The 57,671-nt window shown below is 39.7% G+C and carries 46 protein-coding genes (1 of these 46 running past the window's edge); 42 read left to right on the top strand and 4 right to left on the bottom strand.

Annotation, left to right across the window (positions count from 1 at the left end):
- Positions 1-227 precede the first annotated feature (227 nt).
- Entirely contained in the window at positions 228-959 is a 732-nt protein-coding gene (locus ACUW85_RS08085; RefSeq protein ID WP_149314794.1) for an NAD-dependent protein deacylase, read from the top strand.
- Positions 960-1,129: 170 nt separating this feature from the next.
- Positions 1,130-2,245, top strand: a complete 1,116-nt coding sequence (locus tag ACUW85_RS08090) for a hypothetical protein (protein WP_149358525.1) — start codon at positions 1,130-1,132, stop codon at positions 2,243-2,245.
- A gap of 494 nt (positions 2,246-2,739) precedes the next feature.
- Here ACUW85_RS08090 and ACUW85_RS08095 read toward each other — a convergent pair whose 3' ends face one another.
- Together ACUW85_RS08095 and ACUW85_RS08100 are read right to left on the bottom strand one after the other, a co-directional pair.
- Positions 2,740-4,068 carry an FAD-binding oxidoreductase gene (locus ACUW85_RS08095; protein WP_149314796.1) on the bottom strand — a complete coding sequence of 443 codons (1,329 nt, stop codon included), beginning with the start codon at positions 4,066-4,068 and terminating at the stop codon, positions 2,740-2,742.
- Positions 4,069-4,174: 106 nt separating this feature from the next.
- A complete protein-coding gene (locus ACUW85_RS08100; protein ID WP_149255960.1) occupies positions 4,175-4,813 on the bottom strand; it encodes a YigZ family protein in 639 nt (212 codons plus the stop codon).
- 227 nt (positions 4,814-5,040) lie between these two features.
- Here ACUW85_RS08100 and ACUW85_RS08105 point away from each other — a divergent pair, with 227 nt between their 5' ends.
- The 28 genes from ACUW85_RS08105 to whiA all read left to right on the top strand — a co-directional run bounded on the left by ACUW85_RS08105 (position 5,041) and on the right by whiA (position 39,491).
- Complete coding sequence (locus ACUW85_RS08105) at positions 5,041-5,904, top strand: DegV family protein (RefSeq protein WP_149255961.1); 864 nt, start codon at positions 5,041-5,043, stop codon at positions 5,902-5,904.
- Positions 5,905-6,040: 136 nt separating this feature from the next.
- Positions 6,041-7,414 carry a DEAD/DEAH box helicase gene (locus ACUW85_RS08110; protein WP_149314797.1) on the top strand — a complete coding sequence of 458 codons (1,374 nt, stop codon included), beginning with the start codon at positions 6,041-6,043 and terminating at the stop codon, positions 7,412-7,414.
- Positions 7,407-8,174, top strand: a complete 768-nt coding sequence (locus tag ACUW85_RS08115) for a ComF family protein (RefSeq protein WP_182023559.1) — start codon at positions 7,407-7,409, stop codon at positions 8,172-8,174. Before ACUW85_RS08110 ends, ACUW85_RS08115 begins: the two co-directional genes overlap by 8 nt.
- A 122-nt stretch (positions 8,175-8,296) precedes the next feature.
- Positions 8,297-8,881, top strand: coding sequence for a ribosome hibernation-promoting factor, HPF/YfiA family (hpf, locus tag ACUW85_RS08120; protein WP_048729080.1), 585 nt, complete (start codon positions 8,297-8,299; stop codon positions 8,879-8,881).
- 254 nt (positions 8,882-9,135) lie between these two features.
- Entirely contained in the window at positions 9,136-11,517 is a 2,382-nt protein-coding gene (gene secA, locus ACUW85_RS08125) for a preprotein translocase subunit SecA (RefSeq protein WP_149314798.1), read from the top strand.
- A gap of 92 nt (positions 11,518-11,609) precedes the next feature.
- Positions 11,610-12,723 (top strand): peptide chain release factor 2 gene (gene prfB / locus ACUW85_RS08130; protein WP_107309492.1). Its coding sequence is split into 2 segments (ribosomal slippage): positions 11,610-11,681 and positions 11,683-12,723, totalling 1,113 coding nucleotides; the frame shifts between segments, so codons are not numbered across the junction.
- Between the two features lie 146 nt (positions 12,724-12,869).
- Positions 12,870-13,643, top strand: a complete 774-nt coding sequence (locus ACUW85_RS08135; protein WP_182023557.1) for a response regulator transcription factor — start codon at positions 12,870-12,872, stop codon at positions 13,641-13,643.
- On the top strand, positions 13,643-15,499 hold the full coding sequence (gene pnpS / locus ACUW85_RS08140; protein ID WP_182023556.1) for a two-component system histidine kinase PnpS: 1,857 nt from the start codon (positions 13,643-13,645) through the stop codon (positions 15,497-15,499). Before ACUW85_RS08135 ends, pnpS begins: the two co-directional genes overlap by 1 nt.
- 202 nt (positions 15,500-15,701) lie before the next feature.
- A complete protein-coding gene (locus tag ACUW85_RS08145) occupies positions 15,702-16,604 on the top strand; it encodes a substrate-binding domain-containing protein (protein ID WP_016897966.1) in 903 nt (300 codons plus the stop codon).
- 212 nt (positions 16,605-16,816) lie between these two features.
- Positions 16,817-17,692: a phosphate ABC transporter permease subunit PstC gene (gene pstC, locus ACUW85_RS08150; protein WP_016897965.1), complete on the top strand. Its 876-nt coding sequence runs from the start codon at positions 16,817-16,819 to the stop codon at positions 17,690-17,692.
- On the top strand, positions 17,692-18,507 hold the full coding sequence (pstA, locus tag ACUW85_RS08155) for a phosphate ABC transporter permease PstA (RefSeq protein ID WP_149314800.1): 816 nt from the start codon (positions 17,692-17,694) through the stop codon (positions 18,505-18,507). Before pstC ends, pstA begins: the two co-directional genes overlap by 1 nt.
- A gap of 32 nt (positions 18,508-18,539) precedes the next feature.
- Positions 18,540-19,307, top strand: coding sequence for a phosphate ABC transporter ATP-binding protein PstB (pstB, locus tag ACUW85_RS08160; protein WP_059134045.1), 768 nt, complete (start codon positions 18,540-18,542; stop codon positions 19,305-19,307).
- A gap of 331 nt (positions 19,308-19,638) precedes the next feature.
- Positions 19,639-22,458 (top strand): excinuclease ABC subunit UvrA, encoded by a 2,820-nt coding sequence (gene uvrA / locus ACUW85_RS08165; RefSeq protein WP_149255968.1) that lies wholly within the window; start codon positions 19,639-19,641, stop codon positions 22,456-22,458.
- Positions 22,459-22,562: 104 nt separating this feature from the next.
- Positions 22,563-23,717, top strand: coding sequence for an exonuclease SbcCD subunit D (locus ACUW85_RS08170; protein ID WP_149314801.1), 1,155 nt, complete (start codon positions 22,563-22,565; stop codon positions 23,715-23,717).
- Positions 23,717-26,890 (top strand): AAA family ATPase, encoded by a 3,174-nt coding sequence (locus ACUW85_RS08175; protein ID WP_149314802.1) that lies wholly within the window; start codon positions 23,717-23,719, stop codon positions 26,888-26,890. The genes ACUW85_RS08170 and ACUW85_RS08175 overlap by 1 nt, the downstream gene beginning before the upstream one ends.
- A 111-nt stretch (positions 26,891-27,001) precedes the next feature.
- Entirely contained in the window at positions 27,002-28,465 is a 1,464-nt protein-coding gene (locus ACUW85_RS08180) for a DUF4097 family beta strand repeat-containing protein (RefSeq protein ID WP_149314803.1), read from the top strand.
- A 1-nt stretch (position 28,466) separates the two neighbouring features.
- Positions 28,467-28,655 (top strand): PspC domain-containing protein, encoded by a 189-nt coding sequence (locus tag ACUW85_RS08185; RefSeq protein WP_149314804.1) that lies wholly within the window; start codon positions 28,467-28,469, stop codon positions 28,653-28,655.
- Positions 28,656-28,674: 19 nt separating this feature from the next.
- The gene (locus tag ACUW85_RS08190; protein ID WP_048729060.1) at positions 28,675-29,007 is read left to right on the top strand and encodes a PspC domain-containing protein; all 333 of its coding nucleotides are present in this window, start codon (positions 28,675-28,677) and stop codon (positions 29,005-29,007) included.
- Positions 29,008-29,009: 2 nt separating this feature from the next.
- On the top strand, positions 29,010-29,363 hold the full coding sequence (locus ACUW85_RS08195) for a phage holin family protein (RefSeq protein ID WP_016897955.1): 354 nt from the start codon (positions 29,010-29,012) through the stop codon (positions 29,361-29,363).
- A gap of 297 nt (positions 29,364-29,660) precedes the next feature.
- Positions 29,661-30,587 carry an HPr(Ser) kinase/phosphatase gene (hprK, locus tag ACUW85_RS08200; RefSeq protein ID WP_016897954.1) on the top strand — a complete coding sequence of 309 codons (927 nt, stop codon included), beginning with the start codon at positions 29,661-29,663 and terminating at the stop codon, positions 30,585-30,587.
- A 57-nt stretch (positions 30,588-30,644) separates the two neighbouring features.
- On the top strand, positions 30,645-31,487 hold the full coding sequence (gene lgt / locus ACUW85_RS08205) for a prolipoprotein diacylglyceryl transferase (RefSeq protein WP_048729056.1): 843 nt from the start codon (positions 30,645-30,647) through the stop codon (positions 31,485-31,487).
- A gap of 32 nt (positions 31,488-31,519) precedes the next feature.
- Positions 31,520-32,572, top strand: coding sequence for an NAD(P)H-dependent glycerol-3-phosphate dehydrogenase (locus ACUW85_RS08210; protein ID WP_082148266.1), 1,053 nt, complete (start codon positions 31,520-31,522; stop codon positions 32,570-32,572).
- Positions 32,573-32,630: 58 nt separating this feature from the next.
- On the top strand, positions 32,631-33,503 hold the full coding sequence (galU, locus tag ACUW85_RS08215) for a UTP--glucose-1-phosphate uridylyltransferase GalU (protein ID WP_048729055.1): 873 nt from the start codon (positions 32,631-32,633) through the stop codon (positions 33,501-33,503).
- Between the two features lie 141 nt (positions 33,504-33,644).
- Entirely contained in the window at positions 33,645-34,583 is a 939-nt protein-coding gene (gene trxB / locus ACUW85_RS08220) for a thioredoxin-disulfide reductase (RefSeq protein WP_149314805.1), read from the top strand.
- Between the two features lie 226 nt (positions 34,584-34,809).
- Positions 34,810-36,534, top strand: a complete 1,725-nt coding sequence (locus ACUW85_RS08225; RefSeq protein ID WP_048729053.1) for a phospho-sugar mutase — start codon at positions 34,810-34,812, stop codon at positions 36,532-36,534.
- A gap of 72 nt (positions 36,535-36,606) precedes the next feature.
- A complete protein-coding gene (gene rapZ, locus ACUW85_RS08230) occupies positions 36,607-37,494 on the top strand; it encodes an RNase adapter RapZ (RefSeq protein WP_048729051.1) in 888 nt (295 codons plus the stop codon).
- A complete protein-coding gene (locus ACUW85_RS08235) occupies positions 37,491-38,522 on the top strand; it encodes a gluconeogenesis factor YvcK family protein (RefSeq protein WP_048729049.1) in 1,032 nt (343 codons plus the stop codon). Before rapZ ends, ACUW85_RS08235 begins: the two co-directional genes overlap by 4 nt.
- 24 nt (positions 38,523-38,546) lie before the next feature.
- The gene (gene whiA / locus ACUW85_RS08240) at positions 38,547-39,491 is read left to right on the top strand and encodes a DNA-binding protein WhiA (protein WP_048729046.1); all 945 of its coding nucleotides are present in this window, start codon (positions 38,547-38,549) and stop codon (positions 39,489-39,491) included.
- A 371-nt stretch (positions 39,492-39,862) separates the two neighbouring features.
- Here whiA and ACUW85_RS08245 read toward each other — a convergent pair whose 3' ends face one another.
- Together ACUW85_RS08245 and ACUW85_RS08250 are read right to left on the bottom strand one after the other, a co-directional pair.
- Positions 39,863-40,288, bottom strand: coding sequence for an anthrone oxygenase family protein (locus tag ACUW85_RS08245; protein WP_048729044.1), 426 nt, complete (start codon positions 40,286-40,288; stop codon positions 39,863-39,865).
- 173 nt (positions 40,289-40,461) lie between these two features.
- Positions 40,462-40,842: a single-stranded DNA-binding protein gene (locus ACUW85_RS08250; RefSeq protein ID WP_048729042.1), complete on the bottom strand. Its 381-nt coding sequence runs from the start codon at positions 40,840-40,842 to the stop codon at positions 40,462-40,464.
- 261 nt (positions 40,843-41,103) lie between these two features.
- On the opposite strand from ACUW85_RS08250, the gene ACUW85_RS08255 reads away from it, so the two are divergent.
- The 12 genes from ACUW85_RS08255 to ACUW85_RS08310 all read left to right on the top strand — a co-directional run.
- Positions 41,104-41,829, top strand: coding sequence for a response regulator transcription factor (locus tag ACUW85_RS08255; RefSeq protein ID WP_026465264.1), 726 nt, complete (start codon positions 41,104-41,106; stop codon positions 41,827-41,829).
- A 2-nt stretch (positions 41,830-41,831) separates the two neighbouring features.
- The gene (locus tag ACUW85_RS08260) at positions 41,832-43,274 is read left to right on the top strand and encodes a sensor histidine kinase (RefSeq protein ID WP_069285792.1); all 1,443 of its coding nucleotides are present in this window, start codon (positions 41,832-41,834) and stop codon (positions 43,272-43,274) included.
- Between the two features lie 41 nt (positions 43,275-43,315).
- On the top strand, positions 43,316-43,966 hold the full coding sequence (locus tag ACUW85_RS08265) for a VanZ family protein (protein WP_048729039.1): 651 nt from the start codon (positions 43,316-43,318) through the stop codon (positions 43,964-43,966).
- A complete protein-coding gene (locus ACUW85_RS08270; protein WP_069285794.1) occupies positions 43,959-45,179 on the top strand; it encodes a class I SAM-dependent rRNA methyltransferase in 1,221 nt (406 codons plus the stop codon). Before ACUW85_RS08265 ends, ACUW85_RS08270 begins: the two co-directional genes overlap by 8 nt.
- A gap of 434 nt (positions 45,180-45,613) precedes the next feature.
- Positions 45,614-46,729, top strand: a complete 1,116-nt coding sequence (locus tag ACUW85_RS08275) for an S-(hydroxymethyl)glutathione dehydrogenase/class III alcohol dehydrogenase (protein WP_048728899.1) — start codon at positions 45,614-45,616, stop codon at positions 46,727-46,729.
- A 6-nt stretch (positions 46,730-46,735) separates the two neighbouring features.
- A complete protein-coding gene (fghA, locus tag ACUW85_RS08280) occupies positions 46,736-47,569 on the top strand; it encodes an S-formylglutathione hydrolase (RefSeq protein WP_149314809.1) in 834 nt (277 codons plus the stop codon).
- 290 nt (positions 47,570-47,859) lie between these two features.
- Positions 47,860-48,561 carry an ABC transporter ATP-binding protein gene (locus ACUW85_RS08285; protein WP_048728889.1) on the top strand — a complete coding sequence of 234 codons (702 nt, stop codon included), beginning with the start codon at positions 47,860-47,862 and terminating at the stop codon, positions 48,559-48,561.
- 10 nt (positions 48,562-48,571) lie between these two features.
- Positions 48,572-51,412 (top strand): ABC transporter permease, encoded by a 2,841-nt coding sequence (locus ACUW85_RS08290; RefSeq protein ID WP_149314810.1) that lies wholly within the window; start codon positions 48,572-48,574, stop codon positions 51,410-51,412.
- A 242-nt stretch (positions 51,413-51,654) separates the two neighbouring features.
- The gene (fadD, locus tag ACUW85_RS08295; RefSeq protein WP_149314811.1) at positions 51,655-53,190 is read left to right on the top strand and encodes a long-chain-fatty-acid--CoA ligase FadD; all 1,536 of its coding nucleotides are present in this window, start codon (positions 51,655-51,657) and stop codon (positions 53,188-53,190) included.
- A 366-nt stretch (positions 53,191-53,556) separates the two neighbouring features.
- The gene (gene fadE / locus ACUW85_RS08300) at positions 53,557-54,762 is read left to right on the top strand and encodes an acyl-CoA dehydrogenase FadE (RefSeq protein WP_003141131.1); all 1,206 of its coding nucleotides are present in this window, start codon (positions 53,557-53,559) and stop codon (positions 54,760-54,762) included.
- Between the two features lie 98 nt (positions 54,763-54,860).
- Positions 54,861-57,119 (top strand): 3-hydroxyacyl-CoA dehydrogenase/crotonase FadB, encoded by a 2,259-nt coding sequence (gene fadB, locus ACUW85_RS08305; protein ID WP_182023555.1) that lies wholly within the window; start codon positions 54,861-54,863, stop codon positions 57,117-57,119.
- 30 nt (positions 57,120-57,149) lie between these two features.
- Positions 57,150-57,671, top strand: the start of a protein-coding gene (locus tag ACUW85_RS08310; RefSeq protein ID WP_048728933.1) for a thiolase family protein. It continues 666 nt past the right edge of the window; the window shows 522 of its 1,188 coding nt (coding positions 1-522); the start codon lies at positions 57,150-57,152; its stop codon lies off the right edge, out of view.

Genomic DNA, 57,671 nt, shown 5'->3' on the forward strand with positions numbered 1-57,671 from the left:
TTAAATAGCTTAGACCGCTGTTTTGCTTTGAAATAAGTGGAACAAGTCATGAGTGTTCCTAGAAACACGCCATTTTAATGGCGTTGTAGTTCATAGTGTCAGTTTTTATATTAGATAAAACTAAATTTATAAGCAATTAGATTGCTCAAGGCTTCAATGTTCGATATTTCGCATGAAAAATTTGGTCATGTTAGAATAGGTAAAGAACTATATAAAGGAGAACTAGCATGGAAGATAAAATCCAACAATTTAAACAACAAATTCAGGATAGCCAATGTATTGTCTTTTTTACAGGAGCGGGCATGTCTACAGCCTCTGGTATTCCTGATTTTCGGTCAGCGAATGGCCTTTTTATGGAAAACTTAGGTGGGACTTATAGCCCAGAAGAAGTCGTTTCTCATCATTTCTTTACACAATACCCGAAGGAATACTTTGCCTATCACTTTGATAAATTGGTCCACCCAGAAGCCAAACCAAATGCGGGCCACGAATTTATTGCCGAGTTGGAAAAATCGGGCAAAGATGTTTCTGTTGTTACGCAAAACATTGATGGTTTGCATCAAAAAGCAGGATCAAAAGCCGTATATGAATTACACGGTACTGTATTAGAAAATTATTGCGTAGAATGCGGGCAACGTTACGCACCTGAAGACCTACGTATAGATGAAGACGGGATACCTCGTTGTGCCAATGATGGTGGTATTGTGCGTCCTGACATCGTGCTTTACGGCGAACAATTAGACCAAGATACTGTAAATGGGGCGATTGATAAGATTCGTCAAGCCGATTTACTCGTCATCTTAGGCACCAGTCTAGTTGTATATCCAGCAGCTGGATTTTTACGCTACTTCAATGGGCAACATTTGACAATTGTAAACAAGTCACCACTCACAATTCCCTTTAACGATGTACTAGTATTTGAAGACAGCATCGAAAATGTCTTTAGTCAGCTAGTCTAAAAACATTGATAAATTAAAAACGCCTTACGTAAAATTCGTAGGGCGTTTTTCTTGCATACCCTAGTCATACGATATTAATAATGACCTTGTCAGCTAGCTTATGTATTATATAATATAGTAGATAAAGGTTTTTAAATTGATATAAATCTTAGTATGGGAGGATCATAAGTATGAAGAAGTTAAAAATATTGAGTATCCTTATTTCGCTAACTTTGCTAGCATCTTGCAGTTTGGATGGCACTAATGAAAATAATCAATCAAGTAAGATATCTACCGCTGAATCCACTAATACCCAGTCATCAGAGTCAGATACCAGCGCCGAAAGTGAAGATAGTCTATCTCCTTATAGTGATGAAGAGATTGAATATGCAAGAGTGTGGTTAAATTTTGGCAGTAATAGAGACGTAGAAAATCTTGAAGTTATATTACTTCCCAAGGGTTCCCTTATTAATCCAAATAATGTAAATTACGGGGTATATCCAGAAGATGTCATTCAAATTCGTGGACCACAAGAAGCAGATGGTCATATCGTCTATAGTGTAAGTGAGGAAGGCTCAGGGTATATTCAGACCTATCCCATTCCTTACAATTTTGAAACAGATCAATCGCCAGATATTGCCCAATATGAAAATATAGCAGACCATACCGAAAGTGCCTATGTCGAACCAGGAAATAACGAATCTGTTAGTCAATTAATTGATAAATTAACAATTTCAGAAAAAGATTCTTATATCTCTAAAGATGCTGCGATTGACCTATATGAAGCAGGTATCAAAGTCACTTCTAATGGTGAAGCTAGTGGTTTGAATTCTGAATTTTATAGCCGCGACTATTTTGCAGTTGCTCAAGATGAGCCCGATTACTTGATGCTTTCCTTTGAAAATCAAGGGCGTGGTGGTCAAGATTTTTATGTGTTCAAGGGTGAAGGCAACACAATTACGATAGATACTTATTTTGAAAACTACGAAAAAGAAGAACCTGATATTCAATGGACCTACGATATCCAGACGGAGGCTTTTACTGAGAAACTTAGCCAAGAAAGAGAAAACCAACAAAAGGTGATTGATCCTTTCACGGAAGAAACTGCTTTTGAATATATTAAAGATCAAGAAGGCTTTTCTGATGATATCGAAGTAGAGGTTTCTGAGACTAGAGATGATGGCAGTATGGAACTGACACTAGCGTCAAAAGAATTAAAACGCAATGGGGGTAGTGGTACAGTTGATATATTTATCATCTATCCAAACGGTAATTACTATTCGAAATATGATCAAACCAATATTTAGTTTCAACTATAAATCGTCATGGTTGTATACATAGTTCAATAAAAAACGCCTTACGTAAAAACGTAGGGCGTTTTCTATTTCAGAACCCAAATACATTTAAACTCGAATAGTCTATTGATTAGATTTACATAGCGATTATACTTTAAAAATACAAGCCCGAGGCTGGAACTACCTAGCATGCCTTAGCAGTGAAACAAGGATTTCTTACTCATCTCAGTCTGTTGGGCTTCAGCCCTTACAGAATGAATCGTAAGAAAAGCCCTTAGAGAATTTTTTCTCTAAGGGCGGTGCCACTGCTTTTAAGGCAGTGATAGGTATGTGGAAGCCGAAAGGCTACCCCATAAATATTAAGTTTGCGCTGTCTCACATCCTGTGAAGTTGAGCTCGACAGGGCAGATAGGTGTCCACTTCAGAATAGTTTGCGTCACACTCTGTGTGCCACGGCACTATTTCTTCCATTGTCTCCTATCTAGACGCTCTATCTCACACCCTGTTTAGTCAAACATTTTTCCTGGGTTCAAGATGTTATTTGGATCCATGGCTTGTTTGATGGACTTCAATACTGCCATATATGCTTCGTCTTTGAAGTAAGGCAGATAAGCTTTTTTCTCTAAACCAATACCGTGTTCTGCGGATAATAAACCACCTTGTTCAGCAACATATGGGAATAAATCATTTTCATAGTCGTGTTTAATTTGTTCCCAAGTTTCATCATCTTGATCACCGCGTAAGATACAAATATGAATATTGCCATCTCCTGCGTGACCGAAGAATCCAGTTTGGACATTATATTTATCTCCTAAGCGTTTACCTTCTTTAACTAAGTCTGTAAACAAGTGGTTAGGAACAACCGGGTCATACATTTTCCAGTCACCTTTAGAAACGATACCGTTCAAGACATTATCGCGGATGGTCCACATTTCGCTGGATTCATCGTCAGAAAGTTCGCGCGCTTCAATTGCACCAGCTTTTTTTCCTAGGGCTTGGATAGCTTCAAGTTGGAAGGCTAAACCGTCTGCCGCATTGTCTGCTACAGTTGCCAATAAGAAAGCTTCACCATGAACTTCAGGCATTTTCTTGTTGATAAATTGTTCAGAATAGTGAATACCTGATTCTTCTAATAGTTCTAAAGCAATTGGTTGAACAGGTGACTTCACAACTTCAAAAATAGCATCTGACACACCGTCTAAAGAACTAAAACCGAGAATAACAGATTTCTCAAAAGCTGGACGTGGTGTTAATTTCAATTGTAACTCTGTGATCACCCCGAGTGTACCTTCAGCACCGATAAATAGGTCTTTCAAATCATAAGCTGTTGCATCTTTTTTATTTAAAGAGCCAACGTGAATCAATTCTCCATTAGCTAATACCACATCATAACCACGGATATTGTCACGGGTCACACCGTATTTAATCGCTCGCATCCCACCAGCATTTGTAGATGCATTTCCGCCGACTGAAGCATTTTTATTACCAGGGTCAGGGGCATAGAAATAAGGCGTATTCACTAGATAATCTCGGATTTGAAATAAGGTTACACCTGCTTGAACTGTTAAAGTCAGCGTTTGTTCATCTAATGAAATAATGTTATTCATTTTCTCCAAGCTTAGTAACCAAGCATTATTGATAGGATAAGTTGCGCTCGTTAATCCAGTTTGACGACCGATAGTAATCGTGGGTTGCTTTCTTGCGTTGGCATCCTTAATAAATGCGACCACTTCTTCAGTTGAAGTGGGGAAAGCAATTAAAGATGCAGATCCCGGATCTTTTTCAACCATATATGTCTTCAAATACTTATCTGCAATTTGTTTTTCAATTTCCATAATAGTGCCTCCATTTGTAAGGGTTTACAATTATATTGTGCTCCAGTCATCTTAAAAATGCAAGGCAAAATTATACTAGTGGGTTTGCTTATAGTTGATAATTAAATTAGTAACTAATTGGGATGTCTACATAGATTTGTTGCCCAATAGCAAATTCAGCTTGGTCACTTGTTAGATTAACTATGTCGGCTTGAACTTGATCTACTAAATCAGACGGGACACCTAAATGATAAGTTACGTCAGCTAGGTAAGTTGTATCTAATAAGCTATAGGGCGATTCAGCAATCCAATGTTCTAATTGACCAGTTAATGGGTAAGCAACTTTGATGTCTAATTGGGTTTGCAGCTGACGTTCTACTTGACCGATGGCATCTAATCCTTCAGACACTGCGGATGAGTAAGCACGAACGAGCCCACCAGCACCTAGTTTTGTACCACCGAAATAGCGGGTAACAATAACGATAATATTTTGTAAATTCCGCTGTTTTAAAACTTCTAGCATAGGGACGCCCGCTGTTCCAGAGGGTTCGCCATCATCTAGCGCTCGTTGAATCTCATTTTTTTCGCCAATTTGAAAGGCTACACAATTGTGAGTGGCTTTGTAGTGTTCTTTACGAATTTTTTGGATAAAAGCGTTGGCTTCATCTTCATTGAAGATTCGTTGTGCATGGCAAATAAATCTGGACCCTTTCACTTCAATTTCGTGGCTACCGCCACCTTCAACTACAGTCCGGTATTCAATCATTTGACTTGCCTCCTTGTTAATCATTTCTTTCCTTTGAGAGTAGCATATTTTATTATTTTTAGCTATTTGCCTGTCTTTTGTGTATATTTCACAAAGTTGAAGCGCTTTACTAGATAAACTTGTCGAATTTTATCCAGATGTTTGATAAAATGGCACTGAAGTTATTGTCAGTTGATTATTTTTCAAGTGGCAATCTGTAAAGTACAGGGATTAGAGGAGAAAATTATATGTCACTTGCCATTGTAACGGATAGTACTGCCTATCTTTCAGACGAATTTGTTAGTCGTCACGATATTACAGTTCTACCATTAACAATCACATTTTCAGACGGATCTTACCGTGACAATATCGACATCACGATTGATGAATTTTATGCCAAAATGGCGGCCTTAGATGAGATCCCAACAAGTTCGCAACCAGCGCCAGGCCTTGTCACAGAAGCCTTTGAAGGACTTGCTGACAGTCATGATGAAATTTTGGTTGTGACCCTATCAAAAGGTATTTCTGGTACCTTCCAAACCTTTAGTATGATTGCAAGCGAAGTTGCTGAAGAAAAAAATGTTCGGATTGAGGTTTATAATTCCGATATTTCTTTGATTGGTCAAGGGTTATTCGTTCAAGAAGCCGTTAAGTTGCGGGAACAAGGTCTAGGATTGATGGACATTCTGCCTAAACTAGACGCCTTGAAGCTAACTGCTGACGCATATTTCTCAGTGGAAGATTTAGGACACTTAGCTAAAGGCGGCCGTATCTCTGCTAGTGCAGCTGGAATTGGCAACCTATTACAAGTAAAACCAATCTTGCATTTCGAACAGGGAAAAATTGAGGTTTTTGAAAAAGTTCGTACCCATAAAAAGACAGTGAAACGGATGCTTGATTTATTTGAACAGGCTTATCAAGCAAATCCCCATTTAAGAGTGGCCATTGTCGGGGAAGATGATACCCCGCAAGTTCAAAGTTTGGTGACTTATATGACTGAAAACCACCCAGACTTAGATATGCAACGAACGCCAGTAGGCCCTGTTATCGGGACCCATCTTGGGCCAGCTGCCTATGCTTTAGTTTGGTGGCAAAATACTGATATTGACTAGAATAAGACTAAGTTTTACATGCATTAAAATTGCACTTATTTTTTTTATATTTAATTGAGATTAGGAAGTTTCCTGGTCTTTTTTTTTGGCATAATCCCTAAAATTTGACGTATAAACTGGATGAGGGGTGAGAATCATGGACGAAATAATCAATTTATTAAGCGGTCGACTCGTTACAGCCAAGGAAATAGGCCAGACCGATGCAGCCATCAACTTACTGGATATACCCGGATTGCAAATCTTCCCCGCCCTGGAAAAAGAGGGCTCGCGCTTAAACTGTCGTCGTTGCGGAAATCAAACCATCTTTCAAGAAAATATCTGTCAGTGTGGCCTGACAGACTGCGTCTATTGTCTACAATGTCTCAACTTCGGTAAACTACGGACCTGCGACAAGTTATATCACTTAGCTGAGGCGACTGAACCCTATAGCTGGCAAAGAGACCAATCTTATTTGGCTTGGACCGGCACTTTATCAGACCAACAAGCCCAAGCCTCCAAAGAAATTTGTCAGACCTACCAAGCAGGCGGTCAACGTCTAGTTTGGGCTGTTACAGGAGCAGGTAAGACAGAGATGGTCTTTGAAGCTGTTAACCAAGCCCTGATGGCTGGCGAGAAAGTAGCCCTCGCCACACCCCGAGTTGACGTGGCCAATGAACTAGCCCCACGCTTTAAAGAAGCCTTTCCTGAAGTGACTATCCAGTTACTCCACGGTCAATCAGAAGAAACTTATGCTGAACAACCTTTTACCATCGGGTCCACCCACCAACTCATTCGCTTTAAAGAAGCTTTTGACCTGTTGATTATTGATGAAATTGACGCCTTTCCTTATGACGGCGACCTTATGCTCTATTTCGCTTCAGAGCGTGCCATTAAAAAGACAGGGGCCCAGATTTTGCTGACGGCAACCCCAAATCCAAGTCATGAGAAATTAATCAAAGATGGCAAGCTACCCGTGTCCATTCTGCCAGCCCGCTACCACCGCCACCACCTACCAGTCCCCGTACACCAATGGGTAGGCGACTGGCATAGTATTATTCAAGCAGGTAAAGTACCAAGTGTTTTTAAACGACTATTAGGACGGCTACTGGTCAAAGGGCGACGAGTTTTGGTCTTTATGCCCAACATTGATTTAATGCTAACTTTCGTAAGATTATGCCGACAAGTATTTGCTGATTACCGGTTTGAATCCGTGTCTTCAAAAGACCCAGACCGTATTATCAAGGTACAAAATATGCGAGATGGTCATTATGATTTTTTATTTTCAACGACTATCTTAGAGCGTGGCGTTACCTTTGCTAATATTGATGTCATCGTATTGGGTAGTGAGGACCAGACCTTTACTACAGCAGCTCTAGTCCAGATTTCAGGCCGAGTGGGCCGAAAACCCAAATGGCCATCAGGGTCAGTTTATTTTCTCCATTACGGGAAAACGAAAGCATCAAATGCCGCAATTCGGCAAATTAAAACGATGAATGAGCAAGCAAGAAAACGAGGTTTAATTGATGACTAATCTATTTAAGATTTTGATGAATGATGAAAGCACAACTACTGATACAGCGTCAGCTTGTTTAATATGTCAAAATATCTTAGATATTCACTTAACCTTATCGGATATCTTGTCTTTAGGTCGGATTCAACCAGCTCTTTTTTGCCAAGAATGTTTAAGCGGATTAAAAACTATTCCTATTAAAAATACCTGTAAACAATGTGGGCGGCCCGTTGTGGAAGAAATGGTAGTTGAAGTGAACGCAGATGGATTTTGCAGTGATTGTCAAAGTTGGCATAGGTACCACAATTGGCATTTTAAGAATCAATCATTCTACCAATATAATAGAATATTTAAAGATTGGTTAGTCGTTTTAAAAGGGCAGGGAGATATACGGGGCCGTTTTCTTTTTGATCATGAAATAAGATCTGCTTATCGAAAAGATCAGAATGCGATTTGGGTCCCTATGCCTTCCTCTAGTGAGAAAGTAGCGAATAGAGGTTTCAATCAAACAGCCTTATTATTAGAAGCTGCACGTATTCCTTATAAGGATTTACTGATAAGTGAGGGGAATAAGGGGAAGCAAGCTTATAAAAATCGACAGAATCGGTTACGAGACCTTAATAAAATTAGGATTAATCCAGCAATAAGACCATTAGACCAACGTCGACCTATTGTTTTATTTGATGATGTCTATACTACGGGCACCACAATGTTCTCAGCCTATAAAGCACTTGAATTAGCTGGCTTCAGTCAAATAAGCGGATTAACCCTTGCAAGATAATATGCATTTTTGGGAGTAGATTATTTGTATCGGTAAGCGGTTTCCATTATAATAAAAGTACTAATAAAGAAGCTATAGGAGCTTCACCAGTAATTTATTACTGGTAGAAAGGATGAAAGATTATGTTTACATACAACGTCCGCGGTGAGAATATTGAAATCACTCCAGCAATCAGAGAGTATGCTGAAAAGAAAATCTCTAAGATTGAACGGTATTTCACTGATTCACCAGATGCTACTGCATATGTAAATGCGAAAGTTTATCCGAACAAGGATGCTAAGGCAGAGGTTACTATTCCTTTAACGGGTGGTTTGACTTTACGTGCTGAAGAAACATCTCAAGACTTGTACGGTTCTATTGACCTTGTGGTTGATAAGTTAGAACGTCAAGTACGTAAATACAAAACAAAAATGAATCGTAAACCTCGTGTAAGTGCTGGTTTACCAGGCGCTGTGGAGACACAAGTGCAAGCTGACCGCGTTGAGCAAGAGGCTGAAGAAGGGCATGACCCAATTAAGATTGTGCGTCGTAAAACCTTATCTGTGAAGCCGATGACTGCAGAAGAAGCAGTATTACAAATGGAAATGCTAGGTCACAACTTCTTCATCTTTGAAGATGCTGAAACTGGTAAAGGTGCCTTGGTATATGCTCGTCGTAAAGGATCTTATGGTTTAATTGCCATTGAAGATGACTTAGAAGAAGCATAATCAAACAGAAAAATCTTATAAAACAACAAGCTCCGGTGTATGCTGGAGCTTTTTAATGCATTTAACTATTTTTCTAGCATATTTTGTAGAAATCTTGTAATTTCTGCTAAGGCTGTCCGTTTCTTGTTTTAATGACAAATTTTTAATGCTATCATATAATGGACGATAAATATATTGGGGATAGTGGGTAGCGCGATACCGCTGGACACATTAGCCCAAGATTTATACAAGTTTCTGAACCAAAGGAGAAAATAATGGCAAATGTTTTAAAAAAGGTTTTTGATAACCAAAGAAAAGATTTGAAAAAATTTGATAAAACTGCAAAACAAGTTGAAGCATTAGAGGATCGTTTTGCAAATTACACAGATGACCAATTAAAAGATATGACTAAGTCATTCCAAGAACGGCTACAATTAGGTGAAGACTTGGAAGATATTTTAGTGGAAGCTTTTGCTACAGTAAGAGAAGGTGCACGCCGTGTCCTTGGATTATTCCCTTACCATGTACAAATTATGGGTGGTTTGGCTTTACACTACGGAAACATAGCAGAGATGAAAACTGGTGAAGGTAAAACTTTAACAGCAACAATGCCAGTGTACCTGAATGCCTTAGCTGGTAAAGGCGTTCACGTCGTGACAGTCAATGACTACTTGGCAAGCCGTGACTCAGCGCAAATGGGTGAGTTATATACTTTCTTAGGCTTAACAGTGGGCTTGAATAAAGCTGGTATGAACAACGACGAAAAGCGTGAAGCATATGCAGCGGATATTACTTATTCAACAAATAATGAGCTTGGATTTGACTACTTGCGTGACAACATGGTCGTGTACAAACGCCAAATGGTGCAACGTCCTTTATACTTTGCGGTTGTCGATGAAGTGGATTCAATCTTAATCGATGAGGCGCGTACGCCGTTGATTATTTCCAACCAAGCAGAGCAATCAACAGCACTTTATCAACGCGCAGATTATTTTGCTAAAAGTTTAAAAGAAGAGGAAGACTATGTTATTGATGTTTCTTCTAAAACAATAGCCCTTACTGAAGCAGGTATTGAAAAAGCCGAAGATGTCTTCCATGTAAAAAACTTATACGACATGGAAAATGGCCGTTTAATCCACCATATTGATACAGCTTTGCGTGCTAACTACATCATGATTTTAAATATTGACTACGTTGTAGTTGATGGTCAAGTTAAAATTGTTGATGGTTTCACAGGTCGTATCATGGAAGGGCGTCGTTTCTCTGACGGGTTACACCAAGGTATTGAAGCCAAAGAAAATGTTGAAATTCAAAATGAATCAAAAACAATGGCGACAATTACCTTCCAAAATTACTTTAGAATGTATGAAAAATTATCTGGTATGACAGGTACAGCTAAAACTGAAGAAGAAGAATTCCGTGAAATTTATAATATGAACGTTATTCAAATTCCAACCAATAAACCAGTTATTCGGGAAGATAAATCAGATATCTTATACCCTAACTTAAAATCGAAATTCAATGCAGTTGTAAAAGATATCGCTGCCCGCCATGAGGCTGGACAACCAGTTTTAGTAGGTACGGTAGCAGTTGAAACCTCTGAAATGTTATCAGATGCCTTAACGCAATTAGGTATTCGCCATAATGTGTTGAACGCTAAAAACCATGAACGTGAAGCACAAATTGTTGCTGATGCAGGTCAAAAGGGCGCCGTGACGATTGCGACGAACATGGCGGGGCGAGGTACAGATATTAAATTGAGCCCCGAAGTAAAAGAACTTGGTGGCTTAGCTGTAATTGGTACTGAACGTCACGAATCACGTCGTATTGATAACCAGTTACGTGGACGTGCTGGACGCCAAGGGGATCCTGGATATTCACGTTTCTACTTGTCTCTTGAAGATGATGTAATGCGTCGTTTTGGTTCAGAGCGTATCCAACAACTATGGGAAAGCTTAAATCTTGATCAAGATGATCCAGATATGGTGATTGAGTCTCGTATGATTACTAAACAGGTTGAAGGTGCACAAATTCGTGTTGAAGGGAATAACTACGATACCCGTAAAAACGTCCTGGAATACGATGAAGTGATGCGTCAACAACGTGATGTCATCTACGCACAACGTTTCGAAGTGATTTCAGCTGAAGAGTCATTGGATGACGTGATGTGGCCAATGATTGAGCGGACCATTAAACGCCAAGTGGAATTATACACTGCTGGTGACCGTGCTGATTGGAATTTAGAAGCGCTGGCTGATTTTGCCGAAACAACCTTATACCGCAATACGCAAGTAGACATTGATAACTTAGAGGGTAAAAACCAAAAAGAAATCATTGCCTACATTACTGATAAAGCGGCTGACCGTTTCAACCAAAAAATTGATTCAATCAATAACAAAGATATGGCCCTAGAATTTGAAAAAGTGGTTATCCTGCGTGCAGTTGACTCTCGTTGGACTGACCATATTGACGCTATGGACCAATTACGTCAAGGGGTTGGACTACGTGCTTACGCGCAAAATAACCCATTGGTAGAATACCAATCTGAAGGATTTGACCGTTTCAACGAAATGATTGCCGGTATTGAATATGATGCAACACGCATGTTCATGCAATCTGAAATCCGTCAAAACTTAGAACGTAAACAAGCTAAATAAGAGCATATTATGAACATCGGGACGAACAAGGCATTGACCGAGTAACATCATCATGCATGTTGGTCCCGTGTTTTTATTAGGAGCGATATAAGATGGAACAATATGAAATTAATAACTTACTAGAGCAAAATAAAACCCAAATTGACAGCTTCAGGGGGTCTCTTTGACTTAGAGAAAATGGAAGCAGATTTAGCTGAGTATGAAGCTGATATGGTTCAACCAGGTTTCTGGGATGATTCAGAAAAAGCACAATCAGTAATTGATGCGAATAACGCCTTGAAAAAGGTCTATGATGAATTCAATAATCTAGCGGATGAATATGAAGAATTGACACTTTTAAACGAAATGGTTAAAGAAGAACCAGATCCCGATTTATCTAAGGAATTAGTTAATCGAATACAAGCTTTTCAAGCTAAAATTAGCGCCTATGAGCGCAATATTTTACTAAGTGGTGAGTATGACCATAACGATGCCTTATTAGAGATTCATCCAGGTGCTGGTGGTACTGAGTCCCAAGACTGGGCTTCTATGCTACTTAGAATGTACCAACGGTGGGCAGACCAACACGACTATCAAGTAACCACACTAGACTTCCAAAATGGCGATGAAGCTGGGATTAAATCTGTGACACTAGAAATTAAAGGTTTGAATGCTTATGGATTCTTAAAATCAGAAGATGGTATCCACCGTTTGGTGCGTATTTCACCATTTGACTCTAATAAGCGTCGGCATACATCCTTTGCTTCAGTGGAGATTATGCCAGTGTTAGACCAAAATACGGAAATTGAAATTGATGAATCAGACATTGAAATGGACGTATTCCGCGCATCAGGTGCTGGAGGGCAGCATATCAATAAAACATCTTCAGCAGTCCGGTTAACTCACGTGCCAACAGGTATTGTTGTGGCTTCGCAAGGTCAAAGGTCTCAATTCCAAAATAGGGATACGGCTATGAAGATGTTACAAGCTAAATTAGCGCATTTACTAGCTGAAAAGAATGCTAAAGAATTAGATGAAATTCGTGGTGAAAAATCAGAAATTGCCTGGGGTTCACAAATTCGTTCTTATGTTTTCCATCCATATAATATGGTAAAAGACCACCGAACTGACCATGAAACTGCTAATGTACAAGCGGTGATGGATGGCGATTTAGATGGATTTATTGACGCATATTTAAAAGCGCAATTGAGTGATGAAGAGGCATAGTGGTAATCGATTGTGTCTCGGCGGATTTAAATGACAAATTAAACGGTATATAATAATAAATAAAATATAGCTTGTATCTGAGACCTAGGGTAGTTGGTTGATGTTGGGTGTAATCACGTTCCCAAAGTTGTGTGTGGAGGAAATATATGAAAAAAGTATTGATAGTGGATGATGAGCAATCGATATTAACATTATTAAAATATAGTTTAGAAAAAGAAGGCTATGAAGTTATCCAAGCAGAAGATGGCCAAGCGGGATTAGAATTGGCGATGAATCATCAATTAGACTTTATTATTCTTGACTTAATGCTACCCAAAATGGATGGGATGGACGTTTGTAAAAACTTACGCCAAAATAAGATAAACACACCTATTCTAATGTTAACTGCAAAAGATGACGAATTAGAAAAAATCATTGGGTTGGAGTTGGGTGCGGATGATTATATGACTAAACCATTTAGCCCACGTGAGGTATTAGCACGGATGAAAGCAATCTTACGCCGTGCATCATATAGTGCTCCTGAAGCTCTAATTGGTGAAGAAAATGGCATTGAAGCTAAACACAAAATTACCTTAACGAAAGATTCGGTGGGTAATTTTAAAGATGAAGATGTCGAAATCATTAAAGCAGGTGATATTGAAATCCATGTAAATGATTATGTTGTATACGTGCGCGGGGAATCGATTGAAATGACGCCTAAAGAGTTCGAGTTATTAACTTATATGGCTCGTCGTGTGAATCGTACATTATCACGTGAACAATTATTACAAAAGTTATGGCGGTTTGATTATGCCGGAGAAACGCGTATAGTTGATGTTCATGTAAGCCACTTACGTGAAAAAATCGAATTAGATACCAAAAATCCTGAGTATATTATTACAGTACGTGGCTTTGGATATAAATTTGAGGTGCCTCACTAATGCAAAAATTGATTCGAAGTATAACAACAGTGTTTGCACTGTTGTTTATTTTATATAGTGTGATATTTGCTTTCACGGTAAACCGCTTTGTTTCTGATACTGTTAACGAAGAAGTGCAAAATACGTTGGTAAATGTAGTTTCAACTATTCGACCAAGTTTCAGATCTTTAGAAGTGACTGATATAACAGACAATACGCTTGAATTCCGGTCTGTTAAACGGACTATCCAACCCATGATTAATTTAAATGATCGAATCTTAATTTATGATGCAAACGGAAACCGTGTTTACACAGTTGGAAATGAGCAATTATCAAATGATTTAGCATTTAGAAACTATGAAGATAATATGGATAATAGATTTAAACAGGAAGAAACAGAAAAGAATACGATTATTTACTCTTACTCTGAACGAATTTCGAACTCAAAAGGAGATGTACTTGGGTATATTCAAGTATTGAGAAATTTTCCTCTTAATCGTCCAGTGGAAGAAAATATTATCTTTATTGCCGTGGTAATGGCTCTTGGTGCGGTTATTTTACTTGTGGGCTTTTTTGTACACTTTAACCGCAGAATACACTTGCCTATTTTGGCCATTAATCGCCAATTAAATCATATAGCAAATAATGATTATGCGACAAAATATACACCCGTAGACATTGAAGAATTTGATGAAATTGGTGAAAATATTAATGATCTATCCAATGAGCTGGCTCTTCAAGAATTTCAAATTACAAATCAAACACAACGAATGAACAAATTGGTAGATGCCATGATGTTAGGTGTTGTGATGGTAGATAAAGACCATATTGTGCGTTTAGCTAACCCAGCTATTTATGAAATTCTAGGGCTAGAGGAGCAGATAGAAGGTCGTCGTTTTGAAGAAGTATTACAAAGTTATCGTTTGGTTCAAATGCTAAACCAAGCTTCTAAAACAAAACAGAAAATTAATGAGGAAATTTATTTATATTATCCAAGAGAAGTTATTTTGGATGTGAATATTATTCATTTAAGCTATGAAGAAATGGATGCTTACTTTGATACTGAAACCAATGAAGAACTAACAAATCCAAATGATTCAGAACAAATTATTCTTTTAATCTATGATATTACTAGTATTCGTCATTTGGAAAAAGTTCGTAGCGATTTTATTTCTAACGCATCTCATGAGCTTAAAACACCAGTCACTGCCTTACAAGGATTTACTGAGACATTATTAGATGGGGCCATTGAAGATCACGATACAGCAGTGGAATTCGTTAAAATTATGCAAAAAGAGAGTAATCGCCTCGGTTCTTTAATTAAGGATATTTTAGATCTGGCTAAAATTGAACAGGATCAAATACAACATACTAGTGAATTGTTAGAGGCGGACGAGCTTTTAGAAGACGTATTTCAACACCTAAGTGGGCGGGCAAAAGATAAGCATATTGATTTAGTTAAAGATGATAACTCCCAACTAGATGTTTCTTTTAGAGGAGATCGGGGTAGGATTTTACAGGTACTTACCAACCTAATTCATAATGCCATTATTTATAATAATCCTTATGGGTTTGTTAAGGTATCCATTTCTGAAGAGGAAAATATGATTCAATTTAAAATTTCAGATAATGGTATCGGCATACCACAAGAGGACCTTCCACGAATATTTGAACGATTCTACCGGGTAAGTAAAGACCGGTCAACTGCATCTGGTGGTACAGGGCTAGGTTTATCCATCGTTCGTAATATACTAGAACATATGGGTGGTAGGATTGAAGTAGATAGTGTATTTGGAAGGGGAACAAGTTTTACGGTCTATATTCCTAAGATAGAACCGCTAGAATTAGATGAAGAAGATGAAATTGAAGAAGAATAAACGAATAGTAAATTTAGCCGATGAGGGAAGATAAATGAGAATTTACCAATGAAATTTACACAAACTTTACAATATATTTACATAACTGGCGGTAATTTACATTTTATCCACTTAGATATTTACAATCATCTTATATAATAACCTTGTAATCGTTTGGAATATGGTTATATGGATTAAGAAAAAGAAAAGGTGGAAAGTATAAATGACTTTTAGCAAGCTTTCAAAATTAGTTTTAGCGTTAGGTGCTTCAGCTGCTTTAGCTGCATGTGGAAACAGTGACTCTAGTAATGACTCAACGGATACTAGTTCTGATTCGACAACAGAAGCGGCAGCAATTACTGGTCCTATTTCAGTAATTTCTCGTGAAGAAGGTTCTGGAACGCGTGATGCCTTTGTAGAGGCTACAGGTGTTATGGCTGATGATATTGATAACACTACTGCTGCAGCTACCATCATGAATGGTACAGACCAAGTAATTACTGCTGTTGCTGATGATCCAAATGCAATCGGATATATTTCTTTAGGTTCATTAAACGATACAGTCACTGCTGTTTCTGTTGATGGTGTTGAAGCTACAGAAGAAAACGTTGCATCAGGTGATTACGCCATTTCTCGTCCATTTAACATCGTATATCAAGGCGAATTAGAAGGTGTAGTAGCTGACTTCCACGATTTCATTTTCTCTGAAGAAGGGCAAGCAATCGTCTTAGATGAAGGTTTTGTACAAGCTAAAGCTGATGCGGAAGCTTATGCAGGTGACGGCTCTCAATCAGGATCTATCACCATTGTTGGTTCTACTTCAGTTTCTCCAGTAATGGAAAAATTAGCGGAAGCTTATGAAGAATTAAACTCAGGTGTTCAAATTAATATTACCTCTAATGGTTCATCTGCAGGCGTTAAGGCTGCTACTGATGGAACTGCAGACTTGGGTATGGCTTCTCGTGCATTAGCGGACGATGAAACTGATGTAACTGCAGAAGCAATTGCTGTTGATGGTGTTGCGGTAATCGTTAACCCTGAGAATGGCGTTTCTGACTTAAGCTTAGCTACAGTCGCAAGTATTTTTACTGGCGAAACTACTGACTGGGAAGGCACTGCTCAATAATTCTGACTAGTTAAGTAACAACTAAGGGTTTATCTTATTAGAGTTGCTACTCCTATATAGTAGCAACTCCTTTTATATTTTGAGGGTATATTAAATTATTCAGAGGTCGAATAACCAATTGTGAATTTATGGGTTTTTAAAACCGGATAGATACGTTATAATTTCCCTTGGACACATTTTTATAGTGAATTTGAATTTAATAAGGAGAACATATGAAACAAAATAATATGTTGGAAACAGTAATGAAGTACGTTTTCATGTTAGCTGCTTTCACTTCAATTCTTGCCTTGTTAGCAATTTGTTACTTTATATTTGCAAGAGGATTACCTTTTATGGCTGATTATGGCTTTGGTCAATTCTTATTTGGTAGCAAATGGCAACCATCTCAAGAAATTTTTGGGTTAGCACCAATGTTAATAGGTTCACTATACGTAACCTTAATCGCATTCGTGTTGGGCGTACCAACAGGTGTATTTACTGCGATGTTTATGGCATTTTATTGCCCTCCCAAATTACATAAAGTTTTGAAACCAGCGATGAACTTAATGTCTGGTATTCCTTCTATTGTATTTGGTTATTTCGGTTTACAAGTATTGGTTCCAGGAATTCGAACTTTTTCAAGATCTTTAGGAATTGCATCAAATGGTATGAGTATCATGACAGCGGGTATTGTTTTAGCAATTATGATTTTACCTACTATTATTACCATGTCTGAGTCTTCGTTACGTGCTGTACCAAAAACTTACTATAATGCGTCAGTTGGATTAGGAGCTGATCATGATAGAACTTCTTATGTTATCATGATGCCGGCTGCTAGATCAGGGATCTTTTCTTCTATCATCTTAGGTATTGGTCGAGCTGTTGGTGAAACAATGGCAGTTATCATGGTTGCAGGGAACCAAGCAATTTTCCCACGAGGCTTATTCCAAGGTGCACGTACAATGACTGCTAATATCATCTTAGAGATGGCTTATGCAACTGGTACCCACCAAAGCGCCTTAATTGCAACAGGTGCGGTGTTATTTGTTATTATTTTGATTATCAATGGTATCTTCGCGTATGTTAAGAGAACGGGGGTAAATAACTAATGTCTAAAGTACTACGTGGATTTACATATTTCTTTGCAGCAGTTACATTTGCTGCCTTAGTATGGATCATCGGTTACGTATTAGTTTCAGGTGTCCCTCACTTAACAGCTGACTTATTCTCATGGAAGTACTCAACAGATAACGTTTCAATGATGCCTTCAATTATCACAACAATCTACGTAATTGGGGGCTCATTACTTCTTGCTATTCCATTTGGTGTATTTGCTGGTTTCTACCTAGTAGAGTATGCTGGTAAAAATAACAAATGGGTTGAAGGTATCCGTATTGCGACTGATACCTTAACAGGTGTGCCGTCTATCGTATTTGGTTTATTCGGTATGCTAGCCTTTGTATCTGCAGCAGGATTCCAATATTCATTAATTTCAGGTATTCTTACTTCAGCAATTATGGTATTACCATTGATTATCCGTAATACTGAAGAAGCCTTAATGTCAGTTAAAGACAATTTACGTCAAGCAAGTTTCGGTTTAGGTGCGGGTAAATTACGTACTATCTTTAGAATCGTATTGCCAATCGCTATGCCAGGTATCTTGTCAGGTATCATCCTTGCTATCGGACGTATCGTTGGTGAGACAGCAGCCTTGATGTATACATTAGGTACATCAACATCACTACCTAATTCAATCTTCTCTTCTGGTCGTACATTGGCTCTCCATATGTATGTATTATCAAGTGAAGGTTTGCACCGTGATCAAGCGAATGCTACTGGTGTAATACTATTATTAGTTGTATTAGTAATCAACGGCTTATCTACATGGTTATCACAACGATTTACAAAAGGAGGACAAAATTAATCATGGTTGAAAACAACAATCTTAAAATTAAAATGCAAGCAGAAAACATGGACCTTTACTATGGTAACTTTAAAGCCTTAGAAGGTATTAACATGCCAATTTATGAAAAACAAGTAACAGCATTAATTGGTCCTTCTGGATCAGGTAAATCTACTTTCTTAAAAACATTAAATCGTATGAATGACCTTGTTGAAGGTTGTCGTATTGAAGGTAAAATTACATTAGACGGTAAAAGTATCTTTGACCGTGACATGAACTTAAATACGTTACGTAAAAATGTTGGTATGGTTTTCCAACAACCAAACCCATTCCCAATGTCAATCTATGACAATGTTGCTTACGGACCGCGCACTCATGGTATCCGTGACAAGAATGAATTAGATGAAATTGTTGAAACTTCATTACGCGGTGCTGCAATCTGGGATGAGGTAAAAGATGACTTAAACAAAAACGGTATGGCTATTTCTGGGGGGCAACAACAACGTGTTTGTATCGCGCGTGCCTTAGCAGTTAAACCTGACGTATTATTAATGGATGAGCCAACTTCAGCATTAGACCCAATTTCAACGCTAAAAGTTGAAGAGTTAGTACAACAATTACGTGACGACTACACCATCGCAATTGTTACCCATAACATGCAACAGGCTGCGCGTGTTTCTGACTACACAGGATTCTTCTACGCAGACCCAGAAACTGGTCCAGGTAGATCTCACATTATTGAATTTGGTGAAACAGACCAAATCTTTAACAACCCAACCAATACACAAACAGCAGATTATGTTGCTGGACGTTTTGGTTAATCCATATTCCAAACCAATAACCTTTTCAAGCCACTGGCATTTGTCGGTGGTTTTTCTTTATGCGCAAATCAGGTAGCTAGTGGAGGGTAGGGGCTTTTCGGTGAGGATTGGTTCGGTACAAACAGAATATTTTTGCTGATGTACTAAGGTGAATATTATGCAACGAACATACGTTTGTGTTAAAATAGAAGAGTATTTGAGACAAATTATTCGCAACAAATGCGAACTATGTCATAATAGATGAATAGATATAAGTGATAAGGTATAATCATTGATTGCTGAACTTTAAACGAGGTTTAGTAATGAGGTATAACAATAAGGAGTGGCATGATTGAGAGATTTAATTAAAGTAAGGGGCGCTCGTTCCCATAATCTAAAAAATATTGATATTGATATTCCCCGCGATCAAATGGTCGTTGTAACTGGTTTATCAGGATCTGGGAAAAGTACTTTAGCCTTCGATACCTTATATGCAGAAGGACAAAGACGTTATGTAGAAAGTTTATCGGCCTTTGCACGTCAATTCTTGGGTAATACAGAGAAACCAGATGTAGATTCTATTGAAGGGTTAAGTCCAGCTATCTCAATCGACCAGAAGACTACCTCAAGAAACCCACGTTCAACAGTAGGAACGATTACTGAGGTGAACGATTATCTTCGTTTATTATATGCTCGGGTTGGCCAACCAATCTGCCCAAATGATGGGACAGAAATTACGAGTGAATCTTTAGACCAAATGTTAGACCGGATTTTAAGTTTGCCTGAACGGACTAAAGTGCAAATTCTATCTCCAGTTGTTTATGGTAAAAAAGGTCAACATAAAAAAATCATCGACGGTATCCGTAAACAAGGATATGTCCGTGTGCGTATTGATGGCGAAATCTATGACATCGATGATGTACCTGAATTAGATAAGAATAAAAAACATCAAATTGATATTGTGATAGACCGTTTAGTGATTAAAGAAGATATTAGAGGGCGTTTAGCTGACTCTTTAGAAGCGGCTCTTAGATTAGCTGATGGCTATGCAGTCTGTGATTTGATTGATGGTGACGAAATTCTCTTTTCAGAGCATTATTCATGCCCCCACTGTGGATTTACAGTAGGTGAATTAGAACCCCGTCTATTCTCATTTAATGCGCCTTATGGAGCATGTGAGGAGTGTACTGGTTTAGGTTCAAAAATTGAAGCTGATCCTAATTTAATTGTGCCAGATAAAAATAAAACATTAAAAGAAGGGGCTATCGTACCTTGGGATTCAAAAGGTTCTGCTTTCTACCCAACCATGTTGGAACAAGCAGCTACTGCCTTTGAGGTGCCAATGGATGTACCTTTTAAAGAACTTACACAAGAACAACAAGACCTGATTTTATATGGGTCTGGCGAAGAAGAATTCCATTTCTATTATCAAAATGAATTCGGATCTGTTCAAGATAAAATGCGGGTATTTGAAGGGGTTATTCCAAATGTCCGTCGTCGTTACCAATCTAGTCAATCTAAGGCTATGCGAGAAGCTATGGGTCAATATATGACCGAATTAGAATGTCCTGTATGTCATGGTAAACGTTTAAATCGTCAAGCCTTGTCAGTAAAAATTGGTGGTCAAGATATTGCTGAAGTAACCCATAAAGCGATTGTGGATACCATTGAATTTTTCGAGGGGTTAGATTTATCTGAACAAAATACGACGATTGCTCAACCGATCATGCGTGAAATTGCCTCACGGTTAAACTTCCTAGAAGAAGTGGGCTTAAACTACCTAACTTTAGACCGATCTGCAGGTACTTTATCAGGTGGGGAAGCGCAACGTATTCGTCTAGCTACTCAAATTGGATCAAACCTTTCTGGAATCATGTATGTCTTGGATGAACCTTCGATTGGATTACACCAAAGAGACAATGACCGTCTGATTAAATCATTGAAACGTATGCGTGATTTAGGTAACACCTTGATTGTCGTTGAACATGATGAAGAAACCATGCGTGAAGCAGATTATCTAATTGACATGGGACCTGGTGCTGGTGAATATGGTGGCGAAATTGTGGCTGCAGGTACACCAGATGAAGTGGCAAATAATAAAGACTCTATCACAGGGCAATACCTAAAAGGTGCCCGTAAAATTGATTTGCCAGAAAAAAGACGTAAAGAGGATAGAGGGGCTATTCATATTAAGGGCGCTAGTGAAAACAACTTGAAAAATGTTGATGTGGATATTCCAATTGGCCGCCTAAATGTGATTTCAGGTGTTTCTGGATCAGGTAAATCCTCATTAGTTAATGAGGTCATGAAAAAGTATCTGATACGTGAACTAAATAGAGCAAAGATGCCTCATGGTAAAGTAGATGAAATTTCTGGCTATGAATCATTAGATAAGGTTATTGATATTGACCAAAGTCCAATCGGGCGTACGCCACGCTCTAACCCGGCAACATACACATCTGTGTTTGATGATATTCGTGATCTTTTTGCACAAACCAATGAGGCTAAACTACGTGGTTATGGAAAAGGGCGTTTCTCATTTAATGTTAAAGGTGGCCGTTGTGAAGCATGTAAAGGTGATGGTATTTTAAAAGTTGAAATGCATTTCCTACCTGATGTATATGTACCTTGTGAAGTGTGTCATGGAACCCGTTATAATTCAGAAACCTTACAGGTAAAATATAAAGGTAAAAATATTGCAGAAGTTTTAGACATGCGTATTGAAGAAGCTTTAGAATTCTTTGCGGCAGTGCCAAAAATTCGTCGTAAATTACAAGCAATTATGGATGTAGGTCTTGGTTATGTCACATTAGGTCAACCAGCGCCAACCCTATCAGGTGGGGAAGCCCAACGGATGAAATTGGCCTCTGAGTTACAACGTGTAGCAACTGGTAACACCTTATATGTTTTAGATGAACCAACTACTGGTCTACATACAGAAGATATCAAGCGATTAATTGGTGTTTTACAACGTTTAGTAGATGCTGGTAACACCATTGTCGTGATTGAGCACAATTTAGATGTGATTAAAACTGCAGACTATATCGTGGATATTGGCCCGGAAGGTGGTGCTCAAGGTGGTAAAATCGTAGCTTCTGGTACCCCTGAAGAGGTTGCTAAAGTGAAAGGCTCATACACAGGTAAATACTTAAAACCATTGTTGAAAAAATAGAATAAAATAGAAAAACACTATGTTGACGATAAATATTACATTCATCTTGAAACATAGTGTTTTTTCTTTAAAATGAAAGATTATGAGAAGGAAGTGGGATAGTAGTGAAAATTGTACATACAGCGGATTGGCATATTGGAAAAGTGGTCAATAACCACTCTCTAATAGAAGACCAACGTACCATATTAAGCGACTGGCTAGCACAAACTGTCGCTTTAAAGCCTGATTTGGTGATTATGGTAGGCGATTTATATGACCGGACTTTACCTAGTGGTGAAACGGTTCAGTTAGTCAATGAAACGCTAACGAAAATGTCACAAGAACTAGCTTGTCCCATTTGTATTATCGCTGGAAACCATGATTCAGGTGAACGAGTAGGTTATGCTGCAGGTTTACTGTCAGGACAAGGCTTACACATGGCTGGTGTCCCTAGTACCGAGATTCGAAAGGTTGAAGTTGGTGACGCAGATGTGTATCTATTACCATTTAGCGATCATCTAACAATTAAACGTCTATATCCTGAAGAAACTATCCATAGTATTGAGGATGCCACTAAGGTACAGGTAGCGCGAATTAAAGACAAATGGGATCCTAGTCGGGTCAATATCATCCTTTACCATGGTTATGTAACTGCTGGGGCCATTGAAGGGGCAGGGGAAGACTTAGAAAAATCCGATTCAGAACGTCCCTTGTCCATTGGTACCAGTGAATATGTACCCCATACCATCTTTGATGGTTTTGATTATGTGGCGCTTGGTCATTTACACGGACCGCAACAAGTAGGTAGTCCGCGAATTCGCTATTCAGGTTCGCCCTTGAAGTTTTCTAAGTCAGAAGTTCATCATCATAAGGCCTTTTTAGAGATCGACTTGGATAAAAAGGCGGACACCATTGAAGTTGTGAAGCATGAATTAAAGCCTAATAAGGATATGCGGATTATGCGCGGTCAATTTGAAGATTTGTTACAAGGGCAATCAGATGACTATATTTTCTTTGAACTAACGGACGCCTATGCTCAGCATGAAGCCATGAATCGCTTGAAGAAACGGTACCCAAATGCCATGAGCTTAGAGTATGTAGCTTTAGAAAATAGACAGCGACAAGACTTGAAATCCAAACGTCACGAAGTGCAAGCAACACCTGTATGGGACCAGTTTGCTCAGTTTTATCAAAATAATACGGACCAAGAATTATCAGCCTTCCAAGCGGAAATTGTCCGTGATATTTTCCAATCAACCTTAAAGGAGGATAAGGCATAGTGAGACCTATTAAACTTGAATTGCAGGCTTTTGGCCCTTATAAAGAAAAAACGAGCCTAGACTTTACAGACTTAGGTGATCAGAACTTATTCTTGATTTCAGGGTCCACTGGTGCTGGTAAAACGACCATTTTTGATGCCATTGTTTACGCCTTATACGGAAAGACTTCTGGTTCATCGCGTGATATTAATGAATTGAAGTCGCAGTTAGCTGAAGATGAAAGTGTTGCTTATGTACGGTTAACCTTTATGATTCACGGGAAAACCTATACGGTGGAACGGATTCCCAAGCAAAAACGGCCGACTAAAAGGGGCTTAATTCGAGAGCAAAATGCCGAGGTAACCTTAGAAGGGGAAGATTTTTCACTAAATAAAACGCAAGAAGTGGATAGTAAGTTAGTTGAAGTTCTTGGTTTGTCAGCAGATCAATTTAGACAAATTGTCATGTTGCCACAAGGAGAGTTTAAAAAACTCTTGGAAGCTAGCTCGGGCGAAAAGGAAGCCATTTTACGGACCATATTCCATACTGATTATTTAGACCGGTTCCAACAAGCCATTGCAGAACGGTTTAAGCAAGCTAACCAGGAAGTGGGCGCCTTGAAGAAACAGGTAGACCAACATAGCCAATCATTTGTGACGTTTGTAGATAATGAAGCGATAGCAATCGCGGAAAATGTTGATGAAGAGGTCGATACGGCTGACAAGAGCTTGACAGAAAAAGACCGGGTTCAAAATTGGGTAGACCAAGAAGATTATCAAAATCTTTCTGAATGGGCTGGCACTAAAGTAGTTGACTTGGACAAAAAGAATGCCGATTTAAGTCAACAAATCACTGGTTTTGAGACTACTATTCAACGGCTAGAAGGCTTTATTAAGCTTTTAGCTAAACAGGATAAATTGCATCACCAAGAAGCTTCCATCAAAGAACGTGAAGCGACCATTACTAGTGAACGAAAGTCTTTGCAACAGTACCGTGAAACACAAAGCGCTTACCAGTTAATCCAACAAATTCAAAAACAAGCGCATAAACAGGGGCAATTACAAAACCTGGTGAATGAGAAAACGGGCTTATTACAGGAAGCGAAGGGTCGTTTGCAAACTGTCAAAGCAGAGCAAGCTGACTGGCAAGACCAGATTCAACAAGTAGATAGCTTGCGAGCAGAATTGCAAGACTTGGCTATCCAAGAAAATAAATGGGATAACTATTTAATACAAGAAGGTAGTCTCAACAAGCAAGTAACTTACGGCCAAAGTTTGGCTGAACAAGCGACAAAATTAACCAGTCAGATTCAAGACCAGGAAAAAGCGGTCAAAGCTGGGCAAGCATCTCTGAAAAAACTGCAAGCAGAGTTAGAACAAGTAGTGGATCTCAACCAACAACAAGTCCTAGTTGATCAAAAAATCTATCAATATAATTTGTTGGAAAAAAATTATGAGGACATGGTGAAAACCAACCAACAGATTGCAGACCTTACTGTTCAAGTAGAAGCTGACCAGAGAGTCTATCAAGCAAAAGTAGACGGACGAAATCGTTTGGAATTGGCTTATAGCCAAAATCTGGCAGGAGAATTAGCCAGTCAATTAGTTGAAGGTCAACCTTGTTTAGTTTGTGGATCTATTCACCATCCAGCACCAGCTGCTGTGCAAGAGGATGCAGTGACAAAAGAAATGGTTGAGGCAGGGGTGGAGGCTGCGCAAACAGCTTTCCAATCTTATTCAAGTAAAATAGAGCGTCTATCTGCCATTCAGGGGACGTTTGACCGAATAATTGCTAACCAAGATATTGAAGGCATAGCGACGGATGCGACAAGTAATCATGAAAAACTTGAAGTATGGCGGGCTCATCTAGATAAGGAAGCTGAAGACATTCAACAAAGCAAGTCTCATTTAGATAAGTTATGCCAGACCAAGCAAGATTTGGACAAACAATTAAATGACTCGACTAAGCAAGTGGATGAAGCGAAGGCGACTTTGAATAATATGCAAATCGAGGCGTCAACTCTTAAAGGGCAAACAGCGTCTAACCAAAGCGCTGTTGAAGAATTGCGGAAAGAAATCGACCAATTAAAAGATCAATTAGTTGGCAATTCAAAAGCTGCTGTCACAGCTGAATACGAGGCAAAAAACAAGACCTTAGCGGAAATTACAACTAAAGACCAAGAGTTGAAGACTCAATTAGATAAGCACCAGCAAGAAGTTGCTCAGCTAACCACACAGATTGCAGGATATAAAGATCAAATCAAGCAAGGGCTAGTAGAATTACAAGCTGATCAAACTGCTTTGGATAACGTGATGGCCGACCGTCAAGAAAGTCAGGAAGACATCTGTCAAATCCATCAAAGTCAAAAGAATTGGGCAGCTATTGAAAGTGAAATTCAACGTTTTGATAATGAGGTTTATGCCTTTAATGAAAACAAAGCAACAAATCAAAAAGAAATTGAAACAGCTGGCTTAGATAAAAATGCCGAGACTTACCAAGCGGAAATTGCCCAAGAACGGATTAAATTAGCTGAATTTAAAGCTAGAAAAGATCAGGTGATTTCAATCAAAGCCCAATTAGACCATGCTATTTACCTATTTAAGGATAGTTTCGCATCCTACCAAGAAAAAGGGCGTCATTTCGGGGAACTATCGCTCTTAAACAAGGTAGCCAATGGGAAAGAGAAGGCTTTTGGCTATATTTCCTTTGAACGCTATATTTTAGGTTTGTACTTTGATGAAATTCTCCAATATGCTAATGAACGATTGATGGCCATGACTCAAATGCGGTATGAATTTAGACGGATTGTCGAAGGACAGTCTGGTGCAGGGGCTAAAGGACTTGACCTAGCTGTCTTTGACTACCAAGCTGGTGGGAAGCGGTCGGTCCAATCTCTATCTGGTGGAGAAGGCTTTAAAGCTTCCTTAGCCTTGGCCCTTGGTCTGTCTGACGTGATTCAAAATGATGCCGGTGGTATTGAAATTGGCACGCTCTTTATTGACGAAGGTTTTGGTACCTTAGACCAGGAATCCTTGCAACAAGCGATTGAAACCTTGACTGATTTGCAACAAGCGAGCGGCCGTATTGTTGGGATTATTTCTCACGTGGCTGAATTGAAACAACAAATTCCAGTCCACTTACAAGTGTCTGCCAGCAACGACGGGTCCAAAGCCTTTTTTACAGGGGTTCAATAGGGCTAAAATCAAACAATTGTGAAATTAGGTCCATAGACCTATGACATTTACCTCCAAAGTTGGCAAAATATAGATAACAAAGGAAAGCTAAACAACTAGGAGGTTGTCACAATGACGAATCATAAAGAACGTATTTTAAACTTAGTTAAAGAAGGCATTTTAACAAACGAAGAAGCGATTATCTTATTAGAAAATAGAGCGAAGCAAGCTGAATCAAACCCTACAACACAAACGCAAGTTGAGGAAGAAAAAGATATCTTAGATGACTTTTATGCTGATTGGGAAAATGACCAAGCGGTAAATCAAGATGATATTACTGGGCGTACACAAAAAGTGGCTATTCAAAAAGACTTGGAAGCGTCACTCGCAAGCAAGTTAACTGAGCGTCAAAATTTGGTTAACCAAGAAGAAAAATCTGAAGTGACTCATATTGAAATTGACCGTTTGACTGAAGAAATCAACCAATTGACGGAGCAAATCCACCAATTGAAAGAAGATATTATTCAAATCGATGCGGAAAATCCAAGACCATCAAAAGCGACGGCACAAGTAGATTCAAAAGTTGACGAAAGCCAACCGATTGAAGAAGAAACTCAAGCAAATGCTTACGACTACAAAAATATCGTTGGCGACTTCTTCACTAAAACACGGTCAGTTTTAGACCAAGTGCAAGATAGGGTATCAAAAACTGTTAAATTTGAAAAAGGTAGCGGATCAATTCCAATTCCTAAATTGATTACCCATGATTTTGAAGCGACCTATGAATACACTGAACCATTATCAATGGTGGATATTCAAATTGCGGCTGGTCAAATTGAGTTAACATCTTGGGACCAACCAACTACGAAATTAACAGTCGTTGGTAAGTTATACGGCGATTTCGAGGAGGAAGATGCGCAAACTGCCTTTGAAAAAAGAGCAAACCTAGAATTTGTTGACGGGGCCTTAAGCTTGAATATGATTTCTCGTTTTATCAAGACAGATATTGTGGTACAAGTGCCAAAAGACCGCTTAGACTTTATTAAAGCGAGAACAATTTCTGGCCCTGTAACGGTTGAAGATATGGATACGAATGATATCTATATTCAAACAGTTGACGGCGCGATTAATATCGAAAACTTTACAGCTTCAATGATTGAAGTGGATACGAAAAATGGTCAATTAACCTTAAACGATGTGGAAGCCTTGGATTTAGTGGTGAAATCATTGAATGGTAGCCAACGATTGAAAGGTCACGTAGAAAATGTATTGATGGAAACCTTAAACGGGGACATCGTGATTACAATGGACGCAAAACCTTTAGTTCGTGCCCAAGTAGAAACAAAAAATGGCGATATTAAATTGAATATGCCAGCAGGTACAGCGGTTGATGGGGTAGCCCACACCAACCAAGGTGAAATTATGTTCCGATCAGATTTGATTAAGAGTCAATCACAAGTCAACGATCAATTTAACAAACAAAAAGCATTTTACTATGATGTAGCTGGAGAAAAGGCTTATCGAGTGAACTTGAAGACAATGCGTGGTAATATTCGCGTGAAAGATGATGCTGATATGCGTAGTGGAGAGATTTAATATGTCAGGGAGATTAATGAAGTCAAGAAAAGATAGTTACTTATTTGGGATATGTGGTGGTATTGGTGAATACTTTGGTATTTCTGGTAATTTAGTCCGTATCATCGCAGTATTATTAAGTTTGACACAGTTTCCAGTTTGGCTAATCTACATTATTTTAATTTTTGTAATGCCCAACAGAAGCCACTAAGAAGGTAGGAGTGAATAGAATGGCTAAGAAATTAACAAAATCACGTAATGACGTAAAATTAGATGGTGTTTGTGCCGGGATTGCTGAGTACTTTGAAATTGACCCAACGATTGTCCGTGTAATCTTTGTCTTCGTCACACTTTCTGGCGGAGCTGGGATACTGATTTATCTATTGTTAGCATTGATTTTACCAAGAGATGAAGGCCGTACACGTGTAGACAGACATGACCGTGACGCATATCGTCAGACTAAATCATTTGATGCTGAAGATCAGGACGACTATAATGAATCTAGCTATAATAAAGATTCAAAAGATACTCTTGATGAGGAAGAAAGTTGGCGTGATTTTTAATTATGAGACGTTTTATATTAGCGACACTGATTGATGCCTTGGGCTTGATGGCTATTTCATGGATCCTTGCCCCAAATGTATATGTGGCAGATTTTTGGTCAGCAATTTTAGTAGCCATCGTATTAAGTATTGTGAACTCAATTATCCGTCCTATCGTAAACTTGTTAGCATTACCATTGAATATCCTAACATTCGGCTTGTTTAGATTAGTTGTAAACGGCTTTATGTTTATTATTGTAGGATTGTTCTTCCCAACATCCTTCGTATTCGCAAACTTCTTTTACGCAATCGCCGCAGCCTTCTTGTTCTCGATGTACCATTGGTTCTTTGAGAAATTTATCGAATCCGGGAAATAAAGAAGGATGTGAAAAATGTCGCTTAGACTCGTAACGGTGGAAGTTTAAGGCAGTAGATGGCGAAGTCAGCTACAACTTAAGCTGAAACGCAGCCCTGTCTGGAGGCTCGAACTCGACGAGGGTGCGAGAGCCGACGCAGTCGAATCTATATTTTAAATCCTAATCCGCTTGTTGATCTGAATGCCAGATTGACGGGCGGATTTTTCTTTTTCACAAATTACAGCTTATCCAACTGTCCATATGGGTCTAGTATGGTAAAATAGGGGCAAAGTGACTTGTTAAGAAAGGAAACCGTATATGACAAAGGTAACCGTGAAAGATTTAGTCGAAAAATTTGATTTTGAGGTTATTTGTGGTGCAGATTATTTAGACCGCGAGATCATTACCAGTGATATTTCGAGACCTGGTTTGGAAATTACCGGCTATTTTAACTATTATCCATCTGAGCGTGTCCAATTGTTTGGACGTGCAGAGCATACATATTTGTCTAGAATGACTTCGGATGAGCGTTTATTAATTATGCGCCGTCTCTCAAAAGAAGATACACCATTCTTTATTTTCTCTAGAGGATTACAACCGGAATATGAAGTGATTCAAGCTGCTGAAGAAAATCATATTCCTGTATTAAGTTCAACAACAACGACGACCCGTCTGTCTAGTAACTTAGCGGAAATGTTGCATGCTCACTTAGCAGAGCGAATCTCAAAACATGGGGTATTTGTGGATGTATACGGGCTGGGTATTATGATTACTGGCCATTCTGGTGTAGGTAAATCAGAAACCGCTTTAGAACTTGTAAAAGGTGGACACCGTTTAGTGGCTGATGACCGCGTAGATTTTTATCAACGTGATGACACGACAATTATGGGTGAAGCGCCTGAAATTCTACGTAATGTCATGGAAATTCGTGGTCTTGGGATTATTGACGTGATGACTCTTTACGGGGCAGGTGCAGTTCGTAAAGAACAACAGCTAAACTTGATTATTGACTTGAAAGATTTGAAAAAGGGGGCCAATTTTGACCGCTTAGGAACTGCAGAAGAGCGTGAACAAATTTTAGAGGTCGCGATTCCCAAAATTACCATTCCTGTCCAAACTGGACGGAATATTTCAAGTATTATCGAGGTAGCAGCTATCAACTTTAGAGCCAAATCAATGGGCTTTGACGCTGCACAAATGTTTAACGACCGTTTAACAAGACTCATCGATAACAACAAATTATAAATGCTATTAAATAAAGATTTAACTAAAGGAATTAACACATAGGAGAGAAAGAACAAAATGATGAATATAGCTGCAATAGATCCAGTCGCTTTTGATATATTCGGCTGGCCAATCCGTTGGTACGGGATTTTTATCGGGGCTGCTATTTTATTAGCCCTTACATTTGCTTCAAGAGATTTTCGTCGTAAGGGTTGGGATGAAGAATTTATTTTAGACGCAGCTGTATGGACCATTCTAATCGGTTTTATCGGAGCGCGCGCCTACTACGTTTTATTTGAACTTGACTACTACCTACAAAATCCAGGCGAAATACTACAAATTTGGAACGGTGGGATTGCCATATATGGTGGTGTCATCGCCGGAGGGTTAACCCTTTACTTCTACGCTAAATCGAAGAAAATGGACCCCTTATTCGTAACGGATACTGTAGCGCCCTACCTATTACTAGCGCAAGCCATCGGTCGTTGGGGTAACTTCGTTAACCAAGAAGCCCACGGTGGGGAAGTGACTTTAGAATTCCTGCAAGATACCTTACATTTACCGCAATTCATCGTTGACGGCATGCATATCAACGGAGCTTACTACCATCCAACTTTCCTGTACGAATCAGTCTGGAACATCCTTGGGGTAGTTGTTCTATTATTCGTCCGTTCACGCAATAAAACCTTGCATATTGGCGACACCACCTTACTATATCTGATCTGGTACTCATTTGGCCGCTTCTTCATCGAAGGGTTGCGGACAGACAGCTTGTGGTGGGGACCATTCCGTGTCAGCCAAGTATTAGCCGCCGTCTTATTCATCGGCGCATTATTGATTTTTGCTGCACGCCGCATGAACGACAAGTATTATGAATACTACTCTGAACACAACGGTCCGGCTTACAAATCAAGTAAATAGAAAATATACCAATAGATTGGAGAAGTGATGACTTGACGTCCAAAAATATTGCCGTACTAGGCGCTGGCTCATGGGGAACAGCACTTGCCATGGTCCTTGCAGAAAATGGCCATCAGGTGACCTTATGGACGCATAATCCAGAACAGGCCCATGAGATTCAAACCACTGGGAAAAATGACCATTATTTACCTGATCTAGTGTTGCCGAAGAATATCATTGCAACAAATGATATGGCCCTAGCCTTGGACCAGGCAGACTTGATCAACATCGTCGTGCCCACCAAGGCCATACGGCAGGTAGCAAGCCAGGTGGTTACTATTTTACAGGAGAAAAATGTGCACGAATTACCGGTCATTATGCACGCGGCTAAGGGATTAGAGCAGAGCACCCATCTGCGGATTTCTGAGATTTTAACGGAAGTCTTCCAGCCAATCGGCCAAGCGCGGGTGGTGGTTTTATCAGGCCCAAGCCACGCAGAAGAGGTGGTCAAACATGATATTACGACTATAACAGCGGCTTCAATTGATGACGAGGCCTGTCACTTAGTCCAAGAAGTATTCATGAATGACTACTTCAGGGTCTATACCAATCCAGATATCATCGGGGTGGAACTGGCAGGATCATTGAAAAACATTATCGCTTTAGGTGCTGGCGCCTTAGTGGGAGCAGGTTACGGGGACAATGCCAAGGCGGCTTTAATCACCCGAGGACTTGCTGAAATTACCCGGTTAGGGGTGGCCATGGGCGCTGATCCGTTAACCTTTATGGGCCTTTCAGCAGTCGGTGACTTGATTGTTACCGCTACAAGTATCCACTCAAGAAACTGGCGGGCCGGCCAACAAGTTGGTCAAGGTCAAGCTGTGAAAGACGTAGAAGACCATATGGGTATGGTTGTTGAAGGGTTTGCGACAGCTGTTTCAGCCTATGAATTGGCCCAAGAAGAGGGCGTTGATATGCCGATTACCCAAGCAATTTACAAGGTGATTCAAGGAGAATCTAGTATTCAAGATGTGATCACCGCCTTAATGGCTAGAGAACGCAAAGGTGAATTGCAGTTTGAAGATGACTTAAAGGATATTTTTTAACGGCAATTTGTTTTATAATGAAATGAGAAAATTTAACAGATAAATGGAGGATTCATTCATGGCGAAAGTAAGAAAAGCGATTATTCCTGCAGCAGGGCTAGGTACACGGTTCCTACCTGCAACAAAGGCAATGGCGAAAGAGATGTTGCCGATTGTTAATAAACCAACGATTCAATTTATCGTAGAAGAGGCCCTGGCTTCTGGAATTGAAGACATTCTAATTGTTACTGGAAAAAGTAAACGACCAATCGAAGACCACTTTGACTCAAATGTGGAGTTAGAGTCGAACTTGGCAGATAAGGGTCGCGATGACTTGCTTGAAATCATCGGGGAAACGGTTGGTTTAAACCTATTCTTCAAACGTCAATCTTATCCAAAAGGGTTAGGAGACGCGGTATTACAAGCAAAAGCCTTTGTTGGTGACGAGCCTTTTGTCGTAATGCTTGGGGATGACTTGATGGTTGACGAAGTGCCATTAACTAAACAATTGATTGACGCTTATGATGTCACAAAGGCGTCTAACATTGCGGTAATGCCTGTACCACATGAAGATACAGATAAATACGGGGTAATCGATCCTGAAGCGCAATTCTCTGAAAAAATCTACAATGTAAAACAATTCGTTGAAAAACCTAAACCAGAAGATGCGCCATCAAACTTAGCTATTATCGGTCGTTACTTGTTAACGCCAGAAATCTTTGACTTGTTGGAAACACAAGGTGAGGGTGCTGGTAACGAAATCCAATTAACAGATGCTATTGACCGTTTAAACAAAACGCAACGTGTGTTTGCGTATGAGTTTACTGGTCGTCGTTATGATGTTGGGAATAAATTGGGCTACATGCAAACAAGCATTGAATACGGCCTTCAACAAGACGATATCAAAGAAGGTTTGAAAGAATATTTACTATCCATTGAAGATGAACTTTAATTAGAGAATTTTTGTGAAAGGTTGTAATTAGCTTGAGCTAGTTGCAATCTTTTTCCCTTAAATCGTGTTAGAATTGTAAGCGGCGTTAAGAAAAGCAATTGATTATAAAAATGAAAAATTACAAGAAAGGATGTGTACGATTTGGCAGAAGAAATTCAAAAATTTGATGTAGTTGTGGTTGGTGCAGGACCAGCGGGTATGACTGCTGCCTTATACGCATCACGGGCTAACTTGTCCGTAGCATTATTAGAACGTGGAATCCCTGGGGGCGAATTGGTCAATACAGCGGATGTCGAAAATTACCCTGGTTTCAAAAACATTCAAGGACCAGACTTGGCCAATGAAATGTATGAAGGGGCAATGCAATTTGGTGTGGTCCACGAATTTGGGACGGTCACTACAGTAACGCCGAATGAAGGGGCACATTTACTGGAAACAGATATGGGTAAAACTTACCAAGCTAAAGCGATTATTATCGCAACTGGTTCTGTTCACCGTAAATTGGGTGTGCCAGGTGAAGATAAATATTCAGGCCGCGGTGTTTCTTACTGTGCGGTTTGTGACGGGGCTTTCTTCCGTGATAAAGACCTTCGTGTAATCGGTGGGGGCGACTCAGCCGTTGAAGAAGGGACTTACTTAACCCAATTTGGTAAAAACGTGAATATCGTTCACCGTCGTGACGAATTACGAGCTCAAAAAATCTTACAAGACCGTGCTATGTCTAACGATAAGGTTGATTTCACCTGGGATACAGTTGTCAAAGAAATCAAAGGAGACGACATGAAAGTCACTGGTTTAGCCGTTGAAAACATTAAAACTGGTGAAATCACTGACGTGGATACAGATGGTGTCTTCATTTATGTTGGTTTGATTCCAAATACCGAAGCATTTGCTGATTTAAACATCACAGATGAAGAAGGTTGGGTGATCACAGATGAAGATATGCAAACAAATATTCCTGGTATCTTCGCCATTGGTGACGTTCGTCAAAAGAAATTGCGCCAAATTTCAACAGCAGTCGGTGACGGTGCCATTGGTGGCCAAGAAGCCTTCAATTACATTGAAACCCTAAACGACTAGTTCTAAACATCATATAAAAAAACAGTTAAAGCAAGGTGAATGTGCGTTAACTTGAAGGGGGTAGGCTATGGTCTACCTCCTTTTTGATTGAAAAAGGACCAATCTTCATTTAAGCTAGCACCTATATGAAATTGCCAATCAGCTTGTCTTTGATATATCTTTTTTTATAAAATTTGATACAATAAGGTTAAGATGTTATCGCTTTTAAAATTAGGGAGGCTACATGATGAACTGGAAAGAAACTTACTTACAATGGCGTAATTTTGAAGAGTTAGACGGTGCTTTGAAAGAAGATTTGGCGTCTATTGAAGCTGACGAAAAATTGCTTGAGGATGCTTTTTATCAACCATTGAGTTTTGGTACAGCTGGTATGCGCGGGATTTTAGGTGCCGGCATTAACCGGATGAATATTTATACCATTCGTCAAGCGACTGAAGGGTTGGCTAACTTACTAGAAGATTATGGTCAAGATGCGAAGGACCGCGGGGTGGCGATTGCTTACGATTCTCGTCATATGTCACCTGAATTTGCTATGGAATCGGCGAAGACTTTAGGGGCACACGGGATTAAATCTTACGTATTCGAAGCATTACGCCCAACGCCTGAATTGTCATTTGCAGTTCGTGAATTAAATGCCTTTGCGGGGATTATGATCACAGCTTCTCACAACCCGGCTGACTACAACGGCTACAAGGTTTACGGTGAAGATGGTGGACAAATGCCACCAGTGGACGCGGATGCTGTAACGGCCAACGTACGTGCGGTTGAAAACCCATTAACTGTTGAAGTGGGCGATGAAGCAGCGCTTAAGGCTGACGGCACAATTACGATTATTGGTGAAGAAATTGACCAAAAATACTTAGACAATATGAAGGCTGTTGTGGTGGACCAAGCTGTGATTGATGAGATGGCTGACCAAGTATCTATTGTTTATACACCCCTACATGGTACGGGTCAAATGTTGGTGGAACGGACTTTAGCTGACGCTGGGTTTACCAATGTCACCTATGTGGCTGAGCAAAAAGAGCCGGATGCTGATTTTTCAACGGTTAAATCACCAAACCCTGAAGAAGCGGGTGCCTTTGAAGTGGCTGAAAAGTACGGTAAGGACAATGACGCGGATATCTTAATCGCGACTGACCCGGATGCTGACCGTATGGGTGCAGCTGTGAAATTGCCAAATGGTGACTACCAAGTGATTACTGGTAACCAAATTGCCGCATTAATGACGCATTATATTTTAACCGCTAAGAAAAATACAGGTACATTACCTGATAACGGAGTGATTTTAAAATCCATCGTATCAAGTGAGATGCCAACAACGATTGCCAAATCATTTGGTGTTGAAACAGTTGACGTATTAACTGGATTCAAATTTATTGCGGAAAAGATCAAAAACTATGAAGCTGATGCTAGCAAGACTTTCCTATTCGGTTTCGAAGAAAGTTACGGATATTTGGTGAAAGCCTTCGTTCGTGATAAAGACGCCGTTCAAGCGACTTTATTATTAGCTGAAGTAGCTGCTTTCTACAAGAAACAAGGTAAAACAGCTTATGACGGCTTACAAGACTTGTTTGCTGAATACGGCACCTACCAAGAAAAAACAATCTCTGTAAGCTTACCAGGCCAAGAGGGTGCATCTAAAATCGAAGCCATCCTAAACAATTTGCGTGGGGAAGGTTTAAGTGAAATCGCTGGTCAAGCAGTTGTTGAAACTGAGGACTACCTACAAGATACGCGCCAGTTCGCTGACGGTACTACTGAAGCCTTAGACATGGACAAATCAAATGTATTGAAATACTATCTAGCAGATGAAACATGGATTGCCGTTAGACCATCAGGTACAGAACCAAAAATCAAGTTCTATATTGGTGTGGTCGCTGATTCACTAGAAGCAACACAAGCAAAAATTAAGGCATATGAGGCAGCCTTAAACGACTTGACGGCTTAAGTGTATGCTGTCTGGCAGCTTTATCGATAAAAGGGCAACCTTTCATCTCCCCTTTAAGGAGGAAAAAACAAATTGAATGATCAATTAAAATTAGTCATTATCACAGGTATGAGCGGTGCCGGTAAAACGGTCGCCCTACAAAGTTTTGAAGATATGGGTTACTACTGCGTGGATAATATGCCACCGTCACTATTACCTAAATTCTGGGATTTAATCAAAGAAACAGGTAAAATCAGTAAAATCTGTTTAGTGATTGATTTACGGTCACGTTCATTCTTTGATGAGTTATTAACAGAGATTAATGGCATGGACAACACGAACACCATTGAAATGTCCGTATTATTCCTAGAAGCGGATGATCAGACTTTAGTGGCTCGTTATAAAGAAACACGCCGTGCCCACCCACTTCAAAAAGATGGGGTTTCTGTCTTAGAAGCAATTCAAAAAGAAAAAATCTTATTAAATGATATTCGTAAGGAATCTTCAGTGATTGATACGACAAACTTAACACCGCGTAAATTCCGCGAGTTATTGTTGACCGAATTCCAATCTGAAGATCAGGGTACCTTCACGGTTAACGTCATGTCATTTGGTTTCAAATATGGTTTACCTATTGATTCAGATATCGTGATGGACGTCCGTTTCTTACCAAATCCGCATTATATCGATGAATTACGCCCGATGACAGGGCTAGATGCACCAGTTTATGACTATGTCATGTCTCAGCCAGAAACAGAGACTTTCTACCGTAAATTCACTGATTTATTAGATTTTGAATTACCTTTATATGAAAAAGAAGGGAAGTCTAGTCTGACGATCACTATCGGTTGTACAGGCGGTCAGCACCGCTCAATTGCCTTGACTGAACGTGTGGCCCACCATATCCAAGACCTAGGTTACAAGGTCAACATCATCCACCGTGATCGCACAAAAAGAAAAGAGTCGATGAACCTATCGTGATAAATAAGAATCCACGTCCGGCTAGACGGCCGAAGGTTGCGGTCATCGGAGGCGGAACGGGCCTTCCTATCTTGTTGGAAGGTCTAAAGAATGCTGATTGTAATGTGACAGCCATCGTCACAGTGGCTGATGATGGTGGGTCGAGTGGATCTTTACGTAATGCAGTCAGTACAATTCCTCCAGGAGATATCCGTAACTGCCTAGTTGCGCTATCGGACATGAAGAAAATATATAAAGATGTATTTCAATACCGTTTTAGTGAAGAAGATAAAGAATTTTCTGGTCACGCGATTGGGAATTTAATCATTGCAGCCATTGCTGAAATGCGGGGCGATACCTTTGCCGCTTTGCGTCTCCTTTCTTATATGATGGAAGTGGATGGCAAGGTCTTGCCAGCTTGTGAGGAGGCGCTTGTTTTACAAGGACATTTTGCAGATGGGACTATGATTGAAGGGGAAACGGCTGTTGTAGCCCACCCTGACCAAATTCAAGAAGTGACTGTTCGCTTGGCCAATGACCGACCGAAAGTGGATGTGTCGGGTAACCCAATCACCAGTCCGCGTGCTGGGCGTGAAGTGGTGTCAGAAATTATGCAGGCCGATATGGTCATTCTGGGCCCAGGTTCTTTATACACGTCTATTTTGCCAAATGTGGCAATTGAGGAAATTCGAAACGCAATTGTTGACACGCCCGCAAAAGTTGTCTATATTTGTAATATCATGACACAACTTGGCGAGACTGAGCATTTCTCAGATGCAGACCATGTACGTGTAATTAACGAACACTTAGGGGCTAAGGCGATAGACACGGTGCTATTGAATAAAACCCCAGTACCCTTTGAATACTTGGAGGGTGCCAGTGAAAAGGACTATTTAGTTCAAATCACACAAGACCGTCAAGGCTTGGCAGATCAAAAATGTCAGGTGGTTGGCTGTGACTTTTTAAATCTTGAAAAGAGTGGGGTTTACCACAACCAGGATAAATTAGTCGGCGCTATTATGGATGTCATGAACGATCGCATAAAATAAAGTGAATAAGAAAGAGGTGAGCTGGTGGCTTCATTTGCAGGAGATGTAAAGAAAGAACTCACTCAGCTAACAGTGGACTATGAGCACGCGCGTTCAGAGCTAGCAGCCATTCTACGTATGAACGGATCGATTTCCCTTATGAATGGGCAATTAATCTTAAATGTACAGACAGAAAATGCTGCAATTGCCCGACGAATCTACTCACTGTTGAAGGAATTTTTTCATACCCACGGTGAGTTGGTTGTTCGGAAGAAAATGAAATTAAAGAAGAATAATATCTATATCGTGCGGGTGAAAGACCGGGTTGAGGAAATCTTGAAGGATTTGGAAATTCTAGATACTTTGGTCATCAATCCAAATATTTCAGCCGAAATGATGGAGAATGAACAGCGGAGTAGGTCATACTTGCGTGGAGCTTTCTTGGCTGGTGGGTCAGTGAATAATCCTGAAAAATCAGCTTATCATTTAGAAATCTATTCAGTATATGAAGAGCATTGCGAAGACTTGGTGACTATGATGAACCAGTTTAATTTAAATGCGCGGTCAGTGGAACGGCGCTCTGGTTATATCGCTTATTTAAAAGGGTCAGAACAGATTGCTGACTTCTTAGCCCTAATTGGGGCCACCTCTTCTATGCTGAAGTTTGAAGATATTCGAATTGTTCGCGACATGCGGAATTCAGTCAACCGGATTGTCAACTGTGAGAATGCCAACTTGAATAAGACGGTAACAGCAGCTTCCAAGCAGGTTGAAAATATCGAATTGATTCAAGCAACCGTAGGGATTGGTGAATTGCCTGAAAAATTACAAGAGATTGCCTTATTGCGGTTGGAAAACCCTGAGGCATCTATTAAAGAATTAGGGGAACTGGTTGACGGTGAACCGATTTCTAAATCAGGTGTCAACCACCGACTACGTAAGATTAACCAATACGCTGAGCAATTAAGAAATACAGCAATTACACAGTAGAATAAATTTAGAAGAATAGATATAGAATGAAGCGATTTGACAGTGGGTGACTGCTTGAAAATCGCTTTTTTAATTGCAATTTTCGTGGATATAATCATTTGGTTATAGCAGGGGTCAGAATTCAGTAATGGTCATTTTTTGTCTTTGTATTACATAATATCGGATAATCATTCAGCCAGATGATTGTTCAGTAAAAATGCCTTAAAAAATTCACGATAAAAAAGCCTTGTGAGCGAAGATTTTCTTCAGTCACAAGACCTTTTCTATAGCTGATGCATGTGCAGGTGACCAGCTGATATTAGGTTTGGTTTAGTGAATAATTAGGTGATGGTATGTTTAATTCTTTAATGATGGTTTAGCTAATATTATTATTAGCTGATGGCTAGGGCTAAGGCGACAAGGGCAGACCCAGTTCTTACATGGTTCCACCTAGACCATTGTTGGACAAAGTCAGTCCAATCGGTTCGGATTTTCCGGTTAGCTAGTTGGCGGTTTAGTGGCATATTGAAGGCGATAGTTACGCCGATGACACCGACAAAATAAATCACAAAGCTCAGATATATTTGCCAGTCAATTGGGTTGCCCAGCAAAATCAACGCAATGAATAAAAATATCGGTGCAAAAAAACTGCCTAGAAATCGGTCGTTTTCAACCTGTTTGTTGATGTCTTGCATGATTCTTTGCCCAACGTTGCCGGCTTGTTTGCCAAGCACGGGCATGATGGTGTTGGAGAAAGAAAAATAGAAGCCTAGTTGGATGGCCAGGCAAAGGACATAGACAATCTGAAAAATAGACACACTCGCTCTCCCCCCTAACCAAAACCTAGCTACAATAGTTTCGTTAATAGCCCTTTTTAATAGCCTATCATTAAGTCTATTGTACTGGAACAAGTTTCTACTGGAAAGTGGGACCTTACTAAATCTGGATGGGGGCCAAATTTAAATTGAGCTAGTATAGTTTGCTATCTTGATTAATCTAAAATCAGGGTTTCAATATTGGCCATTAATTGTTCATCTGGATTTTGTGGTTGATCAATGCCAATTTTCTTGCGAAGGAAAGTCACTTCAGACACTTGAACCTCAATTGTTGATACATTTTGCCCTTGTTTATTTTCAAACTGGTGCATGCGTAATTGACCAACAACCGCTAATTCATCGCCTTTTTGCATATAGGTATCAATGAGTTTAGCCGTCCCATTCCAAGCGGTAATTGGAATAAAGTCGACGTAGTCAGTCCCATCTTTCCCTTTGCGGTTAATGGCTACTGCATTGTTGACCACTTGGCGGTTATTTGAAATTTCAGTTAGGGCGACTTCTCTGGCTAGACGTCCGATTAATTGCACTTGATTCATTTTTCATCCTCCTAAGGTTTCTGGCTCAATAGAGGTTACCCCTCCAATCTATTACATACGTATTTATTCGCCAATTCCCCCAAAAAAGTTCATATTTTTTTGATATTTTATAAAATTAAACCAAAAGATAGGTAAAGATAGCCGGTCGTTAGGTATTTTAGGGTACAATATAGGGGAATAGAGATTCTGCCCTAAACCACCCAATAGTAGCGCCGGACTAAATATTAAAGGAATAATTTGACTTATAAGGAGGACGAAAACATGAACATCTTGATGATTGAAGATAACGAAAGTGTTGCAGAGATGATGAGTATGTTTTTTGAACAACAAAAAGACTGGGAAGCGACGTTTATCCAAGATGGTGAAGAGGGCTGGCAACACTATTTAGCTAACGAGGAAACGATTGAAATGGTGATTTTGGATTTAAACTTACCAAGTAAAGATGGGATTCAAATCTGTCGTGACATCCGCCAACAAAATAAACAAGTACCAATTATCATGCTGACTGCTCGTGACGCAGAAAGTGAACAAGTCCTTGGTTTAGGCCTTGGTGCAGATGATTACGTGACCAAACCCTTTGACCCAATCACCTTTATGGCCCGGATGCGTGCATTATACCGCCGTAGCCAATTGTCTGAATCATCAGTTGAAGCCACAGAGGAAAAGGGCAATGCGGACCAATTTGACATCCAAACAGAATTTATCCGGATCAACAGCCAAAACCGTGAAGCCTTCTATAAAGACCAATTAATTCAACATTTAACACCAAAAGAATTTGAAATTCTACAATTGTTGGCTCGTCGTCCAAAACAAGTATTTACCCGGGAACACTTACTGACAACGCTATGGGAAGACCCATTCTATGGGGATGAGCGTACAGTAGATGCCCACATTAAAAAGCTACGTCAAAAAATGGAAGAGTATGGGCCTCAACTTATTCAAACAGTCTGGGGAGTAGGCTATAAATTCGACGAAACCGGTGTTTAACAATGAAATTGAACTTTTTTTACCAACAAATTCTCAGCTTTCTAGTGGTCATTGGTATGACCATAGTAGCCATGGGGGTGACTTTGTTTTCTTTTTCAAGGGACCAAGTGCTCCTAAGGCAAGAACAACAATTGAATGACATTGCCCGCTTTATTTCAGGACAGACCATTTCACCCGAATTCTTAGCTTCAATGGAACCCTTACTGCAGTCGTCCAATATGAAGTTGTTCTATTTTAATGCGGACAACGAATTGATTTATCCAACCGATGAAGCAGTGGCCATTCCAAATAATCAGTTGACGGATGAAGAATTGAAGACGTTAGAAAACGGTCATGACTTGAATTTACGGACTTTTGAAATGGGCTTTACGGAAAAAGTCGGAGATGCCTTAGCCATCTTCATGCCGCTAACCAATGCAGAAAACCAGTCCTTTGCGGGTTACTTAGTTATTGGGGTGCCGTCTAGTCAATCCGATGCTATTATTGATAACCTGGTGCACAATGTGGTTAAGGGGATCATGATTGCCTTGATTATTGCGGTCATCTTTTCAGTGATTATTGCCGGATACCAGAATAAACGGATTCGCCGAATCCAGGAGGCCACCCAAAAAATTGCGCAAGGTGACTATTCGGTTCGTTTAGAGGTCAGTAATATTGATGAATTTGATGATTTAGCTAAGGACTTTAACCAAATGGCGGTTGCCTTAAGGGAGTCTGAAGTGGAAATCGACCGACAAGAAAACATCCGCCGTCAATTGATGATGGATGTGGCCCATGAAATTCGGACCCCGCTAACGACTATGATTGGTTTATTAGAAGGATTAAGACAAAAAGTATTGCCTGAAGATAAAATTGACCGGTCTGTGGATTTGATGTATAAGGAAGCCAACCGATTAAATCGGTTAGTTAACGAAAATCTGGATATTGAAAAAATACGATCCAATGAAATTGTATTGAAGAAATCAAAATTCAATGCAGCCGAAGTTTTAAGGGATATTTCGCTCCAATTATCAGAAACAGCCAAAGTTAAACACATCAAATTTGAATTGGATATGCCAGATGAAGTGCCGATTTATGCTGATTATGACCGATTCCACCAAATTATCTTCAATATCACCCAAAATGCGGTACAATTTACCGATTATGGCGAAATTTTTATGTCTAGCGCCTTTCAAGATGGGGAAACTTATATTAAAATAAAAGATTCAGGTATGGGCATGACGAAAGAACAAGTCGAAAATATCTGGGAGCGATTCTATAAAGCAGATATTTCCCGGAAAAATAATGAATTCGGTGAATCTGGTTTAGGTTTATCGATTGTTAAACAACTCGTTGAATTACATCAAGCGACTATCCACGTGGAGAGTGAAGCAGGCGTTGGGACAATATTTACCCTAGTATTTTACGACCGTGAAACATTGGCAGAAAAAAATAAGGTCGAATAGCTTTTAAAGCAATCGACTGGTAACAAAAGGATTGAAACAAGATGTATTTTTTAGGGCCGTTACTTATATGGCTAGAAGACATTTCTGCAGGTAGAATTTTAAATTTCCATTTAGTAGAGTTATCGTTGTTTAGTTTGGATAAAACCATCTTCTATATGATTGCTTTACTGGTTATTCAAGCAGGAATCATTTTCTATAAACGGTCTAAGAATACAAATTATTCGATTGACTGGTTTAGAGAAGCAATCAAATTTATCTTTGCCATATATTTAATATTGTTGGTACATTTAACCGTATTACGTTATGATTGGCAATGGTGGCAAGCGTCCTTCAACTTTGAACGGTCGCTGAGTGAATTAAATTGGATACCACTGGTTGATACTATTAAGTTAAGAAACGGGTCCGCATTTTCCTTCTGGTATAACTTCTTTGGGAATGTTGTTTGGTTCTTTCCATTTGGTATGATGCTCCCCTATATCTTTAAGATGAAGCGTGCCTTCTTCATCACGTTACTTTGGGGATTGTTATTTTCCGTATCAATTGAAACCATGCAATTTTATTTAGAAACAGGCGTAAGTCATATTGATGACGTCATTTTTAATGGCGCAGGGGTAATCATCGGTTACCTGATCTATGACATTTTGAAAATCAGCAACAGGTATATAAAAGGGAGAAGAAATACAAATGGCTAAAAAGAACACACAATTACCAAAAATGGAACTGCGTAAATGGGCAACAGTCCAAGTGAAAAAAGGACAAATCCTTTTAACTGAGAAAGACTTCGTTAATCCACCATCATTTACTGAAGGTGAACTAGTCGAAATCATCGGTATCGACCACGAATTCCTAGGATACGGCTACATGGCCAAGCAACATAAAGGTGTTGGTTGGATCCTAACAACTGACCAAAACGCTGACACAGGCTTACTTGGTGATCTTGATTTCGTACAAGCAAAACTTCAAGAAGCCAAAAACCAACGTCAAGCCTTGTTAATCGACGATATGACCACTGCCTTCCGTATTTTCAACGGTGAAGGTGACGGCATCGGCGGTTTCACAATCGATTGGTACGCAGGTTACGCCTTGATCCAATGGTATTCAGAAGGGATTTACCGCTACAAAGACATTATCCTAGAAGCCCTAAACAACGTATTCCCAGAACTTAAAGGCATTGTTGGGAAAAACAGATTCAACTTAGACGGTACAGGCAGCGCTAAACAATCAGAAGTTTTAGCTGGCGACATTCCTGAAACCTTAACCATCCAAGAAAACGGCGTAAACTACATCGTTCGTCTTGATGACGGTTGGATGACAGGGATCTTCCTTGACCAACGTAACGTCCGTAACTACATTCAAACTGAAATTGCACCAGGTAAATCATTGCTGAACTTGTTCTCATACACAGGTGCATTCTCTGTCGCTGCAGCACTAGGTGGGGCAGCTGAAACGATGAGTGTTGATGTGGCAAAACGAAGCCTACAATTAACACAAGAACAATTCCAAGCCAACGGTTTAGAAATTGGTGACCAACATAAAGTCCGCGTGATGGATGTCTTCAATTACTTAGATTATGCCAAAACACATGACTTACGTTTTGACATCGTGGTCCTTGATCCACCATCATTCTCACGTACGAAAAAACACACGTTCCAAGCAAGTAAAGACTACCGCAACCTAGTTGCTTCAGCATTATCAATCTTAAACAAAGGCGGTTACTTGGTAAGTTCAACAAATGCAGCCAACATGACTAAAGAAGATTTCATTAAACAAATCGGCGAAGGTTCAGATGACGCACGCGTGGACATCATGCCTGTAGCTGACTTTGGCTTACCAGTCGACTTCCCGGCACCAAAAGGTAACCCGGAAAGTGACTACCTAAAAGTAGAAATCTTCCAAAAATTATAATAAAGATTAACTTGTAAGCCTTCAGCTTACGCTTTATCTATCATACCATTGAATGCAATGGGACCGCCCTCAGAAAAACTTTCTGAGGGCTTTTTTGACGACTCATTCTGTAAGGTGTGCCCCCACCTAATAGTCTAATGATGTCGAGAAAAAATGATGACCTTGTTTTCTAATGTCGTTTTTTTAACAGGTGGTCACCATTTTTTACAAAAATATATTTAGCCTACTACTAAAGTTTGTCGTCGATTTTATATAAAGATTTACTTCTTGACCAACTTCAATTCTCGTAAAATCAATCATCAGCTTCAAATCCGGAAGTCCTTTTTCCAAAAAATGATATAGTGATATAAATGTCAGTATTGTGCTATAAATGTTAGTATGTAATTATGGTAATACAAGTAATTGAAAAAGCACAACAGAAAGTAGGAATTTGAATGAAAAGTAGAGCTGCTGTTGCATTTAATCCAGGTGAACCGCTGGAGATTGTTGAAATTGATGTTGCGGAACCAAAGGCGAAAGAGGTATTGGTGAAAATCCTTTATACTTCTGTCTGCCATACGGATGCATTTACCTTATCAGGTGATGATCCAGAGGGTGTATTCCCTGCTGTACTAGGCCATGAGGGTGCTGGTGTGGTGGTTGCTGTAGGTGATGAAGTGACGTCTGTTGAGGTGGGCGATCACGTGATTCCGCTATACACGGCTGAATGTGGAGAGTGTAAATTCTGTCGTTCTGGTAAAACCAACTTATGTAGTGCTGTCCGTGAAACGCAGGGTAAAGGGTTAATGCCTGATGGCACTACGCGGTTCTCTTATAATGGCGAGCCTATTTACCATTACATGGGGACAAGTACTTTTAGCGAGTATACGGTCGTTCCTGAGATTTCTTTAGCGAAAATTGATAAAGAAGCGCCACTTGATAAAGTCGGTTTATTTGGTTGTGGTGTCACAACTGGGATCGGTGCAGTCCATAACACCGCTAAAGTAGAAGAAGGCGCTGTAACGGCTGTATTTGGTTTAGGTGCTATTGGATTAGCGGCTATTCAAGGTTTGGTGCAAGCGAAAGCAAGTCGTATTATTGTAGTTGACTTAAACGAAGATAAGTTTGAATTAGCTGAAAAAATGGGTGCTACTGATTTCCTAAATCCATCTAAATTCGACAAACCAATCCAAGATGTCATCATTGAAATGACAGACGGTGGGGTAGATTACAGTTTCGAGTGTATCGGAAACGTTGACGTGATGCGTTCAGCCCTAGAAGCTTGTCATAAAGGTTGGGGTGAAAGTGTCATTATCGGGGTTGCGGGTGCGGGTAAAGAAATTCACACACGTCCCTTCCAATTAGTTACAGGTCGTGTATGGCGCGGGTCTGCCTTTGGTGGCGTGAAAGGTAGAACGCAACTACCAGGTATGGTTCAAGATTACATGAACGGTGAGATTGATATCGATTCATTTATCACCCATAACCTTGATTTCACAGACATCAATGAGGCGTTTGACTTGCTGCATAAAGGTGAATCTATCCGTACCATGTTGACTTATGGGGAGTAATGAAAAATGACTTTAGAAATGATTGCTAGCAATCGTGCCTTTGGCGGTGAACACCGTAAATACCGCCATTTCTCAAAGACCTTACAATGTGACATGACCTTTAGTCTATTCTTGCCATCTAATGAAGAAGGGCAAGAAATCCCGCTAGTTTGGTTTTTATCCGGTTTAACTTGTACAGACGATAACTTTAGTCAAAAAAGTGGTTTTCAAAGATTAGCTGAACAACACCAAGTGGCCGTTTTGATTCCAGACACCTCACCACGCGGAGAGGATATTGCTGATGACGACGCTTATGACCTTGGTCAAGGCGCAGGATTCTATTTAAACGCCACACAAGAACCGTGGGCTAATCACTACAAAATGTATGATTATCTGGTGAATGAATTGGGTCAAATTGCAGCCGATTTAATCCCTCATTTTGCGGGCCAAGAAAGTATTATGGGCCACTCAATGGGTGGACACGGTGCCTTAGTTATTGGCTTGAAAAATACCGACCGCTTTAAAGCCATCTCTGCCTTTGCACCCATTCTAAACCCAAGCCAAGTGCCGTGGGGGATCAAAGCCTTCACAACTTATCTAGGTGAAAATGAGGAAGCTTGGAAAGAATGGGATGCCACAGAACTGATTAAAGACGTTGACGCGCCGTCAATTCTAATCACCCAAGGTAGCCAAGATGAATTCTATCCAGAACAATTAGACGAAAGCTATTTCCTCGAAAACGCTAAGGAAAATGGTCAAGCAGTCAATTATCAAAAAGTAGAAGGCTATGACCATAGCTACTACTTCATCGCAACATTCTTAGAAGAACACTTCGCCTTCCACAAACAACATTTAAAATAACAGAACAATGACGTCCCTTGAAGTAGACTTGAACAAGCTACTTTAGGGGCGTTTTTTGATTGGGAAAAAGAGGCGCTAGGTCAGATCGGATTGATGAATAATTGTTAAACATATAGATAAGTAAATTTATATTTTTATCAAAATCATCTACCTCATAGATTATTTAAATAACTTAAGTTAAATATTCCGATTCTTTGATTTTGCCTGACCAAATAGTATATGATTAAGGATGACTGGGAGTAAAGACGAAGAATTAGGGTAATTTAAAAAGGAAAGTATGGTGTTGTATAGTGGCTTACATTCACTTAAAGGATGTCGTAAAACAATATGGAACAGGAAATACCGCAATTTTAGCCAATGACCATATTAATTTAGAAATTGAAGAGGGCGAATTCGTAGTGATTCTTGGCCCTTCTGGTGCTGGGAAATCAACTCTTTTAAATATTTTAGGTGGGATGGATGCAGTCACTTCGGGTGAAGTTTTAGTAGCGGATAAAAACATCGCTTCATATGACGAAAAAGGTTTAACCGAATACCGGCGTGACGAAGTGGGGTTCATTTTCCAAAATTATAACTTAATCCCTAATTTGACGGCTATTGAAAATGTAGAGGTATCAGAAGAAATTTCGGATAATTCATTAGCTGCCAAGGATGCACTACAAGGGGTTGGCTTATACCACCGCAAGGACAATTTCCCGTCACAATTATCAGGTGGGGAACAGCAACGTGTGTCGATCGCCCGTGCGATTGCGAAAAATCCAAAATTATTATTATGTGATGAACCAACGGGTGCTTTAGATTATGAAACTGGGAAAAAGGTGTTAGGATTCTTACAAGATTTAACCAATGAACAGGGGACAACTGTTGTTGTGATTACCCATAACCAAGCGATTGCGCCGATGGCTGACCGTGTCATCAAAATCAATGATGGGACTGTTTCGTCACAAGAATTAAATCAACAACCAATGCCAATTCAAGATATTGAATGGTAGGTGGTCCTTAATGAAGAAGAATAGAAAAATATGGTTAGACGGCTTTCGTGAGATCAAGAATACCCTTGGGCGGTTTCTAGCCTTATTGCTGATTATCGTTTTGGGAACGGGGTTCTTTGTGGGTATCCGTGCAGCTGCACCGGATATGATTGCAATAGCGGACAAGTATTTTAACCAAACTAACTTAGAAGATATGTCTATTCAGTCAACCATGGGACTTGACGAGGATGATTTAGCCTTATTAGAAGATGTGGAAGATATTGAATATCAACCTTATGCCTATGTTGACCGTCAGATTGCTACGAGTAATGATTTAGTTCGTTTCTATCCAAACTTCAATGAAACATCAGATATCAACCAATTTGATGTCCAAGAAGGGCGGTTACCTGAAGCAGTCGATGAAATCGCCATTGATAGCCAATTAGCCAATGATGAAAACTACCAAATTGGACAAGAAATCAGTTTAACTGATTTAGGTGTCAACTCAGAAGACAATGAAAGTGGTGTACCAAGTCTTTCGGGTGAGACCTTTACCATTGTCGGCTACGTAAATTCACCCCTGCAAATTACAAATATTAGCCGCGGGGCGACTGGGCTTGGAGACGGGCAATTAAACGGTTTTGCGGTGATTGCACCTGAAGCCATTAATGGGGATATTTATACCAGTATCGCTATTGACGTGACCGCTGTAGATGATTTAGAAGCCTATTCAGGCGAATACAATCAAGTCATCGCAGATAAGCAAGCAGAAATTGAACACGTATTCGCCGACCGACCAGGTGAAGTCTACAACCAGACTGTATCTGAAGCGGAATTAGAAATTTCATCTGGACAAGCGGAAATTGACTCAGCTAGGTCTGAATTGGCGTCTGGCGAAAGTGAATTAAACCAAGCACAATCAGAAATTGATGACAACCAAAGTCAACTAGACCAACAAGAAAGCCAAGTTGAGTCCCAACTACCAGAAGGCGTATCCTTAGCTCAAGCTAGCATGTCCAGTGTGGCCGCTCAATTAGAAGCTGGTCAAGCAAGTCTTGATTCAGCTCAAAGTGAGTTAGACCAAGCAAGAAGTGATTATGAAAGTGAGAGTCTAGAAGCTGAAGAATCCTTATCTAGCGCTGAAGCAGATATTGCAGACGCTGAATCAACATTGGCTGATTTAGATGAACCGACTTATACGATTAACGACCGTTCTGGCGTCTCAGGCTATACCGCTTGGGAAAATAATGCGGACAACATGGCGACAATTGGCCAAGCCTTCCCAATTATTTTCTTTCTGATTGCAGCTTTAGTTTCCTTTACCAACATGCAACGGATGGTAACAGAGCAGCGGGTTCAAATTGGGACTTACAAGGCCTTAGGTTATAGCCCACGAATCATTCAAACCAAATACATTATGTATGCAGGAGTGGCAGCTATTTTAGGGTTGGTCATCGGTATTTCAATCGGTAACTATCTATTCCCGAATATCATTGTGTCTGCCTTCGCCAATACCGTGACCCTACCAGGCATGATTTACACTTGGCAAATTGTGGACATCTCACTCGCAGTAGGGACTTCTTTATTGACGACTGTTTTACCAGCTTGGTTAACCACTAGAACGACTCTGAACGAGAAGACCGCCCGCTTATTGCAACCTGTTACTGGGAAAAATGGCCAACACATTTTCCTAGAAAGGTTTAAAGGGTTCTGGTCCCGCTTGAGTTTCCAAGGTAAGATCACTTGGCGGAACATCTTCCTCTATAAAGGACGTAACTTGATGACCATTATTGGGGTTGCCGGATGTGCCATGTTGATTGTCACTGGATTCGGTCTATCTGACTCTATTTCAGGTCTACCGGACGAACAATTCATCCAAGTGAAAATGTATGACGGGAGCCTGTCATTCAATATGGATGCCAGTCAAGAAGACCGCGACCAAGTGGTGGCCGATTTAACAGATAATGGTGACGTGGAGAATGTTTTACCGCTGTCCCGTGACGTTCTGATGACCGATGACGAAACAATCACCCAACAAATCGTGAGTGTCATGTCCTTTGATTCAGAAAGCAACTATCAAGATTACTTCCAATTACAAGAACTAGACACCGAAAATAAGATGACCTTACCTGAAGATGGCGTCTTTATCACCGCTAAGCTGGCCTCATTATTGGGCATTCAAGCAGGAGATACAGTGACCTTAGTGGATACCAATAACGATCCTTATGAATTTTCTGTAAAAGGCGTCATCACCAACTATCTAGGTCATGAAATCTACATGACAGATGCTTACTACCAAGAGGTATTCGGTGAAGAAAGTGAAGAAAACACAGCCCTTGTTCAATTTGAGAGAGGGTTATCCACTAGCGACCAGGCAGCAATCTTTGACCAAGTCAAAGAAGAATCTAGCGTCATTGGAACAAGTTTAAACGCTAGTCAAATCACGGACTTTGAGGAAACCTTATCAGCCCTTGATTTAGTGACCGTCGTCTTGATTATTTCAGCAGGTGGTCTGGCCTTTATCGTCCTTTACTCATTAACCAACATTAATGTGTCAGAACGGATGCACGAATTGGCGACAGTTAAGGTGCTAGGATTCCGGTCAATTGAAGTCAGTATGTATGTTTATCGAGAAACCTTATTCTTAACCATGGTAGGGATTATTATTGGGAACTTCTTAGGTTACGGCTTACTAAGCTATATCCTCAATACAGTGGCAATCGATCAGGTATTCTTCCCGATCGTGATCCAATGGCAATCTTACCTATACGCAAGTCTGATTACCTTAGCCTTCTCCATTGTGGTCATGATCTTCATGCACTACAAACTGAAGAAAGTGGAAATGGTATCAGCACTCAAAGAAGAAGATTAATTAAAGTAGGACCGGGATTCATTCCTGGTCTTACTTTTTTATGCGCAAAATCATTAAATTCAACACAATTTGTACAATATTGTTTTTGGTAAACCCCTAATATTGGGCTTTTGTGTCTCATCTTCTCATTTAATTCCTTAAAAATTAAAGGATTCTCTAGACAAGGCTTGAGTTTTTAGTAAAATGAGAGTAACAAAAGATGATAGCGCTTACAAATTCTAACGTTTAAGGAGAGATAAACAATGAATTTGGACTGGATTAAAACGCGCGCAATTACTTCCCCTGAAAAGGTGGCGGTGATTGATCCATTGAAACACACAGAATTTACCTATCAAGATTTAAATCAACGTGCGGAAATTTTAGCTCGGCACTTGGTAGAGGATGCAGGCGTCAAAAAGGGAGACCGGATTGCCACTTTTGCCCCTAACGATATTGCTATTATTGATATGTTGTTAGCGGCAATTAAGATTGGTGCAGTCTTCGTTCCACTCAACTGGCGATTAAAACCAGTAGAAATTGCCCGAGTGGTAGAAGATGCAGGTGTTGAATATATTTTATATGCAACTAACCATTTAGACCGTCTATCAGAAGTACCTGACGCTTACATCAAGTACAATGTGGACGAGGCTGAATACAATCAAATGATGGATTTAAGTAACCATCAACCTTTTGAGAGTGTGTCTATTGATTGGCAAGATCCTATTTTATTAATTTATACCTCAGGTTCAACCGGTCGACCAAAAGGGGTCATTCATACCCATGAAAGTTATCTAAATAACGTATTCAATCAAATCATTTCTTGGAGAATGAGTGAAGATTGGGTAACAATTGGCTCAACCCCAATGTTCCACATTTTAGGTTTTATTGATATTGCGATACCAATGTTAGTTGTAGGTGGTCAATTAGTCTTAGAACGCTACTTCAACTATGAAACCATTAACGATTGGATCCGTACTTACAAACCAAATGTACTAGTCATGATTCCAACCATGTACTACGGTATTATCGCTTCACCTGACTTTAAACCAGAAAACTTAATGAGCGTAGACTTATTAGTCGCAGGAGGGTCACCACCATTACCAGCTGTACAAAAAGTTTTCCAGCAAATGGGTAAAATTATCATTAACGCCTACGGCTTAACCGAAGCGCCTTTATTAACGTTTAATACTAGTCAACGCGCTAATGAGCGCCCGACTACAATTGGTTCTCCTCTTTTATTTGATGAAATGATCGTTGTAGATGATGAGATGCACCCATTACCACAAGGTGAAATTGGTGAATTGTTGGTGAAAGGGAAGAACGTAACACCTGGTTATTGGAAGCTACCTGAAGAAAATGCCAAAGCTTTCCATGATGGCTATTTTAGAACTGGGGATTTAGCTTACTTAAACGAATATGGGGAAATGACTTTAGTCAATCGTTTGAAAGAATTGATTATCACTGGTGGGGAAAATGTCCTACCATCTGAAGTTGAGGCCGTATTAACCCAGCATCCATTGGTTAAATCAGCTATTGTACTTGGATTTGAACATCCAAAATTTGGTGAATCTGTTTCAGCAGCGATCATGGTCAATAAAGATGTTGAAGGCGCAGACAAATTCCAAGAAGTACTAGATCAATTCTGCTTGGAAAAACTTGCCGGTTATAAGACGCCAAAACTTTACATGGAAATTGACGAAATCCCAGTTAACTCGGTTGGTAAACCAGACCGTATAGAACTTAGTCGTATGATGGCAGCGCACGCTAAAGAAAATTTGACAGCAAGCGCAGGTAGTTAAAATAAGGATTAAATTAGGCACTAGGAGACTTATTTTCCTAGTGTTTTTTTATTTGCTTTTAAATATACCTAATAATGGTTGCTTATAAAATTCAACTATATAAGGGATTTTGTATTTATTTTGTAATAGTAATCATAAGTTTAGCTTATAACTATTGTTAATGACGCTTTTTAGAAAGCGTTTACAATAACTATTAGTATTACTCATAGTCCATATTAATAAGGCTTATTTTTCTTTACACCTTATTGGTATTAATATAAGTTTGTAAGCGATATCATTTTTGTTAGTTTTACTAGAAAATATTCAATTCAGGCAAAACCAGCGTGGCAATTGATCTATATATAAATAATAAGGAGTGTTTACCTCATGGAAAATAGAGAAGCAGTATTAAAAGAGTTATTCCCAGAAGATATCTTAAAGATCTCAAGTGGTTTAACCGATGGAGAAATTGAAGTTTTAAAACAGTTGGTAGAACTATTAGAAAGCAAATACCGCAGTGGCTTAAATGAAGCATGGGTAACTGAATCAGAACCAGAAGGATTCTTTGAAGATATTGGTAATTTAAGATACTTTGACAATCCACTTTTATTTGAAGGGCGTGAAGGTAAAAAGACAACCAGTCAATTATTCCAATTCTTTTTCGCTTTTACCCTATCGCGTTTTGATGTGTCCTTGAATACTTTATTGGGTGTTCATACGGGACTAGGTTTTAATACTTTCCTATTTGGTGGTAGTCCTGAACAAGTTCAAAAGTATATTCCAAAACTAGCCAGTCATCAACTACGCACATGTTTTGCTTTAACTGAGCCAAATCATGGTTCTGATGTGGCTTGGGGATTAGAAACAAGTGCTAGACGAGAAGGCGACAAATGGATTATCAATGGTGAAAAACGGTGGATTGGTGGTGCTTCAGTTGCTGATGTGATTCCAGTATTTGCTCGAGATGAGGAAACTGGTAAGCCAAAATGCTTTATCGTTCAAGCAGGGCAAGCTGGTTTGGATATTGATGTAATTCAAAATAAAATTGCTCTAAAAATTGTGCCAAATGCTAATATCCATTTGAAAGATGTTGAAGTAGCTGAAAGTGATCGACTACAAAATATCAATTCATTTAAAGATATTGCGAAAGTTTTATATTCAACACGTGCAGGAGTTGCCAACATGGCCACCGGTGCGATGGCTGGGGCATTACAAGCTAGCTTGAAATATGTCACTGAGCGTAAGCAATTTGGTAAAGAAATTTCTAATTATCAATTAGTACAAGAAAAATTAGCCATGATGCAAGGAAATTTAACTGCTGCAATGGCTCTATGTTCACAAATTGCACGTCAACAAGAAGAAGGTGACTACAACGAGGTAGTAACTTCAGTCGGTAAAATGATGAATGCATTAAGACTTCGGGAAACAGTGGCAATGGGCCGCGGAATTTGTGGAGGTAACGGGATTGTAGTGGACAATGATATTGCACGATTCTTTGCAGATGCAGAAGCCGTCTACACCTATGAAGGAACGCACGAAGTAAATGCCTTAGTCATTGGTCGTGCCTTGACCGGACAAGCAGCATTTAATTAGTAATTTAAACCGACAATAATAAAGAGCCGGGTAGACAGTTCAAATAATCTGCCCAATCTCTTATTTTTAGAAATTGATCAAAGATGGAGGGAAATACAATGACAATTACAAAAGCGACCGTTCTCGGGGCTGGTGTCATGGGGAGTCAAATTGCCGCCTTACTCGTAAATGCGGGATTGAAAGTACAATTATTAGATGTTGTCATCGACGAAAATGAACCGAATAAACTTTCTAAGTCTGGATACGACCGTATTACTGACCGGAAGAAACCGATGCTATACCAAAGTCAATTTCAAGGTAACTTGACCTATGGGAATTTTGATGATGACTTAAGTGAACCATCAGATAGTGATATTTTTATTGAAGCAGTTAAAGAAGATATCAAAATTAAACACGCTATTTGGGAGAAGATTGCTGCAGTCGCTAAACCAGAAGCTATCCTAGCGACAAATACTTCCGGTATTCCAATTCAGGCAATAGCTAAAGTTTTTAAAGGTGCAGAGCGTGAACGATTCTTAGGCATGCACTTCTTTAATCCACCACGCTATATGAAATTGGTGGAATTAATTCCAACTGAGTTTACGTCTGAAGCGACAATTAATCAATTAAAAGTCTTTACTGAGAAAAAGTTAGGTAAAGGGGTAGTTGTAGCGAATGATGTACCAGCCTTTATCGCTAATAGAACAGGCACCCACTCTATGAGTGATATTATGTACCGTGCTGAGCGTGATCGCCTGTCAATTACGGAAGTAGATGCCTTAACAGGAAAAGCGATTGGTCGGCCACGCACTGGTACTTATGGGCTATCTGACTTAGTAGGGAATGATGTGGCTACTTTTGTAGTTGGAGGCTTGACGCAAGATCCAAGCGAACAGCCATATTTCAACCAATCTACATTAATTGGCAAATTGGTTGAAGCAGGGGCTTTAGGTAATAAGGTTGGTCATGGTTTTTATAAGAAAGAAGGCCGTCAACGTTTAGTATTAGACCCAGAAACATTCACCTATGTACCAGCTGAAAAACCAAATCTACCTATTTTAGCTAAATTCTCTAGTAACTTGAAAAAGAATATGGACGTCATCTTTAATGCCACAGATACAGCTGGTAAGTTCCTTTGGGAAACTTTAGCGAGTACTTTCTATTATGCAGCCAATAATATCCCTAAAGCGGCAGTGGATTATAAAGATATTGACCGTGCCATGGTTTGGGGCTTCAATTGGAAAGTCGGTCCCTTCCAACTTTGGGATTTAATGGGCTTTGAACGGGTTAAAAAACGTATTGAAAAAGAGATAGGACCTTTACCAGAATGGGTAGCAAATCGAAGTGAGCCATTTTACAAAGAAGGGGAGATTCTTGAGAATCTAACCCCAATGAGTGAAAAGGTAGATGCAAATATTTGGGAAACAGAGGCATCAACCTTAAGTGTTATCAATGATAATCAGTTATTATTCAATTTTCACACACCAAATAATACGATTACAGGCGAGTTATCAGCTGAATTGATTAAAGCTGTGGATGAATTAGAGTCTGGTGACTATGTCGGGATGGTAATTTATTCAAATGGGCCGCATTTCAGTCCTGGTGCGAATTTGAATATGATGAAAGAAGCCATTGAGTCTGACGGGGTTGATGAGTTAATTGGTCAAACAATCAGTGAACTACATGAAGCGGTTAACCGGGTTCGCTACACAGCAAAACCAATTGTAACAGCCGTTCGTGGTCGTGCACTTGGTGGCGGGGCAGAATTGGTTTTAGCATCACCTTATATTGTCGCTGCGGCGGAATCTTATATCGGCTTAGTTGAAGTGGGTGTTGGTTTAGTCCCTGGTGGCGGTGGTTTAGCGGAATTAACGGAACGTGTAATGAATATGCCAATCCAAAAAGATGCAAAAATGCGTATTCTAGGCGATGTCATTACGCGCGTAGCTTCTGGTGATGTATCGATGTCAGCTTATGAAGCCAGAGATAAATACTATCTAAGAAAGTCTGATGATATTGTGGCAGCTAGTGATAGCGTAGTGGAGATTGCCTTAGACAAGTTAACTTACTTATCTAAGACGAACTTTATTCCGCGGACTAAGGTGAACTTCCCAATTCTGGGTACTAGCTTCAAAGCGGTTGTGGAAGGTCAATTAGATGCCATGCGGCTAGGTCATTTTATCAGTGACTATGATATGGAATTAGGGTTAACCGTTGCAGAAATTATGACAGGTGGGGGCTTACCTGAGGGAACACTTGTTAACCAAGATTGGTTACAACATCTAGAAAAAATGCATTTCCTTAGATTAGCGAACAACCAAAAAACATATGAACGGATTGCCTATATGTTAGAAACACGTAAACCATTACGAAACTAGTGGATGAAATTAGGAAGGAATGAACGAATGATGCAAGATGCTTATATCGTTTCTTATGGACGATCAGCGATTGGTAAAGGGCGGCCGAATGGTGCCCTAGCCAATGATCGTCCAGATGATGTTGCTGCTGAAGTATTAAAAGGGGTCATTGACCGTATTGAAGGTGACTTTGATCCAGCTTTAATTGAGGATGTCATTGTCGGATCAGCCTTTCCAGAAGGTGTACAAGGGATGAACTTTGCCCGTACAATTGCCTTACGGGCGGGGTTACCTTATACAGTTGCTGGTCAAACAGTGAACCGCTATTGTTCATCGGGATTGCAGACAATTGCTATAGCAGCTAATGCTATTATGGCTGGTCAATCAGATGTGCTAGTAGCTGGTGGTGTTGAGTTTATGAGTGCAGTTCCGATGGGTGGGAATGAACCAACGAATAACCCAACCTTACAAACAGAAGATTCGGGTGTGTCCTATCCAATGGGGTTAACTGCTGAAAATGTAGCAAGTAAATACAAGGTTAGTCGCGAAGACCAGGATGCATTTGGTGTAGAA

It is taken from the genome of Aerococcus sp. 150760013-2 (assembly GCF_053627715.1).

What these genes read in the sequence shown, in the direction of transcription:
- ACUW85_RS08085 (WP_149314794.1), top strand. Translation starts at nt 228, where the DNA reads ATGGAAGATAAAATCCAACAATTTAAACAACAAATTCAGGATAGCCAA.
- ACUW85_RS08090 (WP_149358525.1), top strand. Translation starts at nt 1,130, where the DNA reads ATGAAGAAGTTAAAAATATTGAGTATCCTTATTTCGCTAACTTTGCTA.
- ACUW85_RS08095 (WP_149314796.1), bottom strand. Translation starts at nt 4,068, where the DNA reads ATGGAAATTGAAAAACAAATTGCAGATAAGTATTTGAAGACATATATG.
- ACUW85_RS08100 (WP_149255960.1), bottom strand. Translation starts at nt 4,813, where the DNA reads ATGATTGAATACCGGACTGTAGTTGAAGGTGGCGGTAGCCACGAAATT.
- ACUW85_RS08105 (WP_149255961.1), top strand. Translation starts at nt 5,041, where the DNA reads ATGTCACTTGCCATTGTAACGGATAGTACTGCCTATCTTTCAGACGAA.
- ACUW85_RS08110 (WP_149314797.1), top strand. Translation starts at nt 6,041, where the DNA reads ATGGACGAAATAATCAATTTATTAAGCGGTCGACTCGTTACAGCCAAG.
- ACUW85_RS08115 (WP_182023559.1), top strand. Translation starts at nt 7,407, where the DNA reads ATGACTAATCTATTTAAGATTTTGATGAATGATGAAAGCACAACTACT.
- hpf (WP_048729080.1), top strand. Translation starts at nt 8,297, where the DNA reads ATGTTTACATACAACGTCCGCGGTGAGAATATTGAAATCACTCCAGCA.
- secA (WP_149314798.1), top strand. Translation starts at nt 9,136, where the DNA reads ATGGCAAATGTTTTAAAAAAGGTTTTTGATAACCAAAGAAAAGATTTG.
- ACUW85_RS08135 (WP_182023557.1), top strand. Translation starts at nt 12,870, where the DNA reads ATGAAAAAAGTATTGATAGTGGATGATGAGCAATCGATATTAACATTA.
- pnpS (WP_182023556.1), top strand. Translation starts at nt 13,643, where the DNA reads ATGCAAAAATTGATTCGAAGTATAACAACAGTGTTTGCACTGTTGTTT.
- ACUW85_RS08145 (WP_016897966.1), top strand. Translation starts at nt 15,702, where the DNA reads ATGACTTTTAGCAAGCTTTCAAAATTAGTTTTAGCGTTAGGTGCTTCA.
- pstC (WP_016897965.1), top strand. Translation starts at nt 16,817, where the DNA reads ATGAAACAAAATAATATGTTGGAAACAGTAATGAAGTACGTTTTCATG.
- pstA (WP_149314800.1), top strand. Translation starts at nt 17,692, where the DNA reads ATGTCTAAAGTACTACGTGGATTTACATATTTCTTTGCAGCAGTTACA.
- pstB (WP_059134045.1), top strand. Translation starts at nt 18,540, where the DNA reads ATGCAAGCAGAAAACATGGACCTTTACTATGGTAACTTTAAAGCCTTA.
- ACUW85_RS08180 (WP_149314803.1), top strand. Translation starts at nt 27,002, where the DNA reads ATGACGAATCATAAAGAACGTATTTTAAACTTAGTTAAAGAAGGCATT.
- ACUW85_RS08185 (WP_149314804.1), top strand. Translation starts at nt 28,467, where the DNA reads ATGTCAGGGAGATTAATGAAGTCAAGAAAAGATAGTTACTTATTTGGG.
- ACUW85_RS08190 (WP_048729060.1), top strand. Translation starts at nt 28,675, where the DNA reads ATGGCTAAGAAATTAACAAAATCACGTAATGACGTAAAATTAGATGGT.
- ACUW85_RS08195 (WP_016897955.1), top strand. Translation starts at nt 29,010, where the DNA reads ATGAGACGTTTTATATTAGCGACACTGATTGATGCCTTGGGCTTGATG.
- hprK (WP_016897954.1), top strand. Translation starts at nt 29,661, where the DNA reads ATGACAAAGGTAACCGTGAAAGATTTAGTCGAAAAATTTGATTTTGAG.
- lgt (WP_048729056.1), top strand. Translation starts at nt 30,645, where the DNA reads ATGATGAATATAGCTGCAATAGATCCAGTCGCTTTTGATATATTCGGC.
- galU (WP_048729055.1), top strand. Translation starts at nt 32,631, where the DNA reads ATGGCGAAAGTAAGAAAAGCGATTATTCCTGCAGCAGGGCTAGGTACA.
- ACUW85_RS08225 (WP_048729053.1), top strand. Translation starts at nt 34,810, where the DNA reads ATGAACTGGAAAGAAACTTACTTACAATGGCGTAATTTTGAAGAGTTA.
- ACUW85_RS08250 (WP_048729042.1), bottom strand. Translation starts at nt 40,842, where the DNA reads ATGAATCAAGTGCAATTAATCGGACGTCTAGCCAGAGAAGTCGCCCTA.
- ACUW85_RS08255 (WP_026465264.1), top strand. Translation starts at nt 41,104, where the DNA reads ATGAACATCTTGATGATTGAAGATAACGAAAGTGTTGCAGAGATGATG.
- ACUW85_RS08260 (WP_069285792.1), top strand. Translation starts at nt 41,832, where the DNA reads ATGAAATTGAACTTTTTTTACCAACAAATTCTCAGCTTTCTAGTGGTC.
- ACUW85_RS08265 (WP_048729039.1), top strand. Translation starts at nt 43,316, where the DNA reads ATGTATTTTTTAGGGCCGTTACTTATATGGCTAGAAGACATTTCTGCA.
- ACUW85_RS08270 (WP_069285794.1), top strand. Translation starts at nt 43,959, where the DNA reads ATGGCTAAAAAGAACACACAATTACCAAAAATGGAACTGCGTAAATGG.
- ACUW85_RS08275 (WP_048728899.1), top strand. Translation starts at nt 45,614, where the DNA reads ATGAAAAGTAGAGCTGCTGTTGCATTTAATCCAGGTGAACCGCTGGAG.
- fghA (WP_149314809.1), top strand. Translation starts at nt 46,736, where the DNA reads ATGACTTTAGAAATGATTGCTAGCAATCGTGCCTTTGGCGGTGAACAC.
- ACUW85_RS08290 (WP_149314810.1), top strand. Translation starts at nt 48,572, where the DNA reads ATGAAGAAGAATAGAAAAATATGGTTAGACGGCTTTCGTGAGATCAAG.
- fadD (WP_149314811.1), top strand. Translation starts at nt 51,655, where the DNA reads ATGAATTTGGACTGGATTAAAACGCGCGCAATTACTTCCCCTGAAAAG.
- fadE (WP_003141131.1), top strand. Translation starts at nt 53,557, where the DNA reads ATGGAAAATAGAGAAGCAGTATTAAAAGAGTTATTCCCAGAAGATATC.
- fadB (WP_182023555.1), top strand. Translation starts at nt 54,861, where the DNA reads ATGACAATTACAAAAGCGACCGTTCTCGGGGCTGGTGTCATGGGGAGT.